Source organism: Halomonas sp. B23F22_10, assembly GCF_043496975.1.
Classification (GTDB): domain Bacteria; phylum Pseudomonadota; class Gammaproteobacteria; order Pseudomonadales; family Halomonadaceae; genus Halomonas; species Halomonas smyrnensis.
This window is the reverse complement of the sequence record NZ_JBIEKF010000004.1, coordinates 1-55,340: the sequence shown is the minus strand read 5'-3', so window position 1 is coordinate 55,340 and position 55,340 is coordinate 1. Positions and strand designations below refer to the sequence as shown.

51 protein-coding genes, 1 tRNA gene and 1 rRNA gene (1 of these 53 running past the window's edge) are annotated in these 55,340 nt (G+C 69.7%); 24 read left to right on the top strand and 29 right to left on the bottom strand.

Features of this window, described 5'->3' with window-relative positions:
* From ACGTNF_RS10040 to prfB, 4 genes are all read right to left on the bottom strand, one after another.
* Positions 1-1,049 carry the 5' portion of an MFS transporter gene (locus tag ACGTNF_RS10040; RefSeq protein WP_394601585.1) on the bottom strand. The gene continues 364 nt to the left of window position 1, outside the view, so the window shows 1,049 of its 1,413 coding nt (coding positions 1-1,049); its start codon is at positions 1,047-1,049; its stop codon lies off the left edge, out of view.
* 73 nt (positions 1,050-1,122) lie between these two features.
* Positions 1,123-1,509 (bottom strand): hypothetical protein, encoded by a 387-nt coding sequence (locus tag ACGTNF_RS10035; protein WP_016856374.1) that lies wholly within the window; start codon positions 1,507-1,509, stop codon positions 1,123-1,125.
* Positions 1,510-1,765: 256 nt separating this feature from the next.
* The gene (gene lysS / locus ACGTNF_RS10030; RefSeq protein ID WP_394601584.1) at positions 1,766-3,301 is read right to left on the bottom strand and encodes a lysine--tRNA ligase; all 1,536 of its coding nucleotides are present in this window, start codon (positions 3,299-3,301) and stop codon (positions 1,766-1,768) included.
* 163 nt (positions 3,302-3,464) lie between these two features.
* Positions 3,465-4,563 (bottom strand): peptide chain release factor 2 gene (gene prfB, locus ACGTNF_RS10025; RefSeq protein ID WP_394601583.1). Its coding sequence is split into 2 segments (ribosomal slippage): positions 3,465-4,487 and positions 4,489-4,563, totalling 1,098 coding nucleotides; the frame shifts between segments, so codons are not numbered across the junction.
* A 253-nt stretch (positions 4,564-4,816) separates the two neighbouring features.
* Between prfB and ACGTNF_RS10020 the strand changes: the two genes are divergently transcribed.
* The 4 genes from ACGTNF_RS10020 to ACGTNF_RS10005 are packed head-to-tail and all read left to right on the top strand — an operon-like array spanning position 4,817 to position 9,901.
* The gene (locus ACGTNF_RS10020; RefSeq protein ID WP_394601582.1) at positions 4,817-6,394 is read left to right on the top strand and encodes a peptide ABC transporter substrate-binding protein; all 1,578 of its coding nucleotides are present in this window, start codon (positions 4,817-4,819) and stop codon (positions 6,392-6,394) included.
* A gap of 58 nt (positions 6,395-6,452) precedes the next feature.
* Positions 6,453-7,379: an oligopeptide ABC transporter permease OppB gene (gene oppB, locus ACGTNF_RS10015; RefSeq protein ID WP_016856370.1), complete on the top strand. Its 927-nt coding sequence runs from the start codon at positions 6,453-6,455 to the stop codon at positions 7,377-7,379.
* Positions 7,369-8,253, top strand: coding sequence for an ABC transporter permease (locus ACGTNF_RS10010; RefSeq protein WP_394601581.1), 885 nt, complete (start codon positions 7,369-7,371; stop codon positions 8,251-8,253). The genes oppB and ACGTNF_RS10010 overlap by 11 nt, the downstream gene beginning before the upstream one ends.
* Positions 8,254-8,287: 34 nt before the next feature.
* Complete coding sequence (locus tag ACGTNF_RS10005) at positions 8,288-9,901, top strand: ABC transporter ATP-binding protein (protein WP_394601580.1); 1,614 nt, start codon at positions 8,288-8,290, stop codon at positions 9,899-9,901.
* A 74-nt stretch (positions 9,902-9,975) separates the two neighbouring features.
* On the opposite strand, the gene ACGTNF_RS10000 is transcribed toward ACGTNF_RS10005, so the two are convergent.
* Positions 9,976-11,334 carry an OmpP1/FadL family transporter gene (locus ACGTNF_RS10000; RefSeq protein WP_394601579.1) on the bottom strand — a complete coding sequence of 453 codons (1,359 nt, stop codon included), beginning with the start codon at positions 11,332-11,334 and terminating at the stop codon, positions 9,976-9,978.
* 270 nt (positions 11,335-11,604) lie between these two features.
* On the opposite strand from ACGTNF_RS10000, the gene ACGTNF_RS09995 reads away from it, so the two are divergent.
* The 3 genes from ACGTNF_RS09995 (at position 11,605) to ACGTNF_RS09985 (ending at position 15,196) form a co-directional block, all read left to right on the top strand.
* Entirely contained in the window at positions 11,605-12,057 is a 453-nt protein-coding gene (locus tag ACGTNF_RS09995) for a MerR family transcriptional regulator (RefSeq protein ID WP_394601578.1), read from the top strand.
* Positions 12,054-14,645, top strand: coding sequence for a heavy metal translocating P-type ATPase (locus tag ACGTNF_RS09990; protein WP_394601577.1), 2,592 nt, complete (start codon positions 12,054-12,056; stop codon positions 14,643-14,645). Before ACGTNF_RS09995 ends, ACGTNF_RS09990 begins: the two co-directional genes overlap by 4 nt.
* A gap of 131 nt (positions 14,646-14,776) precedes the next feature.
* A complete protein-coding gene (locus ACGTNF_RS09985) occupies positions 14,777-15,196 on the top strand; it encodes a VOC family protein (RefSeq protein WP_394601576.1) in 420 nt (139 codons plus the stop codon).
* Positions 15,197-15,670: 474 nt separating this feature from the next.
* Here ACGTNF_RS09985 and ACGTNF_RS09980 read toward each other — a convergent pair whose 3' ends face one another.
* The 10 genes from ACGTNF_RS09980 to ffh all read right to left on the bottom strand — a co-directional run bounded on the left by ACGTNF_RS09980 (position 15,671) and on the right by ffh (position 26,057).
* Positions 15,671-17,473: a single-stranded-DNA-specific exonuclease RecJ gene (locus ACGTNF_RS09980; protein ID WP_394601575.1), complete on the bottom strand. Its 1,803-nt coding sequence runs from the start codon at positions 17,471-17,473 to the stop codon at positions 15,671-15,673.
* Positions 17,474-17,592: 119 nt separating this feature from the next.
* On the bottom strand, positions 17,593-18,981 hold the full coding sequence (thrC, locus tag ACGTNF_RS09975; protein ID WP_152479785.1) for a threonine synthase: 1,389 nt from the start codon (positions 18,979-18,981) through the stop codon (positions 17,593-17,595).
* A gap of 165 nt (positions 18,982-19,146) precedes the next feature.
* Positions 19,147-20,460 (bottom strand): homoserine dehydrogenase, encoded by a 1,314-nt coding sequence (locus tag ACGTNF_RS09970; RefSeq protein WP_394601574.1) that lies wholly within the window; start codon positions 20,458-20,460, stop codon positions 19,147-19,149.
* Positions 20,461-20,532: 72 nt separating this feature from the next.
* The gene (locus tag ACGTNF_RS09965) at positions 20,533-21,273 is read right to left on the bottom strand and encodes a DsbC family protein (RefSeq protein ID WP_394601573.1); all 741 of its coding nucleotides are present in this window, start codon (positions 21,271-21,273) and stop codon (positions 20,533-20,535) included.
* Positions 21,274-21,276: 3 nt separating this feature from the next.
* Positions 21,277-22,182 carry a site-specific tyrosine recombinase XerD gene (gene xerD / locus ACGTNF_RS09960; RefSeq protein ID WP_394601572.1) on the bottom strand — a complete coding sequence of 302 codons (906 nt, stop codon included), beginning with the start codon at positions 22,180-22,182 and terminating at the stop codon, positions 21,277-21,279.
* Positions 22,183-22,293: 111 nt separating this feature from the next.
* Complete coding sequence (gene rplS / locus ACGTNF_RS09955) at positions 22,294-22,650, bottom strand: 50S ribosomal protein L19 (protein WP_016856358.1); 357 nt, start codon at positions 22,648-22,650, stop codon at positions 22,294-22,296.
* A 153-nt stretch (positions 22,651-22,803) separates the two neighbouring features.
* A complete protein-coding gene (trmD, locus tag ACGTNF_RS09950) occupies positions 22,804-23,568 on the bottom strand; it encodes a tRNA (guanosine(37)-N1)-methyltransferase TrmD (protein ID WP_016856357.1) in 765 nt (254 codons plus the stop codon).
* A 17-nt stretch (positions 23,569-23,585) separates the two neighbouring features.
* Entirely contained in the window at positions 23,586-24,137 is a 552-nt protein-coding gene (rimM, locus tag ACGTNF_RS09945) for a ribosome maturation factor RimM (protein WP_394601571.1), read from the bottom strand.
* A gap of 37 nt (positions 24,138-24,174) precedes the next feature.
* Complete coding sequence (rpsP, locus tag ACGTNF_RS09940) at positions 24,175-24,423, bottom strand: 30S ribosomal protein S16 (protein WP_016856355.1); 249 nt, start codon at positions 24,421-24,423, stop codon at positions 24,175-24,177.
* A gap of 206 nt (positions 24,424-24,629) precedes the next feature.
* Entirely contained in the window at positions 24,630-26,057 is a 1,428-nt protein-coding gene (gene ffh / locus ACGTNF_RS09935) for a signal recognition particle protein (RefSeq protein ID WP_016856354.1), read from the bottom strand.
* 220 nt (positions 26,058-26,277) lie between these two features.
* Here ffh and ACGTNF_RS09930 point away from each other — a divergent pair, with 220 nt between their 5' ends.
* Positions 26,278-27,078 carry a cytochrome C assembly family protein gene (locus tag ACGTNF_RS09930; RefSeq protein WP_152479787.1) on the top strand — a complete coding sequence of 267 codons (801 nt, stop codon included), beginning with the start codon at positions 26,278-26,280 and terminating at the stop codon, positions 27,076-27,078.
* Positions 27,079-27,137: 59 nt separating this feature from the next.
* Complete coding sequence (locus ACGTNF_RS09925; RefSeq protein ID WP_016856352.1) at positions 27,138-28,424, top strand: HlyC/CorC family transporter; 1,287 nt, start codon at positions 27,138-27,140, stop codon at positions 28,422-28,424.
* 1 nt (position 28,425) lies between these two features.
* On the opposite strand, the gene ACGTNF_RS09920 is transcribed toward ACGTNF_RS09925, so the two are convergent.
* Together ACGTNF_RS09920 and ACGTNF_RS09915 are read right to left on the bottom strand one after the other, a co-directional pair.
* A complete protein-coding gene (locus ACGTNF_RS09920; RefSeq protein WP_394601936.1) occupies positions 28,426-29,124 on the bottom strand; it encodes a 1-acyl-sn-glycerol-3-phosphate acyltransferase in 699 nt (232 codons plus the stop codon).
* 8 nt (positions 29,125-29,132) lie between these two features.
* The gene (locus ACGTNF_RS09915; RefSeq protein WP_394601570.1) at positions 29,133-29,750 is read right to left on the bottom strand and encodes a TetR/AcrR family transcriptional regulator; all 618 of its coding nucleotides are present in this window, start codon (positions 29,748-29,750) and stop codon (positions 29,133-29,135) included.
* Between the two features lie 176 nt (positions 29,751-29,926).
* Between ACGTNF_RS09915 and ACGTNF_RS09910 the strand changes: the two genes are divergently transcribed.
* Positions 29,927-30,610 carry an SOS response-associated peptidase gene (locus tag ACGTNF_RS09910; RefSeq protein WP_394601569.1) on the top strand — a complete coding sequence of 228 codons (684 nt, stop codon included), beginning with the start codon at positions 29,927-29,929 and terminating at the stop codon, positions 30,608-30,610.
* Positions 30,610-33,447 carry an insulinase family protein gene (locus ACGTNF_RS09905; protein ID WP_394601568.1) on the top strand — a complete coding sequence of 946 codons (2,838 nt, stop codon included), beginning with the start codon at positions 30,610-30,612 and terminating at the stop codon, positions 33,445-33,447. The genes ACGTNF_RS09910 and ACGTNF_RS09905 overlap by 1 nt, the downstream gene beginning before the upstream one ends.
* An 82-nt stretch (positions 33,448-33,529) precedes the next feature.
* On the opposite strand, the gene sbcB is transcribed toward ACGTNF_RS09905, so the two are convergent.
* The 4 genes from sbcB to minC form a co-directional block, all read right to left on the bottom strand.
* Positions 33,530-35,020 carry an exodeoxyribonuclease I gene (gene sbcB / locus ACGTNF_RS09900; RefSeq protein ID WP_394601567.1) on the bottom strand — a complete coding sequence of 497 codons (1,491 nt, stop codon included), beginning with the start codon at positions 35,018-35,020 and terminating at the stop codon, positions 33,530-33,532.
* Positions 35,021-35,095: 75 nt separating this feature from the next.
* The gene (gene minE / locus ACGTNF_RS09895; protein WP_016856346.1) at positions 35,096-35,347 is read right to left on the bottom strand and encodes a cell division topological specificity factor MinE; all 252 of its coding nucleotides are present in this window, start codon (positions 35,345-35,347) and stop codon (positions 35,096-35,098) included.
* The gene (minD, locus tag ACGTNF_RS09890) at positions 35,344-36,162 is read right to left on the bottom strand and encodes a septum site-determining protein MinD (protein WP_394601566.1); all 819 of its coding nucleotides are present in this window, start codon (positions 36,160-36,162) and stop codon (positions 35,344-35,346) included. The genes minE and minD overlap by 4 nt, the downstream gene beginning before the upstream one ends.
* Before the next feature lie 73 nt (positions 36,163-36,235).
* Positions 36,236-36,982, bottom strand: a complete 747-nt coding sequence (gene minC / locus ACGTNF_RS09885; RefSeq protein WP_394601565.1) for a septum site-determining protein MinC — start codon at positions 36,980-36,982, stop codon at positions 36,236-36,238.
* Positions 36,983-37,240: 258 nt separating this feature from the next.
* Between minC and ACGTNF_RS09880 the strand changes: the two genes are divergently transcribed.
* Positions 37,241-40,024, top strand: a complete 2,784-nt coding sequence (locus tag ACGTNF_RS09880) for a DUF349 domain-containing protein (protein ID WP_394601564.1) — start codon at positions 37,241-37,243, stop codon at positions 40,022-40,024.
* Positions 40,025-40,130: 106 nt separating this feature from the next.
* On the opposite strand, the gene phbB is transcribed toward ACGTNF_RS09880, so the two are convergent.
* Positions 40,131-40,877 carry an acetoacetyl-CoA reductase gene (gene phbB / locus ACGTNF_RS09875; RefSeq protein WP_394601563.1) on the bottom strand — a complete coding sequence of 249 codons (747 nt, stop codon included), beginning with the start codon at positions 40,875-40,877 and terminating at the stop codon, positions 40,131-40,133.
* Between the two features lie 209 nt (positions 40,878-41,086).
* Here phbB and ACGTNF_RS09870 point away from each other — a divergent pair.
* Together ACGTNF_RS09870 and ACGTNF_RS09865 are read left to right on the top strand one after the other, a co-directional pair.
* Positions 41,087-41,163: transfer RNA gene (locus ACGTNF_RS09870), tRNA-Met, on the top strand.
* Between the two features lie 465 nt (positions 41,164-41,628).
* Positions 41,629-42,576, top strand: a complete 948-nt coding sequence (locus ACGTNF_RS09865) for a tetratricopeptide repeat protein (protein WP_394601562.1) — start codon at positions 41,629-41,631, stop codon at positions 42,574-42,576.
* 59 nt (positions 42,577-42,635) lie between these two features.
* Here the strand turns inward: ACGTNF_RS09865 and ACGTNF_RS09860 are convergent, their stop codons facing one another.
* Positions 42,636-43,811 carry a MalY/PatB family protein gene (locus ACGTNF_RS09860; RefSeq protein WP_394601561.1) on the bottom strand — a complete coding sequence of 392 codons (1,176 nt, stop codon included), beginning with the start codon at positions 43,809-43,811 and terminating at the stop codon, positions 42,636-42,638.
* Between the two features lie 42 nt (positions 43,812-43,853).
* Between ACGTNF_RS09860 and ACGTNF_RS09855 the strand changes: the two genes are divergently transcribed.
* On the top strand, positions 43,854-44,288 hold the full coding sequence (locus ACGTNF_RS09855; RefSeq protein WP_394601560.1) for a hypothetical protein: 435 nt from the start codon (positions 43,854-43,856) through the stop codon (positions 44,286-44,288).
* 263 nt (positions 44,289-44,551) lie between these two features.
* On the opposite strand, the gene ACGTNF_RS09850 is transcribed toward ACGTNF_RS09855, so the two are convergent.
* Positions 44,552-44,890 (bottom strand): hypothetical protein, encoded by a 339-nt coding sequence (locus ACGTNF_RS09850; protein ID WP_016856338.1) that lies wholly within the window; start codon positions 44,888-44,890, stop codon positions 44,552-44,554.
* A 45-nt stretch (positions 44,891-44,935) separates the two neighbouring features.
* Between ACGTNF_RS09850 and ACGTNF_RS09845 the strand changes: the two genes are divergently transcribed.
* Positions 44,936-45,754 (top strand): hypothetical protein, encoded by an 819-nt coding sequence (locus ACGTNF_RS09845; protein WP_394601559.1) that lies wholly within the window; start codon positions 44,936-44,938, stop codon positions 45,752-45,754.
* 82 nt (positions 45,755-45,836) lie between these two features.
* Here ACGTNF_RS09845 and ACGTNF_RS09840 read toward each other — a convergent pair whose 3' ends face one another.
* Positions 45,837-47,357 (bottom strand): SulP family inorganic anion transporter, encoded by a 1,521-nt coding sequence (locus ACGTNF_RS09840; RefSeq protein WP_394601558.1) that lies wholly within the window; start codon positions 47,355-47,357, stop codon positions 45,837-45,839.
* 220 nt (positions 47,358-47,577) lie between these two features.
* On the opposite strand from ACGTNF_RS09840, the gene ACGTNF_RS09835 reads away from it, so the two are divergent.
* The 5 genes from ACGTNF_RS09835 to ACGTNF_RS09815 all read left to right on the top strand — a co-directional run bounded on the left by ACGTNF_RS09835 (position 47,578) and on the right by ACGTNF_RS09815 (position 49,988).
* A complete protein-coding gene (locus ACGTNF_RS09835; RefSeq protein WP_016856335.1) occupies positions 47,578-47,988 on the top strand; it encodes an acyl-CoA thioesterase in 411 nt (136 codons plus the stop codon).
* A complete protein-coding gene (gene ybaK, locus ACGTNF_RS09830; protein ID WP_394601557.1) occupies positions 47,985-48,455 on the top strand; it encodes a Cys-tRNA(Pro) deacylase in 471 nt (156 codons plus the stop codon). Before ACGTNF_RS09835 ends, ybaK begins: the two co-directional genes overlap by 4 nt.
* 61 nt (positions 48,456-48,516) lie before the next feature.
* Positions 48,517-48,834 carry a hypothetical protein gene (locus tag ACGTNF_RS09825; protein WP_152479793.1) on the top strand — a complete coding sequence of 106 codons (318 nt, stop codon included), beginning with the start codon at positions 48,517-48,519 and terminating at the stop codon, positions 48,832-48,834.
* Complete coding sequence (locus tag ACGTNF_RS09820) at positions 48,818-49,339, top strand: DUF501 domain-containing protein (protein WP_016856332.1); 522 nt, start codon at positions 48,818-48,820, stop codon at positions 49,337-49,339. Before ACGTNF_RS09825 ends, ACGTNF_RS09820 begins: the two co-directional genes overlap by 17 nt.
* 97 nt (positions 49,340-49,436) lie before the next feature.
* Positions 49,437-49,988, top strand: coding sequence for an LOG family protein (locus tag ACGTNF_RS09815; protein WP_016856331.1), 552 nt, complete (start codon positions 49,437-49,439; stop codon positions 49,986-49,988).
* Positions 49,989-50,069: 81 nt separating this feature from the next.
* Here the strand turns inward: ACGTNF_RS09815 and ACGTNF_RS09810 are convergent, their stop codons facing one another.
* Together ACGTNF_RS09810 and ACGTNF_RS09805 are read right to left on the bottom strand one after the other, a co-directional pair.
* Positions 50,070-50,603, bottom strand: coding sequence for a hypothetical protein (locus tag ACGTNF_RS09810; protein WP_394601556.1), 534 nt, complete (start codon positions 50,601-50,603; stop codon positions 50,070-50,072).
* Between the two features lie 40 nt (positions 50,604-50,643).
* Complete coding sequence (locus ACGTNF_RS09805) at positions 50,644-51,159, bottom strand: tetratricopeptide repeat protein (RefSeq protein WP_016856329.1); 516 nt, start codon at positions 51,157-51,159, stop codon at positions 50,644-50,646.
* 222 nt (positions 51,160-51,381) lie between these two features.
* Between ACGTNF_RS09805 and ACGTNF_RS09800 the strand changes: the two genes are divergently transcribed.
* Both ACGTNF_RS09800 and yaaA read left to right on the top strand, forming a co-directional pair.
* The gene (locus tag ACGTNF_RS09800) at positions 51,382-52,413 is read left to right on the top strand and encodes an NADP(H)-dependent aldo-keto reductase (RefSeq protein ID WP_394601555.1); all 1,032 of its coding nucleotides are present in this window, start codon (positions 51,382-51,384) and stop codon (positions 52,411-52,413) included.
* Between the two features lie 110 nt (positions 52,414-52,523).
* Positions 52,524-53,306, top strand: a complete 783-nt coding sequence (gene yaaA, locus ACGTNF_RS09795) for a peroxide stress protein YaaA (protein WP_394601554.1) — start codon at positions 52,524-52,526, stop codon at positions 53,304-53,306.
* 6 nt (positions 53,307-53,312) lie between these two features.
* Here the strand turns inward: yaaA and ACGTNF_RS09790 are convergent, their stop codons facing one another.
* A complete protein-coding gene (locus ACGTNF_RS09790; RefSeq protein WP_394601553.1) occupies positions 53,313-53,885 on the bottom strand; it encodes an isochorismatase family protein in 573 nt (190 codons plus the stop codon).
* Between the two features lie 106 nt (positions 53,886-53,991).
* Here ACGTNF_RS09790 and ACGTNF_RS09785 point away from each other — a divergent pair, with 106 nt between their 5' ends.
* Positions 53,992-54,822: a Tim44 domain-containing protein gene (locus tag ACGTNF_RS09785; protein WP_394601552.1), complete on the top strand. Its 831-nt coding sequence runs from the start codon at positions 53,992-53,994 to the stop codon at positions 54,820-54,822.
* A 396-nt stretch (positions 54,823-55,218) separates the two neighbouring features.
* Here ACGTNF_RS09785 and rrf read toward each other — a convergent pair.
* Positions 55,219-55,333 (bottom strand): 5S ribosomal RNA (gene rrf / locus ACGTNF_RS09780).
* Between the last annotated feature and the right edge of the window lie 7 nt (positions 55,334-55,340).

Genomic DNA, 55,340 nt, shown 5'->3' with positions numbered 1-55,340 from the left:
CCGACCATCAGCAGCACCAGGCCGGCCGAACTCAGCAGGCTGGGATTGAGACGATCGGCCAGGCGACCGGCGAGGGGCCCGGCCACCATGATGGTCAGCGGCCAGGGGGTGAACAGCCAGGCGGTCTCCAGCGGCGAGAAGCCCATCTCCTGCTGATAGAGGAAGGACAGCGCGACGAAGGCCAGGCCCTGACCGATGAAGGCCAGCCCCTGGGAGGAGACGGCCAGGGTGAAGCGACGCTCCTCGAACATCGACAGCGCCATCAGGGGATAGGGCGCGCGGCGCTGACGGGCCAGGAAGGCGGCGCCGGTGGTCAGGCTGAGGGCGAGCCAGCCCAGCGTCTCGAGCCCGGGCAGCTCGGCGCCGTTGCCGTCCAGCGCCATGAAGAAGCCGCCCAGCGTGGCCATGGCCAGCAGCGCCCCCCAGCCGTCGAAGCCGCCGCGGCGGCCCGGCTCCCTGGGCAGCGCCCGCCAGGCCAGCGCTACCGCGCCCATGGCCGGCAGCGCCGGCAGCGCGAACAGCCACGGCCAGCTGGCCACCGAGAGGATCGAACCGCCCAGCGCGGGACCCGCGGCGTAGCCGATGCCCACCACCAGCGAGCTCAGCCCCAGGGCGCTGCCCAGCAGCCGCGAGGGGAAGATGGCGCGATACAGCGAGGGCCCGATCGACAGCGTCGCCGCCGCCGCCATGCCCTGCAGGGCGCGGAACGCCAGCAGCGCCTCCAGGCTGCGCGACAGCGCGCAGCCCAGCGCGGCCAGGGCGAACAGCACCAGCCCGCCCATGTAGACCCGCCGCCGGCCGACCAGCTCGCTCACGGCGGCGAAGACCAGCAGGAAGGCGGCGCAGGTCACCTGGAAGAGGTTGGTCACCCACACCGCATCGGCCGACGCCACCTCGAGATCGGCGGCGATGGACGGCAGCGCCAGATTGACCATGGAGTTGTCCATCACCGCCATGGTGGTGCCGAGGATCAGCGCCAGCACCGCGAGACGGCGTTCGGCCCCCGGCAGGCCATCGTCGCCGGGGCGGTTCGAGAAGAGTCGGCTCATGTGTGATCGTCGCTGACAAGAAAACCGGCCGAAGCCGGTTTTCTCGAGGTTTGCCTGCCGGATGGAAGCAGAATCAGTCCTGATCCGTTTCCAGCAGCAGATTATCGTCCACTTCGGCCACTTCCAGGGCCGTCTCGTCATCGAGGTCGACCGCCAGGTAGCTGTACTCGAAGTGCAGGAAGCGCTGGAACAGCGCCCAGTCGAGGGTCTCGGGCCACTGGCGCTCGTCTTCTTCCCAGGCGCGCAGCTCGGTCTCGAGGATCTCGAGATAGCGCTCGCGGACGAAGCCCTCGAGGGCCTCGGGAGAATCCATCTCCGGGATCAGATAGACGGTGCTTTCCCTTTCGACGTCGCCGAGCGAGAGGTCGTCGTCACCCATGGTGGGCTCCAGGGCATTGACCCAGTCGACGAAGTGCTGGGTCGGCCTGACGCTCAGGGCGGAACGGTTGAGCAGTTTCATCACGGTCTCCTCGACGTCGAAACGCTGCCATTATGGGCGCCAGGGGCGCTCCTTACCAACACTTCCCGACCAACCTGCCGGAAGTAGGGCTAAGCGGTCACCCAAGAAGCCCGCGGAAGGCAGCGAGCCAGATTCAGACTAGGCGGCTGGCGCAGGGGAAGAGCGAACCTCATTCTTCATGGATGAAGAATGGAGCGCCCAGGGACGGGTGCACAGCGTGTTCGCGTTACCCTGCGCCAGACCGGTATCCGATGCCTCAGTCAGCAGACGGGCGCATGGCCGGGAACAGCAGCACATCGCGGATGGAAGCGCTGTCGGTCAGCAGCATCACCAGGCGGTCGATGCCGATGCCCTGACCGGCGGTCGGCGGCAGGCCGTACTCCAGCGCGCGCACGTAGTCGGCGTCGTAGTACATGGCCTCGTCGTCGCCGGCCTCCTTCTCGGCCACCTGGGCGGCGAAGCGTTCGGCCTGGTCCTCGGCGTCGTTGAGCTCCGAGAAGCCGTTGGCGATCTCGCGGCCGCCGACGAAGAACTCGAAGCGCTCGGTGACGAAGGGATCGCTGTCCTTGCGACGCGCCAGCGGGCTGACCTCGGTCGGATAGTCGGTGATGAAGGTCGGCTGCTGCAGGCGATGCTCGACGGTCTTCTCGAAGATCTCGATCTGCACCTTGCCCAGGCCCCAGCCGTCCTTGACGTCGATGTCCAGGCGCTCGGCGATCTGGCGCGCGGCGCTCTCGTCGGCCAGCGACTCGGCATGGATGTCCGGGTTGTACTCGAGGATGGCGTCGAACACGCTCAGCCGGCGCAGCGGCTGGCCGAAGTCGTACTCGTAGCTCTCCAGCACCTCGCCCTCGGCGTCACGCACGGTGTTGGTGACCACGGTGCTGCCCAGCACCCGCTGGGTGACCTCGCGCAGCATGGCCTCGGTCAGATCCATCAGGTCCTGATAGTCGGCGTAGGCCTGGTAGAACTCGACCATGGTGAACTCGGGGTTGTGCCGGGTCGACAGCCCCTCGTTGCGGAAGTTGCGGTTGATCTCGAAGACGCGCTCGAAGCCGCCCACCACCAGGCGCTTGAGGTAAAGCTCCGGCGCGATGCGCAGGTACATGTCGATGTCCAGCGCGTTGTGGTGGGTGATGAAGGGCCGGGCCGTGGCGCCGCCGGGGATCGGCTGCAGCATCGGGGTCTCGACTTCCATGAAGCCGTGATCCTCGAAGAAGCGGCGCATGGCGCTGATCACGCCGGCGCGGGTCTGGAAGACCTCGCGGGAATCCGGGTTCATGATCAGGTCCACGTAGCGCTGGCGATAGCGGGCTTCCATGTCGGTCAGGCCGTGGAACTTGTCCGGCAGCGGGCGCAGGCTCTTGGTCAGCAGGCGCGCCTCTTCCATCATCACGTAGAGGTCGCCCTTGCCCGACTTGTGCACCGGGCCGCGGCCGGCCACGATGTCGCCGATGTCCCAGCCCTTGATGTCCTCGAGCACGTCCGCCGGCAGGCCCTTCTTGTCGACGTAGAGCTGGATCTGGCCGCTGGCGTCCTGGATGACGATGAACGGCCCGCGCTTGCGCATGATGCGCCCGGCCACGGCCGCGGGACGCGCCAGCGCCTCGAGCTCGGGCTTGTCCTTGTCGCCCAGCTCGGCGGCCAGTTCGGCGGCGGTGCTGTCGCGACGGAAGTCGTTGGGGAAGGCACTGCCGCCGTCGGTGGCGGCGCGCTCGCGGCGCTCGGCCAGCTTGCCGCGGCGCTCCGCGATCAGGTGATTCTCGTCCTGGGAAGTGTCCTGGTTAGCCATGTCGCTACCTGTTGAAATCATGGTGTCGAATACAGAGACATCTCACCTAGAGCCGCGCGAGCGACGCCGAGACAAGGCGCCCCTCGGACAGAGCGCGGAGTTGACGAGTCGTCAATGAGCATCTCTGGCCGAGGGGCAACGCCGTATCGGCGAGCGCAGCAGGCTATAGGCCTTGTTTGAGGCTCGCCTCGATGAACTGGTCCAGATCGCCGTCCAGCACCTTGTCGCAGTTGCTGGACTGCACGCCGGTGCGCAGATCCTTGATGCGCTGGTCGTCCAGCACGTAGGAGCGGATCTGGCTGCCCCAGCCGATGTCGGCCTTGGAGTCCTCGGCGGCCTGCTTGGCCGCGTTGCGCTTCTCCATCTCGTGTTCCCACAGCTTCGCCTTGAGCTGTTTCATGGCGAAGTCGCGGTTGGCGTGCTGGCTGCGCTGGCTCTGGCAGGCCACCACGATGCCGGTCGGCTCGTGGGTGATACGCACCGCCGAGTCGGTGGTGTTGACGTGCTGACCGCCGGCGCCGCTGGAGCGATAGGTATCGGTCCGCAGGTCCGAGGGATTGATCTCGATCTCGAAGCTGTCGTCCACCTCCGGCGACAGAAACACCGAGGCGAAGGACGTGTGGCGACGGCCGCCGGAGTCGAACGGGCTCTTGCGCACCAGGCGGTGCACGCCGGTCTCGGTGCGCAGCCAGCCGAAGGCGTACTCGCCCTGGACATGTACGGAGGCCGACTTGATGCCCGCCACCTCGCCGGCGGAGAGCTCGGTGAGCTCGGCCTTGAAGCCGTGATGCTCGGCCCAGCGCAGGTACATGCGCAGCAGGATGTTGGCCCAGTCCTGAGCCTCGGTGCCGCCGGAGCCGGCCTGGATGTCGAGATAGGCGTTGTTCTCGTCCATCTCGCCGGAGAACATGCGCCGGAACTCGAGCTTCTCGAGGCTGGCCTGGAGGCCGTCGAGCTCCTTCTGGACCTCCTCGACGGTGCCCTCGTCCTCCTCCATCTCGGCCAGTTCCAGCAGGTCCTGGCTATCTGCCAGCCCCTGGTCCAGCTCGTCGATGGTGGCGACGATGGCCTCGAGGGTCGCCCGCTCCTTGCCCAGCTTCTGGGCGTGGTCCGGGTCGCTCCAGACGTCGGGGTCCTCGAGCTCGCGGGTGACTTCCTCTAGCCGATCCTTCTTTTCGGCATAGTCAAAGATACCCCCTCAGGACGTCTGTCCGCTCAGACAGGTCCTTGATGAGGTGGTTGATCGGATTGGTTTCCAGCATGGGGTTCGCCTGAATCCAAGGGAGATGAGGCGCGCGCCGGCGCCGGGCGCCGGCGGCGGAGAAAAGACGGGCATTGTAGCGAAATGCACCGCCAGCGGCCATCCCGCAGGGGCCAGCGCAGCTGGGGTATCGAATTCGTGGATGAACTCATGCGCAATTTCAAATGGACCCCGACCAGGGTCACGAGGGAGGGTAAGTCATGGCCGCTTCGCGGCCGAACACTACAACAAGCACAAGCCTCAAGGAGTGATTCATGAGCAAGCCCCGTCTTGCCGTCGGCAGCCTGTTGCTCGCCACCGGCCTGGCCGCCTCGCCCCTGCAGGCCGACACCCTGCGCCTGGCCATCATGGGCGAACCCGCCTCCCTCGACCCGCACAAGATCAGCGGCACCTGGGAGAACGATGTGGTCGGCGACCTCTTCGAGGGGCTGGTGACCGAGGCCGCGGACGGCGATCGCATCCCCGGCGTGGCCGAATCCTGGGAGGTCTCCGAGGACGGCACGGTGTACACCTTCTCGCTGCGCGACGACGCCGAATGGTCCGACGGCACCCCGGTCACCGCCGATGACTTCGTCTTCGCCTTTCGCCGCATTCTCGACCCGGCCACCGCCGCCAGCTATGCCTACCTGCTCTACCCGGTGAAGAACGCCGAGGCGGTCTACGCCGGCGAGGCCGACTCCGACACCCTGGGCATCGAGGCCCTGGACGAGCGGACCCTGCGCATCACCCTGGAGCGCTCCACGCCCTACTTCCTCGACCAGCTGGCCCACTACACCGCCTACCCGGTGCCGAAGCACGTGGTGGAGCAGTACGGCGACGACTGGTCCAGGCCCGAGCACATGGTCTCCAACGGCGCCTTCATGCTGGAGGACTGGCGGTCCCAGACCCGCATCGAGGCCGTGCGCAACCCACACTTCCATGACGCCGAAGACGTCGCCCTCGACGAGGTGGTGTACTTCCCCATCGAGGAGCGCAACACCGCCCTGAACCGCTTCCGCGCCGGCGAGATCGACATCGCCCGGGAGTTTCCCACCCAGCAGTACGACTGGCTCCAGGACAACCTGCCGGACGCCGTGCGGGTCGCGCCCTATCTCGGCATCTACTATTACGCCTTCAACACGCGGGACGGCCATGCCACCAGCGACCCGCGGGTGCGCGAGGCGCTCAGCCTGGCGGTGCGCCGCGAGGTGATCACCGGCCGCATCCTCGGCACCGGGGAAGAGCCGGCCTACCACTTCGTGCCGCCGGACGTGGCCCACTACGATGGGGCGGAACTCGAGTTCGCCGACCTCGACCAGGAGGCGCGCCTCGAGCGGGCCCGGCAGCTGATGCAGGAGGCCGGCCACGGTCCGGACAACCCCCTCGAACTCCAGCTGCGCTACAACACCAGCGAGGACCATCGCAAGGTGGCGATCGCCGTGGCCGCGATGTGGAAGCCGCTGGGCGTCGAGGTGGAGCTCTACAACTCGGAGGTGGCGGTGCACTACGCCGACATCCGCCAGGGCGACTTCGACGTGGCCCGGGCCGGCTGGATCGGTGACTACAACGACGCCCAGAACTTCCTCAGCCTGCTGGAGGGCGGCGTCGCCAACAACTACGGCGCCTACGCCAACCCGGCCTTCGATGAGCTGATGGACCGGGCCGCCGGGACCCAGGATCTGGACGCTCGCGCCGAGCTGATGGCCGAGGCGGAACGGCTGGCCCTGGATGACCACGCCGTCCTGCCGATCTACGACTATGTCTCGCGCAACCTGGTCAGCCCGACGCTGACCGGCTGGGAACCCAACATCGAGGACATCCACCGCTCGCGCTGGATCGGCTTCGACGACTGAACCCATCTTCCTCCCACCGGCAACGGCCCCGGGACACCCCGGGGTCGCGGGGACTCTCATGCCTGGCTACATCCTCAAGCGCCTGCTGCAGGCGATACCGACGCTGTGGATCGTCATCACCCTGTCGTTCTTCCTGATGCACCTGGCACCGGGCGGCCCCTTCGACGGCGAGCGCCAGCTGCCGCCGGAGATCGAGGCCAATCTGCTGGCCACCTATCATCTGGACGAGCCGGTGTGGAAACAGTACCTGATCTACATGGGCAACCTGCTGCAGGGCGATCTCGGCCCCTCGTTCAAGTACAAGGACTTCAGCGTCACCGAGCTGGTCGCCCAGGGCTTCCCGGTAAGCCTGGAGCTGGGGCTATGGGCCATCGGCCTGGCGCTGTTGATCGGCCTGCCGCTGGGCGTGATCGCCGCGCTGAAGCGCAACTCCACCGTCGACTACCTGGTGATGGGCGCGGCGCTGGCCGGGGTGGCGATCCCCAACTTCGTCATCGCGCCGCTGCTGGCGCTGGTGTTCGGCGTCTTCCTGGCCTGGCTGCCGGTGGGCGGCTGGAACGACGGCCAGTGGCAGAACCTGGTGCTGCCGGTGGTGGCGCTGTCGATCCAGCAGATCGCCTACATCGCGCGCATGATGCGCGCCAGCATGATCGAGGTCCTCGGCAGCCACTTCATCCGCACCGCCCGCGCCAAGGGCCTGACCGAAGCCGAGGTGATCTGGCGCCACGCCCTGCGCCCGGCGATGCTGCCGGTGGTCTCCTATCTGGGCCCGGCCGTCGCCGGGATCATCACCGGCTCGGTGGTGATCGAGCAGATCTTCGGCATTCCCGGCATCGGACGCTACTTCGTCCAGGCCGCCCTCAACCGCGACTACACCCTGGTGATGGGCACGGTGGTGTTCTACGGCGCCCTGATCGTGCTGCTCAACCTGCTCGTCGACCTGACCTACTCGGCCCTGGACCCGCAGATTCGCCATGACGACTGATACCGCTGTCTCGACCCCCGATCTCGCCGGCGACAGCCTGGCCCGCGAGGCCTGGCGCCGCCTCAGGCAGAACCAGGCCGCCACCCTCAGCCTGGTGCTGCTGGCCCTGACCACCCTGGCCTGCGTGATCGGCCCCTGGTTGACGCCCTGGGGCCTCGACGAGGTGGACTGGAACGCCTTCCTCACGGCCCCGAGCCTGGCCGACGGCCACTATGCCGGCACCGACGCCAACGGCCGCGACCTGCTGACCCGCGTGCTCCACGGCGGCCGGGTGTCGCTGTCCGTGGCGCTGGTGGCCACCCTCGTCTCGCTGCTGATCGGCGTGCTCTACGGCGCCGTTGCCGGCTTCTTGGGCGGGCGCGTCGACAACCTGATGATGCGCTTCGTCGACATCATGTACTCGCTGCCGTTCATGTTCCTGGTGATCCTGCTGATGGTGGTGTTCGGCCGCAACATCCTGCTGATCTATGCCGCCATCGGCGCCGTGGAGTGGCTGGACATGTCGCGCATCGTGCGCGGCCAGGTGCTGGCGCTCAAGCGCCGCGAGTTCGTCGAGGCCGCCCGGGCGCTCGGGGTGCGCGGCCACAAGATCGTCACTCGCCACCTGATTCCCAACGCCATCGGTCCGGTGATCGTCTACGTCACCCTCACCGTGCCCAAGGTCATCCTGCTGGAGAGCTTCCTGTCCTTCCTGGGGCTCGGCGTCCAGGAACCGCTGACCAGCTGGGGCGTGCTGATCAGCGAGGGCAAGGACATGATGGAGACCGCGCCATGGATGCTGCTGGTGCCCTCGATCTTCCTCGCCCTGACCCTGCTGTGCCTGAACTTCCTCGGCGATGGCCTGAGGGACGCCCTGGACCCGAAAACCCGCTGATGACAGCGCCCCGGAATCCCATCAGGAGAGGAACATGCAACAGCCACTGCTCGAATTCGATCGCCTGCGGGTCGACTTCAGCCTCCCGGGCGGCACCGTCACCGCCGTCCGGGATATCAGCTTCACCGTGCACGAGGGCGAGACCCTGGCGCTCGTCGGCGAGTCCGGCTCGGGCAAGTCGGTCTCCTCCACCGCGGCCATGGGCCTGCTCCCGGACCTGGCCCGCCCCTCCGGCGCCATTCGCTGGCACGGCGGCGAGGGCGACGAGGACCTGCTGACGGTCGCGCCCGGGCGCCTGCGCCGCCTCCGCGGCAACGAGATCTCGATGATCTTCCAGGAGCCCATGACCTCGCTGAATCCGCTGCATCGGGTGGGCCGGCAGGTCGTCGAGGTGCTGGCCAAGCACACCTCGCTGCGTGGCCAGGCCGCCCGCGCGCGCGCCCTGGAACTGCTCGAACAGGTCGGCATCCCCGAGCCGGCGCGACGCATCGGCAGCTACCCCCACGAGCTCTCCGGCGGCCAGCGCCAGCGGGTGATGATCGCCATGGCGCTGGCCTGCGAGCCGAAGCTGTTGATCGCCGACGAGCCGACCACCGCCCTGGACGTCACCGTCCAGGCCCAGATCCTGACCCTGCTCGAGGACCTGAAACAGCGCTACGGCATGGCCATCCTCTTCATCACCCACGACCTCGGCATCGTGCGCCACTTCGCCGATCGGGTCTGCGTGATGCGCCAGGGCGAGCTGGTGGAGAGCGGCGAGACCGCGTCGCTGTTCGCCGCCCCCCGGCACGACTACACGCGGATGCTGATCGACGCCGAGCCCCGCGGGCGCAAGGCGCCGGTGGCCGAGGACGCGCCGCTGCTGCTGGAGGCCCGCGATCTTCGCGTGCGCTTCCCACTCGGCAAGCGCCTCTTCCGCCCGATGGAGGTCTTCGAGGCGGTGCGCGGCATCGACCTCTCGATCCGGCGCGGCCAGACGGTGGGCATCGTCGGCGAGTCCGGTTCCGGCAAGTCGACGCTGGGGCGCGCCCTGCTGCGCCTGCTCGAGAGCCAAGGCGACATCCGCTTCGACGACACGGCGCTGGACGGCCTGGACAGCGCCGGCATGCGTCCGCTGCGCTCGCGGATGCAGGTGGTCTTCCAGGACCCCTTCGGCTCGCTGTCACCGCGCATGACGGTGGGCGAGATCATCGGCGAGGGCCTGCGGGTGCACGCCCCCGAGCTCGGCCGGCGCGAGCGCGACGCCCGGGTCCAGGAGGCGCTCAATGACGTCGCCCTGGACCCGGCGATGCGCCACCGCTATCCCCACGAGTTCTCGGGCGGCCAGCGCCAACGCATCGCCATTGCCCGCGCCCTGGTGCTCAAGCCCGAGTTCCTGCTGCTCGACGAGCCCACCTCGGCCCTGGACCGTTCGGTGCAGGCCACGGTGATCGCGCTGCTGCGCGACCTGCAGGCGAGACACGGCCTCACCTACCTGTTCATCAGCCACGACCTCGCCGTGGTGCGGGCCCTGGCCGACAGCGTGCTGGTGATGAAGGACGGCGCGGTGGTCGAACAGGGCGACACCGAGGCGCTGTTCCAGGCGCCCCGGGAGGCCTACACCCGGGAGCTGATGCGCGCGGCCTTCCTCGACGGCGAGGCCGCCTGACGTCAACGACGCGGCCATGACAAAGCCCCGGCCGATGGCCGGGGCTCTGGGTCGAAGCGGATCACGCCAGGCGGCTAGAAGCGATAGTCCAACGACAGGGCGAAGACGTCGGCCTCCACCTCGTAGGTGCCGGACAGGTTGCCGCGGCTGGCGTTCTCGTTGGTCGGAGTGGCGTCCTGATCCATGTCGACATCGTCGCCGAAGATGCGCAGATAGCCCGCGGTGATGCCCAGGTTCTCGGTCGGCTGGTAGGTGGCGCCGAGGGAGGCCCAGCGGCGATCGGCATCCGGCACCCGGGGGGTGCGGAACTCGGCGCTCGGCACCGGCGTCTCGTCGATGCCCAGGCCGGCCCGCAGCAGCCACTGTGGGTTCAGGGCATAGTTCGCGCCCACCGAGAAGGCCCAGGTATCGTCCCAGTTCTCGGTCGTGTTGCTGTCGGGAGTGCTGTCCTCGAACTCGACGGTCAGCTCGTCGAAGCTGCTCCACTCGGTCCACTCGGCGTTGGCCATCAGCGCCAGCCGATCGGTCAGCTGGTGATAGACGCCAAAGTTAAGGTTGGCGGGCGTGGTGAGTTCGGCGGAACCACCGCCGTTCGTCAGCGTATTTCGGGCACGGGCGCCATCAAGCACAATTTGACCGGAGGGGTCGTCAGCGCTGAAGCGGGCATCGCCTTCGAGTGTCAGGTCGATCTCGGAGCGGTAGCTGGCCCCAAGACGAGTCTTGTCGGTGGCCTGATAGAGCACGCCCAGGGTATAGCCGAAGCCCCAGTCGTCGCCGGTGACTTCAGCGAAGCCGTCGTTGCCGCCAGGGGCTGCTCCGGGCACGCCAGCTTGAGCGCCACGCGCGCCCAGGTCGACAGCATTGGACAACGTCGCATCCGCATACTGCGCCCGCAGGCCGACCGCCAGGTTGAGTCGCTCGGTGGCCCGGTAGTTGAGCGTCGGCTGGAAGTCGATGGTGGTGAGCTCGGTCTCCACGGCGTGATAGCGGCCGATCCAGTCCTTGTCGTACTTGGTGGAGAGCCCGTAGGGCGCATAGATGGCCAGGCCCAGGTCCCAGCGCTCGTCGAGCTGCGTCTTGGCGGCGAAGCTCGGCACGGTAGCCGTCTCGCCGCCCTGACGGGAGCCGCCTCGGTCATAATTGGTACCGACTAGACTTGTTGCTTCGGCATCCTGCAGTTCGAAGCTGGCATCGATATAGGCCACCCCGCCGGCGACCTGATTGCCGTCGATGTTGCCGATGGCGGCCGGGTTATGGGCCATGAAGCTGACGTCCTCGGCGCCGGCGGCGGCGTTGGAGAAGGCGTTGGCGAGGCTCTTGGCGCTCTGCTCGCGCACCTGGAAGCCGGTGGCGGCGGCCTGGGCGGACACGAGCGCCGCGGAGGCCAGGGCGACGGCGACGGCGAGCTTGCGAGACGTGAAGGGCAGGGGCATGGCGCGGCTCCTTGGCATTGCTGTTGTTATGGTGATGCAGCGACTGACCGACAGTGTCGTCAGAACTCATCGCAAGGATCAAGGACAAACGCCCGTTTAAATCCAGTTTTCACTAATACTTTAGTGGCACGACTGTTTGAACATGAAGCGCAACAATAACTTGCACTCTCCTCCCGCCCCTCCCCTGCCGATCCCCTCGCGGCCATCTTGACCCTTGTGTCACCCAAGGGTTTTACACTCTGGGTATTCCCTCATCAGGAGACGCGAGCCATGAAGGTCAGCGAACTCGCCCGCCAGGCCGGCGTCACCGCCGAGACCGTGCGCCACTACACCCGCGAGGGGCTGCTGCGCCCCGAGCGCAACCCGGCCAACGGCTACCAGCTGTTCGACGACGCCGACCTGCGCCGGCTGCGCTTCATCCAGCGCGCCCGCACCCTGGGCTTCGGCGTCGCCGAGATTCGCGAGATCCTCGAACAGTCCGATCACGGCGACTCGCCCTGCCCGCTGGTGCGCGACCTGCTGGCGCGACGCCTGCCGGAGATCCGCCATCGGATCCGCGAGCTCGAGGCGCTTGCCGGACGCATGGAGGAGGCGCTGGCCGCCTGGGAGGACCTGCCCGACGGCACCCCGGACGGCCACAGCCTGTGCCGCCTGATCGAGAGCTTTCCCGAGCCGCTGGCGCCCGACGCCAGGACAGCCGAGCCCAAGGAGACCTCATCATGAGCACCCCGACACGCCGCGAGCGCACCGTGCCCGGCATGAGCTGCCAGGGCTGCGTGAGGCGCATGCGCGAGGCCATCCAGGCCCAGGACGCCGAGGCCGAAGTCAGCGGCACGCCGGCCGAGCATCGTCTCGAGGTCGTGAGCGCGCTGAGCGACGCCGAGCTGGACCGGGTGCTGGCCGACGCCGGCTATCCGCCCGAGACGTCCACCGAGGCGTCGCCCATCGAGCCGGCCGCCGACGCCGAGACCGATGTCGAGCCCGAGCCGGCGCCCGACTCCGCGCCGGAACCGGCACCCGCCAGCGACGGCGCCACCCAGCGCCTGTCGATCACCGGCATGACCTGCGCCGGCTGCGTGAAGAGCGTGCAGCAGGCGCTGGAGCGCACGCCGGGGGTCGAATCGGCCACGGTCAACCTCGGCAACCACACCGCCCAGGTGCGCGGCCGCGCCGACACCCAGGCGCTGATCGACGCCGTGGGCGCGGTCGGCTACGGCGCCGAGCCGATCCTCGACCTGCGCCAGGCCGAGCGGGTGCGCGCCGAGCGCGACGCCGAGGAATATCGCCGCCGGCTGCGCGGCAGCGCCCTGTCGCTGGCGCTGGCCGTGCCGCTGATGGTCGGCATGTTCGTCTATCACCCCCAGCCGCTCGGCGCCGGGCGCGGGTTCTGGCTGGTGGTGGGTCTCTTGACCCTGGCGGTGATGGCCGGCCCCGGCCGCCACTTCTTCCGCAACGCCTGGAAGAACCTGCGCCATCACCAGGCCAACATGGACACCCTGATCGCCATGGGCACCGGCACCGCCTGGCTCTACTCCATGGCGGTGGTGGCCTTCGCCGGCGCCCTCCCCGAGATGGCCCGCGGCCTCTACTTCGAGGCCTCGGCGATGGTGATCGGCCTGGTGCTGCTGGGCAACGCCCTGGAGCTCAAGGCCAAGGGCCGCACCAGCGACGCCCTGCGTCGCCTGCTCGACCTGCAGAGCCGCACCGCCCGGGTGATCCGCGACGGCCGGGAGCAGGAGGTCGAGATCGACGAGGTGCGCGAGGGCGACCGGCTGCGCGTGCGCCCCGGCGAGCGCCTGCCGGTGGACGGCGAGGTGCTCGAGGGCGAGAGCCATCTCGACGAGTCGATGCTCACCGGCGAGCCCGCCCCGGTGGCCAAGGCGGCCGGCGACGAGGTCAGCGCCGGCACCGTCAACGGCCAGGGCGGCCTGGTCTATCGCGCCACCCGCGTGGGCGCCGACACCCGCCTCGGCCGCATCACCGAGCAGGTGGCCCGCGCCCAGGCCTCGCGGCCGCCCATCGGCCGGCTCGCCGACACCATCTCCGGCATCTTCGTGCCCTCGGTGATGATCATCGCCGTGCTCACCGCGCTGGTCTGGTACAACGTCGGCGCCGAGCCGCGGGTGCTGCACATGCTGGTCACCGCCAGCACCGTGCTGATCATCGCCTGCCCCTGCGCGCTGGGCCTGGCCACGCCGATCTCCACCATGATCGGCGTCGGCAAGGCCGCCGAGCACGGCGTGCTGGTGAGAAGCGGCGAGGCGCTGCAGACCGCCAGCCATCTCACCACCCTGGTGGTGGACAAGACCGGCACCCTCACCGAGGGCAAGCCGCGCCTCACCGAGGCCCACTTTTTCTCCGACACAGGCCTCACCGGCGACGAGCAGGAGGCGCTCGGCTGGGTGGCGGCGCTGGAGCGCGGCTCCGAGCACCCGCTGGCCGCGGCCCTGCTCGCCCACGCCGAAGAACAGAACGCCGAGGCGGCCGAGATCCAGGACTTCACCAGCGTGACCGGCGGCGGCGTGCGCGCCCGAACGCCCGACGGCCGGACGCTGCTGCTCGGCAACGCCCGGCTGCTCGAGGAGGCCGGTGTCGATCTCGACGCGGGCCAGGCGCGCGTCGCCGAGCTCGAGGGCCAGGCGCGCACCGTGGTCCAGCTGGCGGTCGACGGCGAGCTCGTCGCCCTGTTCGGCGTCAGCGACCCGCTGCGCGCCGATGCCAGGGCCGCCGTCGCGCGCCTGCGGGACGAGGGGCTGACCCTGGTGATGCTGACCGGCGACAACGAACACACCGCCCGCGCCATCGCCGACGAGGTCGGCATCGACGAGGTCCGCGCCGGGCTGCTGCCCGAGGACAAGCACGCCGAGATCGAGCGGCGTCAGGCCGACGGCGAAGTCGTGGGCATGGTCGGCGACGGCATCAACGATGCCCCGGCCCTGGCCCGCGCCGACGTCGGCTTCGCCATCGGCCAGGGCACCGACGTGGCCATCGAGAGCGCCGGCATCACCCTGATGCGCGACTCGCTGCACGGCGTGGCCGACGCCATCGCCATCAGCCGCGCGACGCTTGCCAACATCAAGCAGAACCTGGTGGGCGCCTTCGGCTACAACGTGCTCGGCATCCCCATCGCCGCCGGCGCGCTCTATCCGCTGACGGGCAGCCTGCTGTCGCCGGTGATCGCCGGCGCCGCCATGTCGGCCTCGTCGATCACCGTGGTCGGCAACGCCAGTCGCCTGCGCGCCTTCCGCCCTCAGGGGGCCGACGCGCCCGACGAGGCCTCATCTTCCGGCCAACAGGAGGCATCCGCATGAGCTGGATCGTCAATCTCGCCGGCCTGGCGCTGATCGCCCTGATCGCCTGGTGGTTCTGGGGCCAGCGTTGACCGACGCCCGGGGCCGCCGCGGCTACGCTGAAGGCAGATAGCCACCAGGGAGGACGCCCGATGCCCGAGCTCGACGGCGTGCTGGAAACGGCCCTCTACGTGACGGACATGCCCCGGGCCAGACGCTTCTTCGAGACGGTGATGGGGCTCAGCCCCTTCACCGCCGACCATCGCTTCACCGCCTATGACGCCGGCGCCGGCACGGTGCTGCTGCTGTTCCTCGACGGAGAGACCGCCGAGACGGTGGTGCTGCCCGGCGAGATGGGCACCATCCCGCCCCACGACGGCGCCGGCCGGGTGCACATGGCCTTCGCCATCGCCGCGCCGGCGCTGGCCGACTGGGAGGCCCGACTGGGCGAGCACGACATCGAGATCGAGGGCCGCACCCACTGGCCGCGGGGCGGCGAGAGCGTGTATTTCCGCGATCCCGACGGGCACCTGCTGGAGCTGGCGACCCCCGGGGTGTGGCCAACCTACTGAGGCCGCTCTCGGGAGAGCGTGCTCTTTATTCGACCGCGACCCCGACGGCCACCTGCTGGAGCTGGCGACCCCGGGGGTATGGCCGACCTACTGAGCCCGCTCTCGGGAGAGCGTGCCCTTTATTCGGCCGCGACCCCGACGGGCACCTGCTGGAGCTGGCGACCCCCGGGGTGTGGCCAACCTACTGAGGCCGCTCTCGGGAGAGCGTGCTCTTTATTCGACCGCGATCCCGACGGGCACCTGCTGGAGCTGGCGACCCCCCGTGTGTGGCCAACCTGCTGAGGCCGCTCTCGGGAGAGCGTGCTCTTTATTCGGCCGCGATCTCGACGGGCACCTGCTGGAGCTCGCCACCCCCGGGGTGTGGCCAACCTACTGAGGCCGCTCTCGGGAGAGCGTGCTCTTCATTCGGCCGCGATCCCGCCGGCCACCTGCTGGAGCTCGCGACCCCCGGGGTGTGGCCGACCTACTGACCGCTTAACGCACCGGCGCGGCGTGCTCGACCATCAGCTGCAGCGATTCGCGACCGCGCCAGCGGTTGCGGTTGAGCTTGTAGGCGCAGTGCAGCCGGTCGCCGACGCCGAAGGCCGGTACCTCGCCCGGGGTCAGCGCCCGGAACCAGATCGCCTTGGTCGACACCGGGCCGGCGGAGAGCTCCATCATCAGGTGATTGCCCTCGGCGCCCACCGGGCGCAGCGACTCGACCAGGAACTCGCCTTCGAACAGCGGCGGGTCGAACTCGCGGCCGTAGGGGCCGAGCGCCTCCAGCTCGTCGAGGGTGGCGAGGCTCAGCTGGGCCGGTGCCAGTTCGCCGTCGGTGAAGACCCTGGGAAACAGCTCGGTGTCGCCGAGCTGCTCGCCGACCGCCTGCAGGAAGGCGGCGCGGAAGGCCTCGAGGGATGCCACCGGCACGCCGACGCCGGCGGCGCCGCGGTGGCCGCCGAAGCGCGGCAGCGCCTCGGGGGCGAGCTCGAAGGTGCGCTGCAGGGCGTCGCGCAGGTGCAGCGCCTCGATGGAGCGCCCCGAGCCGGTCAGCATGCCGGCCTGGGCGGCCGGGGTCAGCACCAGGGTCGGCCGGCCGAAGGCCTGCACCAGCCGTGAGGCGACGATGCCCTGCACGCCGGGATGGCCGTCCTCGAGATAGACCACCAGCGCCGGCGCGCCCGCGGCCAGCTGCGGCCGGGCCAGCGCCCGCGCCTGCTCGGCCATGTCCGCCTCGATGGCCTTGCGCGACTGGTTGTCCTGGTCGAGCGTCTCCAGATGCCGCGCCGCCGTGGCGTCGTCCGCCGCCAGCATGAAGTGCAGCGCGGCGTAGGGGTCGTCGAGCCGCGAGCGGGCGTTGATCCGCGGGCCCATCTGGAAGGCCAGGGTCTCGGCGTCGAAGGGCACGCTGTCGGCGCCCAGCCGCTCGGCCATGGTCCGCCAGCAGGCCGCCTCCATGCGATTGATCAGCGCCAGGCCCTGGGTGACCACGGCGCGGTTGGCGGCGCTGCCGCCCAGCGACACGCAGTCGGCCACGGTGCCCAGCGCCACGTAGGAGAGCCAGGGCGAGAGCTTGGGCGTGGCGGCCGCCAGCACGCCCCACTCGATCAGCACCGAGCGGGCCAGCGACATGGTCAGCCAGGCGACCATGCAGCCGGCGATGGTCGGGTCCGGGTAGTCGCAGTCGTCGCGGGTCGGGTTGACGGTGGCGAAGGCCGAGGCCGGCGGACCCTCCACCGGCAGCGCGTGGTGGTCGCTGACGACCACGTCGATGCCGGCGGCCTTGAGCCGGGCGATGCGCGGCTCATCGGAGCTGCCGCAGTCGGCGGTGATCACCAGGCTAGGCCGCGGCGAGAGCTTCAGCGTGCGCTCCACCAGCGGCAGGCTGATGCCGTAGCCATCGTGGATGCGATGGCCGATCAGGCTGCGCAGCCGGTCTTCCGGGACGCCGAAGAGCTCGTTCAGGGTGCGCCGGATCACCACGTGGGAGGTGATGCCGTCGACGTCGTAGTCGGTGAGGATGCCGATGTGCTCGCCCTCGACCACCGCCTGGGCGATGCGCTCGGCCGCCGGGCGCGCATCCTTGAGGCGCTCGGGATGCGCCAGGTGGCGAAGGCTCGGCGACACCAGCGGCGCGAGCTCGCCGGCATGGCCGGGCAGGCGCCCGGCCAGCACGCGGGCCTGCAGCGGCGTCAGTCCCTCCGCCAGGGCACGGGCCTCCAGGGCCTCGTCGCGGGGACGCGGCAGGATGCGGGGCGTCAGCGAAGCGTCGGGGTCGGGCGTCGGGATAGCGTCCACGGAAACTCCTGGAGATGACGGCAAGACGCCCGGCGAACCGGGCGTCATGGGTGCAACGGCGATAACTGGGAGCCGCCGGGGACGGGCGCCCCCGGAGCGGCCTGCGAGCCGGGACCGACTCAGCGCCGGTTGTCGGCCACGAACTTCTGCACCTCGGCGAGCTCGGCCGGCAGCACGCTGTAGCGCTCCTCGCGCTCCAGCAGGTCGTCCATGTGCGGCGGCAGCGGCACGCCCGGGAAGCCGGCCTTGACCACCGCCTCGGCGAACTTGGCCGGGTGCGCGGTGGCCAGGGTGATCATCGGCACGCTCTCGTCACCGCGCTCGCGCTCGGCGGCGCGATAGCCGGTGGCGGTGTGCGGGTCGAGGATCTCCTGGGTGCGGTGATGCGCCTCGCGGATCACCTCCAGGATGGTGGCATCGTCGATGCTGTGGCTGGCGAACATCTCGCGCAGCCGCGCCAGCGGTGCATCGGCCAGCGCCGAGGGCTCGTCCTGGAAGCGCTCGAGCAGCGCGTCCACGGCGGCGCCGTCGCGCTGGTAGGCCTCGAACAGCAGGCGCTCGAAGTTGGACGACACCACGATGTCCATGGACGGCGCCAGGGTCGCGACCAGCTCCTTCTTGGAGAAGTCGTTGTCGGCCAGGGTGCGGTGCAGGATGTCGTTGGCGTTGGTGGCGATCACGAAGCGCTCGACCGGCAGGCCCATGCGATAGGCCATGTAGCCCGCGAAGACGTTGCCGAAGTTGGCCGACGGTACGCAGAAGCTCACCTTGCGGTGCGGCGCGCCCAGCGCCACGGCGGAGGCCACGTAGTAGACGATCTGGGCCATGATGCGCGCCCAGTTGATCGAGTTCACCGCCACCAGCCGGGTGCCGTTCAGGAAGTCCTGGTTGGCGAAGCTGGCCTTGACCATGGCCTGGGCGTCGTCGAAGTTGCCCTCGATGGCGACGTTGAAGACGTTGTCCGCCAGCACGGTGGTCATCTGGCGACGCTGGACCTCGGACACCCGCTGGTGCGGGTGCAGGATGAAGATGTCCAGGTTGTCGCAGTGGCGGCAGCCCTCGATGGCGGCCGAGCCGGTGTCGCCGGAGGTGGCGCCCATGATCACCGCGCGCTCGCCGCGCTTGTCGAGGAAGTGGTCGAGCAGCCGGCCGAGCAGCTGCAGGGCCACGTCCTTGAACGCCAGCGTCGGGCCGTGGAACAGCTCGAGCAGGAAGTGGTTGGCGTCGAGCTGGTTCAGCGGCACCACGGCGTCGTGGCTGAAGGTGGCGTAGGCGTCGCGGACGATCTCGCGGAAGGTGTCGTCGTCGATCTCGCCGCCCACGTAGGGCTGCATCACCCGGAAGGCGATCTCGGCGTAGGAGCAGCCGGCCATGTCGGCCAGCTGCTCGTGGCTCAGCCTGGGGACGGTCTCGGGTACGTAGAGGCCGCCGTCGCTGGCCATGCCGGTGAGCACGACCTCCTCGAAGGAGAGCGCGGGCGCCTGCCCGCGAGTACTGATATAGCGCATTGTTCGATTCCTTTGCTCGCTCGGGACCGACCCGGCGACAAGCCTTCGAGGAGGCGCTGAGACCCCATCCCTGGGCGCTACCGACGCCATCCCTGGCGCAGGACCTCCTCTACGGCCTATCCCCGACGTCCCTCGTTGCCAGCGATAGCCGCGCGGCCGATATGATTAGTTCTCTTCCAGCGACTCGACGCGAATGCGAGTGACGGAACCGGCGATGTCGGCCATGGCCTCGATCTTGCGGATCGCCTCGTTCATGTGCTTCTCGCGGGTGCGGTGGGTCATCAGGATGATCGGCACCAGCTCGCCCCCGGTCGCCTCCTTCTGGATCAGCGCCTCGATGGAGATGCCTTCCTCGGAGAGGATGGTGGCGACGCGGGCCAGCACGCCGGGGCGGTCGACCGCCAGCAGGCGCAGGTAGTAGGCGGTGCTGATCTCTTCCATGGCCAGGATCGGCGGCTGGTCGGCGTTCTCGCCGATGCCGCTGAAGGCCAGGTAGGGCACGCGGTAGTGGTGATCGGTGGCGATGTCGCGGGCCACGTCGAGCACGTCGGCGACCACCGCGGAGGCGGTCGGCTCGGCGCCTGCGCCGGCGCCATAGTAGAGGGTCGGGCCCACGGCGTCGCCCATCACGGCGATGGCGTTCTTGACGCCGTGCACGTTGGCCAGCAGCCGCTCCTTGGGAATCAGGGTCGGGTGCACGCGCAGCTCCAGGCCCTCGTCGGTGCGCTTGGAGATGCCCAGGTGCTTGATGATGTAGCCCAGGTTGTCGGCCTGCTCGACGTCCTCGGCGGTGACCCGGGAGATGCCCTCGGTGTAGGCCTTCTCGAACTGCAGCGGCACGCCGTAGGCGATGGAGGCCAGGATGGTCAGCTTGTGGGCGGCGTCGATGCCTTCGACGTCGAAGGTGGGGTCGGCCTCGGCGTAGCCCAGCGCCTGGGCCTCGGCCAGCACGTCCTCGAAGGCGCGGCCTTCGTCGCGCATGTGGGTGAGGATGAAGTTGCCGGTGCCGTTGATGATGCCGGCCAGCCACTCGATGCGGTTGGCGCCCAGGCCCTCGCGCAGCGACTTGATCACCGGGATGCCGCCGGCCACCGCGGCCTCGAAGGCCACGATCACGCCCTTCTCGTGGGCGGCCTGGAAGATCTCGTTGCCGTGCACCGCGATCAGCGCCTTGTTGGCGGTGACCACGTGCTTGCCGTTGTCGATGGCGGTCAGCACCAGCTCGCGGGCCACGTCGTAGCCGCCGATCAGCTCGACGACGACGTCGATGTCGGGGTTGGCCGCGACCTCGAAGATGTCCTGGGTGCTCTTGATGCCGGTGACGTCACACTCGGGATTGGGCGTGCGGTAGGCCACCTGCTCGATGACGATCGGGCGCCCCGCCCGACGAGCGATCTCGTCGGCGTTGCGCGTCAGTACGTTGAAGGTCCCGCCACCGACGGTGCCCAGGCCACAGATTCCCACTCTCACCGGTTTCAATGTCTTTCCCCTCGTTACTGCTAGTGTCTCAGCGTTGGTCGGCCTCAAGGGCCGGTGCGCGCTCGGTGGCGCCTATTGCTCGTTCAGGCCCAGCATGGTCGCCAGGCGTTCGGCCGGCACGTAGCCGGGCACCAGGCGCCCGTCGGGCAGCACGATGGCCGGGGTGCCCTGCACGCCCAGCTGCATGCCCAGATGATACTGTTCCTCGACCGGATTGTCGCAGCTTGCGTTGCCCTCGAGCGCCTCTTCGCGCTTGGCCGCCGACATCGCCTCGCTGGGATTGTCCGCGCACCATACCCGCTGCAGCTCGCGGGCGCCCGGCGAGCTCATGCCGCCACGCGGGAAGGCCAGGTAATCGACCTCGATGCCCATCTCGTTGAGGCGCGGCACCTCCTCGTGCAGGCGGCGGCAGTAGGGGCAGGTGGTGTCGGTGAACACCGTGACCCGCGCCTTCGGCGCGTCGGTGCCGCGGAACACGACCCGCTCGTCGTCGGGGATCGCCGCCACCCGCGCGGCCCGCTCGGCGTTGCGCGACTGCTCGGAGAGGTTCACCAGCCCGCCCACGGCGTTCTCGTAGAGGTCGCCGACCAAGAAGTAGTCGCCCTCGGCGTCGGTGTAGAAGCGCTCGCCGGTCTCCAGGCGCACCGCGTAGAAGCCTTCCAGCGGCGTTTCCTCGATGCGCTCCACCGGCATCTGCTGGCCATCGACGGCGAGCCGCTCGGTCAGCCGCTCGATGGCCGGATCCTGGGCCAGGGCGGGGAGTGACAGGGCGGCGAGCATGCCGCCGGCGACAACACGGGAGATGGGTCTCATGATTCAGCCTCGGGGATGATGATCGGCGTGCAGGGCCTCGAGCCGGGCCTGCGCGACATGGGTATAGATCTGCGTGGTCGACAGGTCGCTGTGACCGAGCAGCAGCTGTACGACACGCAGGTTGGCCCCATGATTCAACAGATGAGTGGCGAAGGCGTGGCGCAGGGTGTGCGGCGACAGCGGCCGGTCGATGCCGGCGACCAGCGCATGGGCCTTGATGCGATGCCAGAAGGCCTGCCGGGTCAGGCAGGCGTCGCCGCGACCGGGGAACAGCGCCGGCCGCGACGGATCGTCCATCAGCGCCGCACGCCCGGTGCGCAGGTAGCGCGACAGCCAGTCCAGCGCCTCCTCGCCGAGCGGCACCAGGCGCTCCTTGTCACCCTTGCCGCGCACCCGCACCACGCCCTGGCGCAGGTTGACGGCGTCGGTGGTCAGCCCGACCAGCTCGCTGACGCGCAGCCCGGCCGCGTAGAGCACCTCGAGCATGGTGCGATCGCGCAGGCCCAGGTCGCTACCGAGGTCCGGCGCGGCCAGCAGCCGCTCCACCTCGTCCTCTTCCAGGGTGTCCGGCAGCGACGGCCGGGCCGGCGGCAGCTTCACCTCGGCGATGGGGTCGTGGTCGATGCGCCCCTCGGCCAGCGCCCAGCGATAGAAGCGGCGCAGGCTCGACAGCAGCCGGGCATTGCTGCGCAGCTTGTAGCCGTCCTCGCGCCGGGCGTCGAGCCAGGCCGGCAGCGCCTCGCCACCGGGCGCCAGCAGCGAGGCGTCGCGCCCGTCGAGCCAGGCCGCCCAGGCGGTCAGGTCGCGGCGGTAGGCCGCCAGGGTGTTGTCGCTGGCGCCCTCCCCCAGCCACAGGTCGTCGAGGCAGGCCTCGATCAGCGCCAGAGCCTCGTCAGCGATGGTCGTCATGGCGCTCCTCGGTCCCTGAACGACGAAACCCCGCCCCGCGGCTGCGGTGACGGGGTTTCGATGTCACGCGGACTGACACGCCGCGTCACCACTGGCCGGTGAGGCGTTGCCTCAGGCCAGCTTTTCCTTGATGCGGGCGGACTTGCCGCTGCGCTCGCGGAGGTAGTACAGCTTGGCCTGGCGAACGTCACCGCGACGCTTGACGCTGATGGAGTCGACCAGCGGGCTGTAGGTCTGGAAGGTACGCTCGACGCCGACGCCGTGGGACACCTTGCGCACGGTGAAGGCGGAGTTCAGGCCGCGGTTGCGCTTGCCGATGACGACGCCTTCGAAGGCCTGCAGGCGCTCACGGCTGCCTTCCTTGACCTTGACCTGGACGGTCACGGTGTCGCCCGGGGCGAATTCCGGCACTTCCTTGCTCATCTGCTCGGCTTCGAGCGCCTGGATCACCTTGTTCTTGCTGCTCATGACATAACTCCTCGATAACATACATGATTCGTCGATCCGGCAGTGGGTGGCCGACGAATCGTGATCCCGGCGCTCGAATGCCTCGAGGCGCGGGAGTCCTGTTGGTGACGCAGGTCACGGCCGCTATGGGCGCGTCCTGCACCTCCGCCTGACCTACTCGCTTTCGGCCAGCGCGTACTCCTCGATGAACTCCTTGAGCAGAGTCTGCTGCTCGGCGTCCAGCGTCCTGCCCTCGAGCAGGTCGGGTCGCCGGAGCCAGGTCCGCCCCAGGGACTGCTTGAGCCGCCAGCGCCGGATGGCGCCATGGTGGCCGCTGAGCAGGACATCCGGCACTCGTCGCCCGTCGATCACCTCGGGGCGCGTGTAGTGCGGACAGTCCAGCAGTCCGTCGTTGAAGGAGTCCTCGACCGCGGAATCCTGATGGCCCAGCACGCCAGGTACCAGCCTTGCCGCGGCATCGATCAGCACCATCGCCGGCAGCTCGCCGCCGCTCAGCACATAGTCGCCGATCGACCATTCTTCATCGATGTCGGCCTCAACGACCCGTTCATCGATGCCTTCGTAGCGTCCGGCCACCACCACCAGGGGTGGGCCTTCCGCCAGCTCCTGCGCGCCGCGCTGATCCAGCTGACGCCCCTGGGGCGAAAGATAGATCACCTTCGGGCGCTGCCCGGTGGCGTCCTCGGCCCGCTCGCGGGCATCGTGGATGGCCGAGCGCAGGGTGTCGACCTTCATCAGCATCCCCGGTCCGCCGCCGTAGGGGCGGTCGTCCACGGTGCGATGCCGGTCGGTGGCGTAGTCCCGGGGATTCCAGAACTCCAGGGCGATCTGCCCCTTGTCCACCGCTCTGCCCGTCACGCCCTGACGGGTCAGCGCCTCGAACATCTCGGGGAACAGCGATACCACGCCGACCCACATGGAGGCGTCGCTGCGACTCAAAAGTCCGGATCCCAGTCGACGGTCATCACGCCGGCCTCGAGATCCACCTTCTGCACGACCTCGTCGGGCAGGAAGGGCAGCAGTCGTTCGCGATCGTCGATGGCGTCGCCGTCACGCCCCTTCACGACCATGACGTCGTTGGCGCCGGTCTCGAAGAGGTAGTCGACGCGGCCCAGCTTGACGCCGTCACGGGTCACCACCCGCAGGCCTTCCAGCTGGTACCAGTAGAAATCATCGTCGCCGTCGAGCTCGGGCAGCTCGGCCGTGGGCAGCAGCACTTCTGCGCCGGCCAGGGCCTCGGCCTGATCTCGACCGTCGACGCCTTCCAGGCGGGCCACCAGGCCCTTGCCCTGCGGGCGTCCCTGGACGAGACGATAGCGCACGAGACGGCCCTGATGGCGCAGCACCCACTCGTCGTAGTCGAGGATGCCTTCCATCGGGCTGGTGTACGAATACACCTTCAGCCAGCCCTTCACACCGTAGGGGCTGGTCAACTTGCCCAGCACCACGTGCTCATTGGCCGGTGTCGGCTCGACGCCTGCGCTCATCGCGATCCTGCCTCAGACATTCGGGGCATCAGGCCGATCAGGCCTGCTTGCGGGCTTCCTTGACCAGCTCGGCAACGCGGCCGGACAGCTGGGCGCCCTGGTCCTGCCAGTGCTGAATGCGATCGAGGTCGACGCGCAGACGCTCTTCCTGGCCGCGGGCGACCGGATTGAAGAAGCCGAGACGCTCGATGAAACGGCCGTCACGAGCCTTGCGGGAATCGGTCACGGTGAGGTGGTAGAAGGGACGCTTCTTGGCGCCACCACGTGCCAGACGAATGGTAACCATGCGTTGACTGTCCTTCGGTTGAGTTACGGAGGTTGTCGGTCGGGGCCAGGCCCTCGACAGTCGGATCGACCGCACCCCGGAGGGTGCGCCGCCGGGTGTTCGGTCACGAGAAGGCCCGCGAAAAACGCGGACCTGCCAGTGAAGACGCCGCATTCTACGGAAATCTCCCCGGCTTGGAAACCTTTTTGGGCCGCGAGCCGGGCGCCTCAGCGCCGCGGCAGGCCACCGCCCGGGCCGCCCATGCCGCCGGGACCGCCCATGCCACCCATGCCGCCGGGGCCTCCCGGGCCGCCGCCCATCATGCCGGACATGCCACGCATCATCTTCTGCATGCCACCCTTCTTGCCGGCCTTCTTCATCATCTTCTGCATCTGCTTGTGCTGCTTGAGCAGGCGATTGAGGTCCGGCACCTGCAGGCCGGCACCGGCGGCAATGCGGCGCTTGCGCGAGCCGTTGATGATGTCGGGGTTGCGGCGCTCCTTGGGCGTCATCGAATTGATCAGCGCCTCGAGCTTGCCCATCTCCTTCTCGGGGCCCGGGCCCTGGGCCATCTCGGCCATCTGGCCCATGCCGGGCAGCTTGCCGAGCAGGCCGCCCATGCCGCCCATCTTCTTTAGCTGCTGGAGCTGGTCGCGGAAGTCCTCGAGATCGAAGCCGTCGCCCTTCTTGACCTTCTTGGCCAGCTTCTCGGCCTGCCCCTTGTCGACGGTGCGCTCGGCCTCCTCGATCAGCGACAGCACGTCGCCCATGCCGAGGATGCGCGAGGCCACGCGGTCCGGGTGGAAGGGCTCGAGGGCGTCGACCTTCTCGCCCACGCCCATGAACTTGATCGGCTTGCCGGTGATGTGGCGCACCGACAGCGCCGCGCCGCCGCGGGCGTCGCCGTCGGCCTTGGTCAGGATCACGCCGGTCAGCGGCAGCGCCTCGTGGAAGGCCTTGGCGGTGTTGGCGGCGTCCTGGCCGGTCATGGAGTCGACCACGAACAGCGTCTCGTCCGGCGACACGGCGTTCTCGAGGGCCTGGATCTCGGCCATCATCGCCTCGTCGATGGCCAGGCGGCCGGCGGTGTCGACGAGCACCACGTCGTGGAACTGGATCTTGGCGTGCTTGATCGCCGCCTCGGCGATGGCCACCGGCTGCTGATCGCTGCTCGACGGGAAGAAGTCGACCTCGACCTCCTTCGCCAGCGTCTCGAGCTGGTCGATGGCCGCCGGACGGTAGACGTCCGCGGAGACCACCAGCACCTTCTTCTTCTCGCGCTCGCGCAGGTAGCGCGCCAGCTTGGCCACGGAGGTGGTCTTGCCCGCGCCCTGCAGGCCGGCCATCAGCACCACCGCCGGGCGGCCCTTGAGCGACAGGCCCTCGTTGGCCTCGCCCATGATCGCCTCGAGCTCCTGCTGGACGATCTTGACGAACTGCTGACCCGGCGAGAGGCTCTTCGAGACCTCCTGACCCACGGCACGCTCGCGCACCCGGTCGATGAACGCCTTGACCACCGGCAGGGCGACGTCGGCCTCGAGCAGCGCCCGCCGGACCTCGCGCAGGGTGTCCTTGACGTTGTCTTCGGTCAGGCGCGCCTGACCCTTGATCGATTTGAGCGTCTGGGACAGACGATCGCTGAGATTCTGAAACATGGGGCCTCTCCGCAAACGATGGCCTGGGAAGCCGCATCAGCCCCCGGCATGGCGCGTCCGGGCGGGACTTTCCCACAATGGGACGAAATTATACGCCTTGTGGCCGCGAGTCTCCATGGCAGCGGCCCGCGCCCGGCTGGGCGGCACGCGGAGGATTCGGTATAGTGGCGACTCCATTTCCTCTCGCTGGACGCTGGCGAAGGCGCACGGATAGCCATCGATGTACGCGCTCCCTCTGGCCCTGGTGGCCTTCATCTTCTACATCGCCGCCGCTTCCTGGCAGGGCCTGACCCTGTTTCGACGCGTGGCGCCGCGCGACACCCTGGTCCGCGGCCTCGGGGCCGCCGGCCTGCTCTGCCACCTGCCGCTGGCCGTGGGCCTGCTCGACCAGGGCGCCTCCCTGCTGCCGGGCTTCTCGACCAGCGTGGTGCTGGCCGGCGCCCTCGCCGTGCTGGTGCTGCTGCTGGTCAGCCTGTTCAAGCCGGTGCTCAACGTCGCCACCGGCCTCTTCCCGCTGGCCGGCGCGGTGCTGCTGCTGGCCGCCGAATGGCCGAGCCCCGAGAAGGGGGCAGGCATGACCCCGGGCATCGCCCTTCACGCCCTTAGCGCGGCGCTGGCCTTCGCCCTGCTGGCCATCGCCGCCGTCCAGGCGGTGCTGCTCGGGGTGCAGAACCAGGCCCTTCGCCACCATCACATCCGCGGCGTGGTCCAGTCGCTGCCGCCGCTCACCACCATGGAGCGGGTGTTGTTCGAGCTGCTCTGGGGCGGCATGATCCTGCTGACCCTGTCGATCGCCAGCGGCTTCGTCTTCGTCGACAACATGTTCGCCCAGCACCTGGTGCACAAGACGGTGCTGTCGCTGGCCGCCTGGGTGATCTTCGCCGCCCTGCTGATCGGCCACCATCGCCAGGGCTGGCGCGGCATGCGCGCGGTGCGCTGGACGCTGGGCGGCTACCTGATGCTGCTGCTGGCCTATTTCGGCAGCAAGTTCGTGCTCGAGATCCTGCTGGCGCGTTCTTGACACCATCGGGCCCCGTCCCTACAACTCAAGCCTTGATACGCGATTGAGGACCCTTCGACTTGAACGACGACTTCCCCCTGGGATTGCTGTTCGGCCTGCTGCTGCTGCTCATCTGCCTCTCTGCCTTCTTCTCGAGCTCCGAGACCGGCATGATGTCGATCAACCGCTACCGCCTGAGCCACCGGGCCAACGAAGGGGAGCGCCGGGCCCGGCGGGTGATGCGCCTGCTCGGTCGCCCCGACCGCCTGATCGGCGTGATCCTGATCGGCAACAACTTCGTCAACAACCTCGCGGCCTCGATCGCCACCATCATCGCGATTCACTTCTTCGGCGAGGTCTCCGGGCCGGCCGTCGCCACCAGCCTGCTGACCATCGCCATCCTGATCTTCGCCGAGGTCACCCCCAAGACCTACGCCGCGGTGAAGCCGGAGCGCATCGCCTACCCGGCCTCGCGGATCCTGGAGCCGCTGCTCAAGCTGCTCTACCCGCTGGTATGGCTGGTCAATGCCATCTCCAACGGCCTGCTGCGGCTGCTCGGGGTCAAGACCCTCGAGGGCGGCGGCGACAACCTGACCCGCGACGAGCTGCGCACCGTGGTCCACGAGGCGGGGCCGCTGATCCCGCGCCGCCACCAGGCCATGCTGGTGTCGATCCTCGACCTCGAGAACGTCACGGTGAACGACATCATGGTGCCCCGCCACGAGGTGATGGGCATCGACCTGGACGACGACCTCGACGCCATCCTGACCCAGATCCGCACCAGCCAGCACACCCGCGTGCCGGTCTACAAGGGCGACATCAACAACATCATCGGCATGCTTCACCTGCGCAACGCGGCGCGCTTCCTGTCCCGCGGCGAGGTGACCAAGGCGGCCATCGTCCAGGAGGCCCGGGAGCCCTATTTCATTCCCGAGTCGACGCCGCTGCACACCCAGCTGCTCAACTTCCAGAAGCAGAAGCGACGCATCGGCATCGTGGTGGACGAGTACGGCGACGTGGAAGGACTGGTGACGCTGGAGGACATCCTCGAGGAGATCGTCGGCGAGTTCACCACCGACGTGGCCGGCCAGGATCAGGAGATTCACCCCCAGGACGACGGCAGCCACGTCATCGACGGCACCGCCAACATTCGCGACATCAACAAGTCGCTGGGCTGGCAGCTGCCCACCGACGGCCCCAAGACCCTCAACGGCCTGATCCTCGAGCACCTGGAGTCCTTCCCCGACGGCCCGACCTGCCTGCAGATCGGCGCGGTGCGCATGGAGCTCCTCGAGGTGCGCGACAACCTGATCACCTCGGCGCGCTGCTGGCAGGCGGTGCGCCTCCCCGCCGCGGCCAACGCCTGACTCAGCGGCGGGAGCGCCCCGCCGCCCACTCGTCGGCCTCGCCCTTCAGCGCCCTGACCCTCTCCTCCAGCCGCTGGCGATCGGCCTCGGCCGGGGCCAGCGGGGCACCGAAGTAGAGCGCCACCCGGGCCCGAAAGCGCCGCGGCGGCGTGCCCAGGGCCCGGCCGTGGCGGTGCGAGGTCCAGGAGCCCCATAGCCCGGCCAGCCCCGCCGGCACCACCGGCACCGGATCGCGGGCCAGGATCAGGTCCAGGCCACGCCGGAAGGGATGAATCTCGCCGTCCTTGGTCAGCCGCCCCTCGGGAAACACCATCACCACCTCGCCGGCGCGCAGCGCCTGGCTGACCTGATCCAGCGCGCGTCGCAACCCGCCGGGATCACGGCGCTCGGAGTCCACCGGGATCGCCCCCGCCAGCTTGAACAGCCAGTGCAGCCAGGGCGACTCGTAGATCGGCCGGTCCATCAGGAACCGCAGCGGTCGCGGGCTGGCGCCGCCCACCACCAGGGCGTCGACGAAGCTGACGTGATTGCAGACCACCAGGGCGGGGCCATGGGCGGGAATGTGGCGGCGGCCACGGAAGCGCAGCCGATAGAGCAGATGGATGATCAGGAACACCAGCCGACGCAGCACGCGGCGCGGCGAGCGCAGGCACCAGCCCAGCGCGGCGGCCACCGCCAGGGTGGGAAGCCCCCAGGCCATCAGGGCGGTCAAGAGATGCCGGACCCCGCCCTCAGGCCGGCCAGCAGGGTCGTGAGCAGCTTGTCGAGCAGCTCTTCCACCTCCAGCGGCTCGCTTTGCCAGTAGCCGAGGCGCTCGTTGAGCCCCAGTTGCACCAGGCCGTGGACGCTGCCCCACAGGGTCCGCCCCAGCCGGCGCGCCTCGAGGTCGTCGAGCGTCGGCTGGTATTCCTTGAGGGTGCTCTCGACGCGCAGGAACAGCGCCTCGATCATGTCGTTCTGGCGCTGATCCAGCTCGCCCTCCTGGGCCAGCGGGTAGTCGAACATCAGCTGCCAGCGGAACGGTTCGCGGCGGGCGAACTCCCAGTAGGCCCTGGCCAGCGCCTTGATGCGATCGTCCGGCGCCGCCTCGTCGAGCAGCGGATCGATGGCGGCGCGCAGACTCGCCAGCGACTCGATGTTCACGTGCTGCAGCAGGTTGCCGAAGCTGCCGTAGAGCTTGAGCAGCGTGCTGGGGGCACAGCCGACGTCACGCGCCAGGGAGCGCAGCGACAGCGTATGCACGGGCCGCTCCTGCAGCCAGGCATCGCAGGCCGACATCACCTGGGCATGAAGCGCCTCGGGGGCGTGCTGTCTGGGACGGGCCATCGACATCCTCGCGGGCCGGGCCGGTGCCACCCGGGGGCGACACCGGCCACGATCTGAAATGAAAACACTGTTTCCGCTAGCATATCGCGCCTGAAGCGCAACGCAAGTCCGCGCCGAGACGCTTTCCTGGCCGACACGTCTTGGTTACCCTGACGCCCCCAGTCCGCGGAGGTTCCATGGCCGGTCGTCTCTACATTCCGCCGCTCGACCTCAAACGCCTGCTGCCCGACCTGGGCGTGGACGACGCGCCGATCACCGGCGTCAACCTGGCGCCGCGCCAGCCGCTGTCGATGATCCGCCTCGAGGCCGGCCGACCGCGCCTGGGCCGGGCCTTCTGGGGCCTCACCCCGCCCTGGCTGGAGGTGCTCGACCACGCGCCGCACTGCGCCCGGGCCGAGTCGATCGCCTCGCGCCCGATGTTCCGCGAGGCCTTCGCCGCCCGGCGCTGCCTGGTGCCGGCGGGCGGCATCTACGTCTGGAAACCCCAGCCCCGGGCCAAGCAGCCCTTCCTGGTGACCCGCGCCGATCGCGGCCCGCTGCTGCTGGCCGGGCTGTGGTGCCGTTTCCATACCGATCTCACCACCCATCACGACTCCCTGGCGCTGATCACGGTGCCGGCCAACGACCTGCTGTCGCCGCTCACCGATCGCCTGCCGGCGGTGATTCCGCCGGCCCGGGCCGAGCAATGGCTCGATCCGGCGACGCCAGCGGCGACGCTTCACGAGATGCTGACGCCGGCAGCCGGGGAACTGTTGGGCGCCTTTCCGGTATCAAGACGTGTGAACGATCCCGGCTGCCAGGAGGCCGCCTGCGCCCACCCGACCGGCCCCATGCTGCGCCGCCCTCCCAAGGAGAGATGATGATCCGATACTTCCGCCCTCGCCTGGCGCTGCCCCTCGCCCTGGCCTCGGCCCTGCTGCCGGCGCTCGCCGCCCTGCCGGCCGCCGCCGACGAGGCACCGGCGACGGTCGACACCCCGCTCACCAGCCCCTCGGACGATCGCGACTACCGGACGCTGACGCTGGACAACGGCCTCACCGTGCTGCTGGTCAGCGACCCCGAGGCGGACAAGGCCGCCGCCTCGCTGAACGTGGACGTGGGCAGCGCCCAGGACCCGGACGACCTGGCCGGCCTGGCCCACTACCTGGAACACATGCTGTTCCTCGGCACCGAGGCCTATCCCGAGGCCGACGCCTACCAGAGCTATCTGTCGCGCCACGGCGGCCAGCACAACGCCTACACCGCCTCCCAGGACACCAACTACTTCTTCTCGGTGGACCCCGAGGCCCTGGATGGCACCCTGGACCGCTTCAGCCACTTCTTCGTCGACCCGCTGTTCAACGCCGACCGGCTGGCCAGCGAGCGTCAGGTGGTGCACTCCGAGTACCAGGCCCGCAAGCGTAATGCCGGCCGCCGCCACGCCTCGGTGCTCGAGGCGCTGTTGAACCCGGAACACCCGACGACCCGCTTCTCGGTGGGCAGCAACGAGACCCTGGCCGAGCGGCCGGAGGGCGAGCCGCCGCTGCGCCAGCGCGTGATCGACTTCTACCAGCGTCACTACGGCGCCAACGTCATGCACCTGGCGGTGGTCGCGCCCCAGCCCCTCGACGAGATCGAGCGCCTGGTGCGCGAGGACTTCGCCGACGTCCCCGACCGCGGCCTGTCGCGCCCCGAGATCGCCACCCCGCTGGCGACGCCGGCGCAGACGCCCGCCGCCGCCGAGCTGCATTCGCTACGTGACGACCGCCGCCTGACCTTCTACTTCCCGACCCCCGATCCCGAGACGGCCTATCGCCTGAAGCCGGCCAGCTATCTGGCCAACCTGCTGGGCCACGAGGGGGAGGGCAGCCTGCTCGACGCCCTGCGCGAGGCCGGCTGGGCCGACGGCCTCTCCGCCGGCACCACCCGCGGCGACGGCGACGACGCGCTGTTCAGCGTCGACATCAGCCTGACGCCGGAGGGCGCGAAGCACCGCGACCGCGTCCAGGCCAGCCTGTTCGCCGCCATCGCCGCGATCCGCGACCACGGCGTCGAGGCCTGGCGCTACGACGAGCAGGCCCGCCTCGCCGAGCAGGACTTCCGCTTCCAGGAGCACGGCAGCGCCCTGAACACCGCCATGCGCCTGGCCACCGGCCTGTCCCGCTATCCGCTCGAGGACGTCATCTACGCCCCCTATCGCATGGATGGCTTCGACGCCGAGCGCATCAATGAATGGCTGGACGCGCTGCGCCCCGCCAACATGCTGCGCCTGTACAGCGGCCCCGAGGTCGAGGGCGACGAGCAGACGCCCTGGTTCGACGTCGGCTGGTCGCCGGCCGACCCCGGCGCCGGCGAGGCCGAGCCCCTGGCCGGCCTCGCGCTGCCCGAGCCCAACCCCTACGTGGCCGAGGACCTCACCCTGCTGGACGGCAAGGACGAGGCGCCGGTGCAGCACATCGACACGCCCGAGTTCGCCTTCTGGCAGATGCGCGACGACAGCTTCGACACGCCGCGGGTCGAGTGGCGCTTCAGCCTGCAGCACCCCGATGCCAGCCGCGACGCGCGGGACGCCGCCCTGTCGCGCCTGCTCGCCGGCTGGCTCGGCGACAGCCTCAACGAGGCGCTCTACCCCGCCCGCCTGGCCGGCCACGGCTTCGAGGCCTATGCCCACGCCCGCGGCATCACCCTGTCGTTCTCCGGCTGGCGGGACGGTCAGCAGGCGCTGATCGAGCGGGTGCTCGAGCAGCTGCAGCACGGCACCATCGAGGCCGCCGACGTCGCCCGGGTCCGCCACCAGCTGCGTCAGCGGTGGCGCAACGCGCCCCAGGACGATCTCTATCGCCAGGCCGGCCGCACCCTGACCGAGGCGCTGATCCGCCCGCAGTGGTCACCGGAGGCGCTGCTCGATGCCAGCGACGCGCTGGACGCCGAGGCGCTGCGCGCCTTCCGCGACGACTTCCTGGCCGACCTGCACCTGGAGGCCATGGCCGTGGGCAACCAGGAGGCCGAGGCCTCGACCCGTCAGGCCCGGGCGGTGGCCGAGGCGCTGTCGCCGCGACTGCCGACCTCGGCGATCCCCGAGCTGACGCCGCTGCGCGTCGGCGAGGGCCTGCCGGCGCTGACCCCGGACACCGCCCGCGACGAGTATCTGGTGATGCGCTATCTCCAGGGACCGGACCGCTCGCTGGAGAGCCAGGCCCGCCTGGCGGTGCTCGGCCGCCTGCTGGAGACGCCCTTCTATCAGCAGCTGCGCACCGAGCAGCAGCTCGGCTACGTGGTCAATGCCGGCTACCGGCCGCTGCTCGACGCCCCGGGCCTCGGCTTCCTGGTGCAGTCTCCCGGCACCGACAGCGCCACCATCCAGCAGCGCATCGACGCCTTCCTGAGCGGCTTCGGCGACCGCCTGGGCGAGCTCGACGACGCGGCCCTGGCGCCCTATCGCCAGGCGGTCCACGACGACCTGCTGACCCGCGACCCTAGCCTCTCGGCCCGCACCAACCGGCTGTGGCAGGCCCTGGCCGTCAGCAACGGCGACTTCGAGCGTCGCCGGCGCCTGGCCGAACGCGCCCTGACGGTGACGCCCGAGGCGCTGCGCGAGCTGTGGCCGAGCCTGGTCGACGGCGCCGCGGTGCAGATCACCCACGACCCGGGCGACGCCGCCAGCGACGTCATGGCGCTCAAGGCCGACCTCCCGCCGCTGCCCGACGGCGACGACTGAGGGGATTCCCTTGCCCGACACGACGACGCCCGGCCGCTTGGCCGGGCGTCGTCGTTCACGGGCAACGAAAGGGGGCGTCGGGTCAGCCGAAGGCCTGGGCCGGCATCATCGCCTCCACGTGCATCACCAGCTCCTCGAGGATCTGGCGCTCGCGGTCGCCGAGCGCGCCCTGGTTCAGGCGGTCGATCTCGCGGGCGAACTCCTTGAGCGTGAAGCCGGCCACGGCGGCGTCGTTCATGCGCTCCCAGCGGAAGGCCTCCCAGCGCGCCTGCTCCTCGCCGGTCAGGGTGTCCGGATAGCTGCGCGCGCGGTAGCGGAACAGCATCTCCTCCAGCCGCGGATCCTGGAAGGCGAAGCCGGCGCCCACCAGATCCCAGGGATCGGCGGCGCGCACCCGCTCCATCTGCTGGCGGTCCGAGGGCGAGAAGAAGCCGCCGGCGTAGAGCATCAGGTCGGGATCATGGGGCGGCTCGGGCGGCGGCGCGGCGAACACCTCGCCGACCCGGGCGATCACCTCGGGATGATCGGCCAGGGTCTTCCAGTGGCGGCGACAGGCGGCCATGTCCAGGCCGAGGCGCTCGACGATATCACCGTACTCGCCCTGGCGGGGGCCGGCGACGTCCTTGAGCGCGCTGGCGGGCAGCACCACCGGGCACTTGTTGATGTGGATGACCTTGAGCGGGATGCGCGACTCGCCCTCGGCCAGGTCGTCGTTGCTGACGAAGACCCGCTCGCGAATCTGCTCGGGCGTCAGCGTCAGCAGCGGCTCGGGGTCCACCGAGAGGTCGTAGACGATCACCCCGTTGGGATTGGTGGGATGCTCGGCCAGCGGCATCACCAGCGCGCTGCAGCCGCGGCTGGCCGGATAGCGCCGCGAGACGTGCAGCACCGGCTTGCGGCCCGGCACGTCGAGCTGGCGCGCCACCTGGCGCTTGCCGCGCTGGGCCAGCAGGTAATCGAAGAGCTTGGCGTTGCTGTCGCGAAGCCGCTTGGCCAGGGCGATGGTCGCCCGTACGTCGGCCAGGGCATCGTGGGCGCCGGCATGCTCGATGCCGTTGGCGGCGGTCAGGTGCTCGAGCCTGAAGCTCGGCGAACCGTCCTCGCGGGTCGGCCACTCGATGCCCTCGGGGCGCAGGGCGTGAAAGGCCCGCACCACGTCGATCAGGTCCCAGCGCGAGTTGCCGTTCTGCCACTCCCGGGCATAAGGGTCGAGCAGGTTGCGGTAGAACAGGTGCCGGCCGACCTCGTCGTCGAAGCGCACGTTGTTGTAGCCCACCACGCAGGTGCCGGGCTGGCTCATGGCGTCCATCACGCGGCCGGCGAACTCGGCCTCGGGCAGCCCGCGGCGGCGCGCCTGCTGGGGCGTGATGCCGGTGATCAGGCAGGCCTGGGGATGCGGCAGGTAGTCGTCGGCGGGCTTGCAGAACAGCTCGATGGGCTCGCCGATCTCGTTGAACTCGGCGTCGGTGCGAATCGCCGCGAACTGGGAGGGCCGATCGCGGCGCGGGTCGGCCCCGAAGGTCTCGTAGTCGTGCCAGAGGAAGGTCAGGGGGGCGGCTTGCGACTTCGCCATGGGCGAGCTCTCCGAGCGGGCATAGGAAAACGGCCCCCAAGCCTAGCACAGGGGGCACGACGACTCAGCCGCCGCTCAGCCTCTGGGCAGGGTGACGTTGAGCTCCAGCACCGAACAGTTGTCCTCGCTGTCGAGGGAGATGTTGACCGCCTCGTCGTCGACCTGGACGTAGCGGCGAATCACCTCCAGCAGCTCCTGCTCGAGCATCGGCATGTAGTCCGGCTGACCGCGCTGGCTGCGCTCGTGCGCGACGATGATCTGCAACCGCTCCTTGGCGACGGAGGCGGATTTCTTGCGCTCGCGCTTCAGGAATTCGAGTAGCTTCACCGGCGTTTTCCTCCGAACATGCGGCTGAGCAGCCCCTTCTTTTGATACTGGTGGAACCGCAGCGGCACGTCTTCTTCCATCAGGCGGGCCACGGTGTCGGAATAGGCCTGGCCCGCATCGCTCTGATCGTCATGGGTGACCGGCACGCCCTGGTTCGAGGCCCGCAGCACCGCCTCGGACTCGGGAATCAGGCCGACCAGCTTGATGGCCAGGATCTCCTGAATGTCCTCGAGATTGAGCATGTCGCCGCTGTCCACCCGGTTCGGGTTGTAGCGGGTGATCAGCAGGTGCTCCTTGATCGGCTCCTCGCCGCGCTCGGCGCGCCGGGTCTTGGAGGACAGCAGCCCGAGGATGCGGTCGGAGTCGCGCACCGAGGAGACCTCGGGGTTGGTGACCACGATCGCCTCGTCGGCGAAGTACATCGCCAGCTGGGCGCCGCGCTCGATGCCCGCCGGGGAATCGCAGACGATGTAGTCGAAGTCCTTGTTCAGCGTGTTGAGCACGGTCTCGACGCCTTCCAGCGTCAGGGCGTCCTTGTCGCGGGTCTGGGAGGCCGGCAGGATATGCAGGTTGTCGACCCGCTTGTCGCGGATCAGCGCCTGGTTGAGCCCGGCCTCGCCCTGGATGACGTTGACCAGGTCATAGACCACGCGTCGCTCGCAGCCCATGATCAGGTCGAGATTACGCAGCCCCACGTCGAAGTCGATGACCGCGGTCTTCTGGCCCCGCAGCGCCAGGCCCGTCGCGATGGCGGCCGCACTGGTTGTCTTGCCGACCCCGCCCTTGCCGGAGGTCACAACGATGATCTTGGCCAAGTGTCACATCCTGTCTGTCATGTAATGGAGAGGGCGACCCGCACCGGCGAGCCGCCGAATCGTCGCCCGCGCATCAGTCCAGCGGGGCGATGCCCAGCTGATCGTGGTCCAGGCGCACCTGAACCCCGGTGCCCAGCAGCCGGGGATCGATGTCCTCCAGCCGCTTGTAGTTGCCGGCCACCGAGAGCAGCTCGGCGCGCAGCTCGCGGCAGAAGATCGCCGCCCCGGCATCGCCGTGGATGCCGGCCAGGGCCCTGCCGCGCAGGGCGCCATAGACATGGACGCTGCCGCCGGCCAGCACCTCGGCGCCGGCATTGACCGCGCCCACGACGACCAGATCGCCCTCCGGCGCGGTGACCTGCTGCCCGGAGCGGACCGTGCCGCGATAGATGCGGCCCACCGCGCCGGCGGCCGGGGCCGGCTCATCCACCACGGGCGCCTCTTCCACCGGCTCGTCGGCGGTCGGCACGCTCTCCAGGGTGCGCGGCCGCCCGGCCTCCTGAGGCGGAAACCAACCGAGCCCCAGCGCCCAGGACGACTGCTTGACCGGGTCCGACCCGCCGCGCACCGCCACCGGCAGCAGCTTGTGGGCCCGGCACACGGCGCAGATGCGCTCGAGCGCCAGGTGCGGCTCGTCGAGCTGCTCGACGCTGAGCACCACCGGGGTGTGCTGGAAGAAAGCGGGCGACTGGCTGAGCTTGCCGGCGAGCTGTTCGCGAATGCGTTCGGGGTCGGCGCTGGTCAGTTCCATGACCGTCATCGGCAGCATGCCGCCCTTGAAGGTGAAAGCCATCCCATCCCTGTCCACTTTGAGGCTCATGGCCGAACTCCACGTCGGATGATGGTCGGGGACCTGCTCACAAGCTATGCGAGTCCCCCCGATCCCGCAACCGATCATATGTCACGCCCGGGCGACTTGTCAGTGTCTCGTAACGGCTACAGTCGGGCATCGCGCCCTTTTACTGCCGGCACGCCGCATGCTTAGATAAATCAATGATACCGCGCCATTGCGACGCGCCTCACGTTTCAGCGCGCCGGTCCGTCAACCCAGGCTCGCCGGCCTATCTCAGGACCCCCCATGTCAGGACTCCTTCGCCGCCTGTTCGCCCCCCGCTGGCAGCACCCCGACCCCGAGGTGCGCCGCCAGGCCATTGCCCGCCTCGACCCCGCACACGCCTCCCAGCTCGCCCACCTCGAGCGCCTCGCGACGGACGCCGATCCCGGCGTTCGTCGCGAGGCGCTGGCCCGGCTCGAGGACCCGCCGCGGCTGCTGGCCCTGCGCCAGCAACGGGGCGAGACCCCGGAACTGCGCGAGCGGCTGGCGGGGCTACTGAGCGGCCGCGCCGGTGAGCTGGACCTGCCCGCCCGCATCGCCCTGGTCGAGGCCCTGGACGACACCGCCCTGGCCGAGCGCATCGCCCTTGAAGGCGACAATCAGCAGCTGCGCCTGGCCGCCCTCGCCCGCCTCGACGACGAGGACATGCTGATCCGCCAGGCCTGCGACAACGGCATCGCCGCCGTGCGCCAGGCGGCCGCGGCCCGGGTCGAGAGCGAGGCCGGCCTGCAGCGCCTGATCCAGGGCGCCAGGCGCGACCGCCAGGTGATGCGTCAGGCCCGGGAGCGCCTGCAGCGGCGGCGTGCCGATGCGGCCTCGCTGGCCGAGGCTCGGGAACGCCGCGAAGCGCTGCTGGGCAAGCTGGAGACCCTCGGCCACGCCACCTGGGAGCCGATGTTCGGCGCTCGCTTCCGCCACCTGATGCGCGAATGGGCGAGCCTGTCCGATCTCCCCGACGCCGAGCAGGAACGCCGCTACCAGGAGGCCTGCCTGCGCTGCCGCAAGACCCTCAGCGACCACGAGGCCCACGAACAGGCCCAGGACGCCGCCGAACGCCGCCGCGAGGACGCCGACCAGGCCCGCGAGGCGCTGATCGACGCCCTGGAAGAAAGCCTCGACGGCCTGCATCACGGCGAACGCCTGGCCGATCAGGACATCGCCAGCCTGCGCGCCCAGAAGCAGCTGCTGGCGACCCGCTGGCAGGCGCTCTCCGAACAGCATCTCGCCGACGAGGCGCTGCGCCAGCGCTACGACGCGGCGCTGGCGGACTTCGCCCGCATCGTCGAGGCCCGGGAGCGCCTCGACGAGCGCGCCGAGGCCATCGAACACGCCCTGCGCGACGGCGACGATGAGCGGCTGGCCGAACTCGTCGAGGGCTGCGACTGGCCCGATGACCTGCCGCCCTCGCCGCTGCTGCAGCGCGCCGGCTGGCGCCTGGCCGACGAGGCCGGCGACGAGGCCGAGCCCGGCGACCTCGAGGCCCGCCTGACCCGCGTCGGCGATGACCTGGACCGCCTGGAGCGGCTGCTCGACAACGGCGCCTTCAAGGGCGCGAACCGGCTCCACCAGAGCCTGCGCCAGCAGGTCGACCACCTGCCCGAGGCCCGCCGCGGCGAGCCGGCCGCCCGGCTCAAACGCCTCGGCGCCCGGCTGGCCGAGCTGCGCGACTGGCGCGGCTTCGTCGCCGGGCCCAAGCGCACCCAGCTGTGCGAGGCCATCCAGGCCCTGGCCGAGGACGAGGAACTGGACGACGCCGAGCTCGACCGCCGCCACCGCCGGCTGGTCAAGGAATGGCGAGACCTGGGCGACGCCGCCGCCAACCGCGAACAGTCCACCGCCTTCCGGGCCGCCTCCGACCGCATCCACGAACGCCTGCGCGAGTGGCGAACCCATCAGGACCGCCAGCGGCAGGCCAACCTGACGGCCCGCCAGACCCTGTGCGACCAGCTCGAGCACCTGCTCGACCAGCCCGCCGCCGCGGCCGACCCGGACGCGCTGCGCGAGATCCGCGACCGCGCCCGCCAGCAGTGGCGGCGACTGTCGCCGGTGCCGCGCGCGGAATCCGAGGCCATCGGCCGCCGCTTCGGCCGCATCCGCCACGCCCTCCAGGCACTGATCGAGAAGCGCGCCGGCGAGATCGCCGAGGCCAAGCGCGGGCTGATCGAGGAGGCCCGGAGCCTGCGCGACGGCGACCAGCCACCGAAACGCCGCGCGGAGCAGGCCAAGGCTCTCCAGCGCCGCTGGCGCGAGCTGGGTCGCGCGCCCAAGGGCGAAGAACAGGCGCTGTGGCGGGACTTCCGCCACCTGTGCGACGAGATCTTCGCCCAGCGTGACGCCGACCGCAGCGACCAGGCCCAGCGCAACCGCGCCCGGCTCGACGCCATGCAGGCGCTGATCGATCGCCTGGATGCCTGGCAGCCGGTACGCAGCGACGACACGGTGCCGCTCGACGAGGCCCTCCAGGAAGCCGCGGCGCTGGAGCCGCTGCCCGCCGGGCGTCGCGGCGAGGGCATGCGCCGCCGCTGGTCCGGCATCGTGCGCGCCCGCCGCGATCGGCTGTCACGCCTGGCGCTGGCCGAGGTGGTCGAGCGCTGGCGCCGGGCCCGGCCGCTGCTGGAGGCTCATCTGGAAGCGGATGCGGCCGCGCAGGACGGCGACGAGGCCCGTGAGGTGCCGGCCCCGGACGAGCTGCCTGCCGCGCTGCGAAAGGCCCACGACACGCGCAACGCCGCCCGCCGCGCGCCCCCCCCCGCCGCCGAGGTCGAGGAGCGCCTGGCGCGGCTGCGCGTCCACCTGGCGCTGCTGGCCGGCGACACCAGCCACCGCCAGGACGACCCGCTGCGGCTGGCCATCCAGGTCGAGCGGCTCAACGAGACCCTCGGGCACACGCCCTCCCGGGTCGAGGAGCTGCGCGGCGTGCTGATCGAGCTGCTGGCCACCGGCCCGGTCTCGCCGACGCTGTGGGAACGCGAGGTCGGCGAACTCGATCACACGCTGGAGAGCCTGACGCGGCTGCCGCCGCCCTGAGCCTCGCGTCGGCGATTCTTTCGTCCGAAACGAGAACGCGAGGCCATTGGCCTCGCGTTCCTCTTCTGCCGGGCACGGCCTCGTCGGGCCGCCCTGGTGAGTCGGCTCAGCCCATGAACTGGCCGCCGTTGATGTCGACGTTGGCGCCGGTGATGAAGCCGGATTGCTGGTCGGCCAGGAACACCACCAGGCGGGCGATCTCCTCCGGCGTGCCGTAGCGCTTGACCGGAATGGTCTCGCGAATCGCCTCGCGCACCTTCTCGGGAATCTTCATGATCATGTCGGTGGCGATATAGCCCGGCGACACCGTATTGACGGTGATGCCCTTGGTGGCGGTTTCCTGGGCCAGCGACATGGTCAGGCCGTGCATGCCCGCCTTGGCCGCCGCATAGTTCACCTGGCCGAACTGCCCCTTGCGACCGTTGATCGAGGAAATGTTCACGATGCGCCCGTAGTTATGCTCGAGCATGTCCTCGATCACGCTGCGACAGGTGTTGAAGACGCTGTTGAGGTTGGTGTCGATGACATCGCTCCATTGCTCCGAGCTCATCTTCTTCAGGGTGCCGTCGCGGGTGATGCCGGCGCAGTTGACCAGCACGCCGATCGGCCCATGGGTCTCGCGGATCTCCTTGGCACCGGCCATGCAGGCATCGAAGTCGGCGAGATCCACACCGGACAGGGCGATATTCTCGTAGCCATCGGCCTTCTGCTGCTCGAGCCAGGCCTGGGCCTTCTCGGGATTGTGATACCCCGCGACGACCTGATAGCCGGCATCGGCCAACGCGCGGCAGATGGCGCTCCCGATTCCCCCGGTTCCTCCAGTGACCCAGGCGACGGTGGCGGATGTTGTCATTGATGCTCTCCCTGGTGGTGTAAAACCTGCGAGTCGGGTCGCGACGGCGATCCCGACTCCTCGAGACAGTCTCGTCTGTCCGGCTGTCATTTTCGTGACAGCCGACCTCGAGTATGGACCAGGAGACGCGGACAACACGACCCCCCCGCCGACGGCTCGAGGAAGGGTTGACGCAGGTCAGGTTCTCTGTATAATACGCCTCACGTTGATGCGGGGTGGAGCAGTCTGGTAGCTCGTCGGGCTCATAACCCGAAGGTCATCGGTTCAAATCCGGTCCCCGCTACCAAACATCAGAAAAAGGCCGATGTCTCAGGACATCGGCCTTTTTCGTTTTTGCGGATATTATCAGCCCGATCATCGGGCTCGGCTCTTTTTACAATCCCGGGAAGGTCATCGGCTCAACCCGATCCCCGCTACCCAACATCAGAGAAAAGCCAGAACCCACGGGTTCTGGCTTTTTTCGTTTGTGTTGGGTGCCGGCATACGCTCGTCGGTCTTGGCGCTTCACAACCCCGGGAAGGTCATCGGCTCACACCGATCCCAGCCGCCAAACTTCAGAAAAAAGGCCGATGCCTCAGGACATCGGCCTTTTCGTTTTTGCGGATGTTATCAGCCCGCCCCGTCGGGCTCGGCGCTTGATCACCTCAGGAAGACCAACGGTTCACACCCGGCCCAGCCGGCCGGCCTTGAATCTCCGCCCCCTCGCCCGCATAACATAGGGCAAACACACTTCGTTCAAGGCCAGATCACCATGCCGATCGTCGATCCCCGTACCGGTGAGCCGCTCACCTCCGACAGCCAGGCCGACGCCGCCTCCGGTGCCGCCCAGGGCGGAAGCCAGGCCGCGCAGCGCGATGACCTGATCATCGACGTCGACCGCAGCAACATCCAGCAGCTGCTCGAGACCTCCATGCAGGTGCCGGTGCTGCTCGACTGCTGGGCGCCCTGGTGCGAGCCGTGCAAGAACCTGATGCCGGTGCTGGAGAAGCTGACCCGCGAGTACAACGGCGCCTTCCTGCTGGCCAAGCTCAACATCGACGACAACCAGGACATCGCCGCCCAGCTGGGCGTGCGCTCGGTGCCGGACGTCAAGCTGATCAGCCAGGGCGGCCTGGTCGACCAGCTCCAGGGCGCGCTGCCCGAGAAGCAGATCCGCGAGTGGCTGGGCAAGTACTTCCCGGAGCCCGAGGGCGTGCAGGAGAGCCCCGAGGAGCAGGCCGCCGCCGCGCTGGAGGCCGGCGATGCCGAGACCGCCCGCGCGATCTACTCGGAGCTCGCCCAGCAGTGGCCCGATCATGGCCCCTACAAGGTGGAACTGGCCCGCACCCTGGTGGCCGCCGGCAATCCCGACGAGGCCCGCGCGCTGCTCGACGCCCTGCCGCCGGAGGAGCGCGACGCCGCGCCGGCCCGCGGCGTGCGCGCCAGCATCGAGTTCGGTGAGGAAGCCCCTTCCCGCGAGGCGCTGGCCGCCCTGGAAGGCCGCGACGACAGCGAGGCCCGGTACCAACGCGCCCTGCGTCAGGTGGCCGACGGCCAGTACGAGGCCGGCCTCGAGGCGCTGCTGACGCTGATGAAGCAGGACCGCGCCTACGGCGACGATGCCGCGCGCAAGACCCTGCTGCGGGTCTTCGATGCCCTGGGCAACGACCATCCGCTGACCGCCACCTACCGCCGCAAGCTGTTCGCCCTGCTCTACTGAGCCGCGACCGGGCCGATCGCCAGCCGCCGCCCCTCTCCGCGAAGGGCGGCGGCGTCGTGTCAGGCCCCCAGCACGCCGTCCAGCCGCGCCAGCGCCGTCTCCAGCTGCGTCGCGGTGGTGCCGAAGTTGAGCCGCGCGAAACCCGGCCGGCCGAAGGGCGCCCCGTCGGACAGGGCCACCCCGGCGCGGTCGAGCAGCGCCCGCTGGGGCGAGGCCACGTCCTTGAGCGCCGGCGCCTCGCGCAGGTCGAGCCAGGCCAGATAGGTCGCCTCGGGCGGCGTCATCGCCACCCCCGGCCAGCGGGCCACGCGCTCGACCAGCCGCGCCCGATGGCCGCGCAGGGTCTCGAGCAGCGCCTGGCGCCAGGGATCGCCGTGACGATAGGCGGCCTCGGCGGCCACCAGGCCGAGCACGTTGCCGTCCGGCTGCAGCCCCTTGGCCATCGCCGCGAAACGGCGCCGCAGGCCGGCATCGGGAATCACGGCGCAGGCGGCGGTCAGGCCGGCCAGGTTGAAGGTCTTCGACGGCGCCCACAGCGTCAGGATGCGCTCGGCGAGCTGCGGATAGGCAGCGGCCAGCGGCCGGTGCCGTGCGCCCTCGTCGAGCATCAGGTCGGCGTGCAGCTCGTCGGAGACCACGATCAGATCGTGGCGCTCGACCAGCTCGGCCAGGCCGTCCAGCTCGTCGTCGCGCCACACGCGGCCGGTGGGATTGTGCGGCTGGCACCACAGCAGCAGCCGGGTCTCGGCGGTGATCGCCGCTTCCAGGGCGTCGAGGTCCAGCCGCCAGTCGTCGCCCGGCACTTCGGGCGGGCGCATCGCGGCCTGCTGGGCCAGGCGGCCGGTGCGCTCGGCCACCTGCAGGAAGGGCGGATAGATCGGCGTCACCGTCAGCAGGCCGTCGCCCGGCTCGGTGAGCGCCAGGCTGGCCAGGTGCAGCGCCGGCACCACGCCCGGCAGCCACAGCTGCCAGTCGGGCTCGATGTCCCAGCCGTAGTGCGCGGCACTCCAGTCGCATAGCGCCTGGCGCAGGCCGTCCGACACCCGGCCGTAGCCGTAGACGCCGTGGTCGACCCGCGCGCGCAGCGCCTCGATCACCGCCGGCGGCGAGCGGAAATCCATGTCGGCGACCCACAGCGGCAGCACGTCCTCGCCGTACTGATGCCATTTCTGTGACGGCCAGTCGCCCTCGGGCGGGTGGCGTCGCTCCACGGGCGTGGCAAAATCGAACTCCATTGCGTTTCCTGCTCCCAGAGGCCATGAACAATGACTGAAACCATGCCGCAAGGCGGCTTCTATGCCAAGGTACGCCGCGGCCTGCCCGGCCTCATCGCCCGCTGGCAGGACATCGGCCGCGACTCGCCGGATCGCCTGGCGCTGATCCTGGCCGAGACCGCCCGGGTGGCCAAGCTGGGCCAGCCTGCGGCCACGCCAGACGCCGCCACCCTCACCGCCTGGGCCGACCCCGAGGCGCCCGACGAGGTGCCGCTGTGGGCCGGCCGCACCGCGCTGTTCCTGCTGGTGCAGATGCCGGCCCGGCCGCTGCCGGTCGACGATGACGAGGCCTGCGCCTGGGCCTACTGCTGGCTGCGCAACCGCGACCCGGACAGCTACGAGGCCGCCCGCGACGCCCTGCCCGAGCATCTGCGAGAACCGCTGGACGCCGCCCTCAAGGCGGCCTGGACGGACCGTCAGGGCCTGCGCCTGGTATGACGCCGCGCCGATGCCTTCGGGAGGCGGCCTGGACGGACCGTAAAGGCCTGCGCCTGGTATGACGCCGCGCGGATGCCCTCGGGAGGCGGCCTGGACGGACCGTAACGGCCTGCGCCTGGTATGACGCCGCGTCGATGCCCTCGGGAGGCGGCCTGGACGGACCGTAACGGCCTGCGCCTGGTATGACGCCGCGCCGATGCCCTCGGGAGGCGGCCTGGACGGACCGTCAGGGCCTCGGGCTGGCGTGACGCCCGCGCGCCCTCTCAGCGCCGGCGCGCGGCCTTCTTGGGCTTGAAGCCCGCGGGCTTGGTGGCCAGCCATTCGACGAAAGCACGGACCTCCGGATGCGCCAGCAGCGCCTCTCGGCTGCGATAATGCTCGGCCAGCTCGCGCTCGCCGAGCACCGCGTGGATGTGCTTGTGGCAGGCGTGACACAGCCACAGGATCGCCGTCAGCCGCTCGGCGCGATCGAAGCGACGCCGATAGCGCGCCTTGCCATGCAGGGCGCGGGGAATCAGATGATGCCTGGTCAGCGGCGCCGGCCGGCCGCACAGCTCGCAGCCCTCGGGCCGGGGCGGCGGCGACAGATCGTGTTCGGCCATGGCCCTCTCCACGACGATACATGCCTCTAGGATAAGGAAAATCACATGGACGTTCCGCTCACCTGGCAGCTGGCCAAGCTCGCGGTCTCGATCGGCGTGGTGCTCGGCCTGTCGATGATCGCCGAACGCGTCAGCACCCGCGTCGCCGGGCTGCTCTCCGGCTATCCGCTGGGCACCGCCATCGCGCTGTTCTTCATCGGCCTCGAGCTCTCTCCGACCTTCGCCGCCGAGAGCGCGGTGCACACCCTGGCCGGCTTCACCGCGACCCTGGCACTGGGCGGTGGTTACCTGCTCGGCGGCCGTCGCGATGGCCTAGCGGGCATCGCGCTGGGCACCCTGACCGGACTCGCCTGCTGGCTCGCCACCAGCCTGGTGCTGACCCGGATCGACTTCGATCGCGTCACCGGCACCCTGACGACGCTGGTCGCCATCGCCGTGTTCAGCTGGCTCTATCGCCGGGTGCCGGACATCAAGGCCAGCCCCAAGGGCGGCTTCTCCTGGCCCGCCCTGGCGCTGCGCGCCGGCCTCGCCGCGGGCATCATCTTCCTGATCACCGGCCTCGCCCACATGGTGCCCTCGGCCTGGGCCGGAGTGATGGCGGCCTTCCCGGTGACCATGTATCCGTTCCTGGTGATCCTGCACCTGACCCAGGGCGCCGCGCCCACGGCCACCGTGATCAAGCACTATCCGGCGGGGCTCGGCTCGCTGCTGTGGTACGCCCTGGTGGTCTCGCTGAACTACGATAGCCTCGGCCTGTGGCCGGGCACGCTGCTGGGCTTCGCCGCGGCCACGTTATGGCTGCTCGGCTGGACCCGGCTGCAGCGCTGGTGGCGCGAGCGCCGCACGGCCACGGCAGGCTCCTGACGACGGCTTGCTGACACTGCATCGAAACGCCACGCGGCCGGGAGGCGCTCATCGCCTCCCGGCCGCCTGTTTTTCCAACGATTCAAGCGGCCATGGCGCGGCGCCTCAGCCGACCCTCGACGCGATGTGACATCGTCACGTTGCCGACCATCTCCAGCTCCCCGCCCTGCTGGCGTGCGGCGCGCTGCCAGTCGTCCAGCAGCTCGGCGCAAGCGTGATCGATATAGTGCAGCCGGCCGATAGACACGCGCAGGCGGGTGTCCGGGCTGACCTCGCCCAGCAGCCGCGCCAGCTTGGGCACGCTCAGGAAGGTCGCGGTGCCGCGCAGGCGTAGCTCGACGCCGCCGGCCTCGTCGGTCTCCCAGCGGGCCCGCAGCCGGGAGGCGCTCCAGGCCAGCTTCACCAGCGTCAGGGCGAAGCCCACCAGCACGCCGGTCAGCAGGTCGGTGCCCACGATGCTCAGCGCCGTGGCGAGATAGATCAGCGGCGGGGTGCGGCCATAGCGGCCGAGATGGCGGATCGCCCGGACGTCCACCAGCTTGCCCCCGGTATACACCAGCACGCCGCCCAGACTGGCCACCGGAATGCTCTGCAGCACCCCGGGCAGCAGCATCACCAGCGCCAGCAGCCACAGGCCATGCAGGATCGCCGACAGGCGGGTGCGCGCCCCGGCCTGGACGTTGGCCGAGCTGCGCACGATCACCCCGGTCATGGGCAGGGCACCGAGCGCGCCGCACAGCATGTTGCCGACGCCCTGGGCCGACAGCTCGCGGTCGAACTTCGCGCGCGGCCCGGCGTGCATGCGATCGACCGCCGCCGCCGATAGCAGGGTCTCGGCGCTGGCGATGAAGGCCATGGCCAGGGCGGCGACCAGCAGGCTCGGGTCGGCCAGCAGGCCGAGGTCCTGCCAGCCGACCCCATCGATGGCCTGGCCGAGATCGTCGGGCAGCGTGACTCGATCGACCGGCAGCGCCCAGCCGATGCTGGCCAGGGTGACCAGCACCACGCCGATCAGCGCCCCCGGCAGGAAGCGCAGCGACGCCGGCCGGAAGCGCTCCCACAGCCACATGATGACGAGGGTGGCGACGCCGACCGCTCCGGCGATCAGCGCACCGCTGCCGTTCACCTGCCGCACGGCGTTCCAGGCGGCGCCGGGAAAGGCGATCAGGTTGGCCAGTCCCGAGGCCGCCGGTTCGGCGTCGAGCATCACGTGCAGCTGCGACAGCACGATCAGGATGCCGATCCCCGCCAGCATGCCGGATACCACCGCCGGGGCGACGATGCGGAACCAGCCGCCGAGCCGCAGCACCCCGGCCAGGCACTGCAGGGCCCCCGCCAGCAGCAGCACCGGGCCCAGCGCCGCCAGCCCGTGGCGGTTCACCAGCTCGAAGACCAGCACCGCGAGCCCGGCCGCCGGCCCGCTGACCTGCAGCGGTGCCCCGGCCAGCAGGCCGACCACCAGGCCGCCGACGATGCCGGTGATCAGGCCCTTGGCGGGCGGCACCCCGGAGGCGATGGCAATGCCCATGCACAGCGGCAGGGCGACGAGAAACACCACCACGGAGGCCATGGCATCGCGTGACAGGAAACGAAACAGGGTCATGAGCTTTCTCCACATCCCATGTGAATCAGAAAGACGACGGCGTCGGGCCGATCATGGCTCCGCCCGCGTCCCGCGGCATCGGAGCTGGCGTCCTGCCACGCTAGAAGAGCCCACCTTGCCGGGGGCTGACGACGCCGTTCACGCCGGGTTCATGTCGTCATTGACCAAGCGCTTGCTCGGCGGCGATGCTAGCGCTTCGGCCCGACCGACGAGGACCCCCATGTTCACGCGTACCATCGAACCCGCCTTCTACGACACCGATGCCCTGGGGCATATCAACAACACCCGCCTGCCGGCCTGGTTCGAGCTGGCCCGCAACGACCTGTTCAGGCTCTTCACGCCGGACCTCGATCCCGGCCGCTGGCGGCTGATCATGGCGCGCATGGAGATCGACTACCGGGCCGAACTGTTCTACGGCCGGGACATCGAGATCCGCACCTATCTCACCCGGCTCGGCACCAGCTCCTTCACCGTGACCCAGGAGGCCTGGCAGTCGGGCCGGCTGGCCAACCTGGGCCATACCGTGCTGGTCCACTACGATCATCAGGCCAAGGGCGCGGTGCCCATCGAGGGCGGGCTGCGCGAGGCGCTGGCCGCCCACCTGCAGGATACGGAGACCCAGGACGCATGACCCCCGCCATCAAGGCCCTGGAGAAGGCCGGCGTGGCCTTCGAGACGGCCAGCTACGAGCATGACCCGCGCCGTCCCGCCTACGGCGAGGAGGCCGCCGAGGCCCTGGGCCTGCCCGCCGAGACGGTGTTCAAGACCCTGCTCGCCCGCCTCGACGACGGCCGGCTGGCGATGGCCATCGTGCCGGTCCCCGGCCAGCTCGATCTCAAGGCCCTGGCCCGGGCGGCCGGCGCCCGCAAGGCACGGATGGCCGAGCCCGCCGAGGCCGAACGCGCCACCGGCTACGTGGTCGGCGGCATCAGCCCGCTGGGGCAGAAGAAACGCCTGCCGGCCTTCATCGACGACAGCGCCGAGACGCTGGCACGCTTCCACGTCAGCGGCGGGCGGCGCGGCCTGGAACTCGCCCTCGCCCCGGCCGATCTGGCGCGGCTGCTGTCGGCGACCTTCGCGCCCCTGGCCCGCGCCTGAGCCGAACGCCGCCGCCTGCGGTCCCAGTCATCATCGCCTCACCGATCCCAAGGGAGTCCCCATGGCCATCCGCTACGACCTCTGGCTCGATCCCGACGACGTCGCCCGCCATCGCGCCGTCGAGGCCGACCTGGAGAACTTCTTCCTCGAGCGCTTCGCCGACTACCCGCATATCCGCTTGTTCGGGGCAGACCCCTACGATTATGATGCGCCCTTCAACCGCCTCTACGATGTCCTGATGGCGCGCGGCGGCGAGTACTGCGAACGGCACTGGCACTACGTGCCCACCCCCGAGCAGCTCAACCGCACCTTCTTTCGCGCCGTGGGACGCTCGACCAAGTTCATACGAGACGACCCCGACGATGGTGATTCAACCTGACACCCAGCCCGACGAGCGCCAGCTCGCCGTCATCGCCGCGCAGCTCGGCCGCGCGCCCCGCGGCATCGAGGCCCTGGCCGCCACCGACGGCGAGGGCACGCCGCTGGTGCTGCGCATGGCGCCCATCGTCGACGAAACGCCCTTCCCGACGCTCTACTGGCTGAGCGACGAGCGGCTCAAGATCGAGCTGTCGCGCATCGAGGCCGCCGGCGTGATCAAGACCCTCGAGGCGCGGCTCAAGGAAGACCCCGAGTTCATGGCCGCCTATCACCGGAGCCACGAGGACTACGTGGCCGCCCGCTGGCGCCACATGAACGAGGCGCAGCGCGCCGAGGTCGAGCGTCGCGGCTACGGCGACGTGCTGCGCCAGCGCGGCATCGGCGGCATCGCCAACTGGGATCAGGTGCGCTGCCTGCACACCCAGTACGCCCATCATCTGTGCGGCCACAACGTCATCGGCCAGTGGGTGGACGCCGAATACGGCGTCATCGACCTGCTGCCCTGAGCGGCCGGCCGAGCGATGGAGACATCACACGAGGGCGCCTGAGGGCGCCCTTCTTGCGTCGGCGCGCCGCCGACGATCACGCATCGAGGAGGACACCATGTCGAGATTCTGCGTCTACCTGGGCTCGCGGGACGGCCACGACCCGCGCTTTCTCGCCGCCGCCCGGCACCTGGGCGAGGCGCTGGCCCGCCGCGGCCACTCGCTGGTCTACGGCGGCGCCCGCGTGGGCATGATGGGCGAGCTGGCCAACAGCGTGCTGGCGGCCGGCGGCGAGGTGGTCGGCGTGATGCCGGATCATCTGGTGGAGCGCGAGCAGGCGCACCTGGAGCTGACGCGGCTGATCCGCGTGCGCAACATGCACGAGCGCAAGGCCAGCATGGCCGCCCACTGCGATGCCTTCATCGCCCTGCCCGGCGGCATCGGCACCCTGGAGGAGCTGTTCGAGGCCTGGACCTGGCGCTACCTGGGGCTGCACGACAAGCCGATCGGCCTGCTCGACACCGCCGGCTTCTATTCGCCGCTGCTGACCTTCCTCGACAGCACCGTGGAGCACGGCTTCCTCAACGCCCACACCCGCCGGGACCTGCTCGCCGACGAGGCGCCCGAGGCGCTGCTCGACGCCCTGGAGGCACGCCTCGCCGCCTCCTGAGCCGGCCTTCATCCCCCACAACGCAGACCGCCCGGCACAAGGCCGGGCGGTCGAGAGCATCACGGGGGCATCACCGCCGTCTCAGTCGGCGATCTCCAGCGTGCGCTGGTAGGTGAGCTGCAGCAGCAGGGCGTCTTCCCCGGCGCGGTGGCGATGGATGCCGCGCTCCTCGATGATCGCCTCCTTGATGTCGCTCCAGCGCGCCATCTGCTCCTCGCTGAGCAGGCGGCGCAGGGCCTCGAGGCGGAAGGCCGGCAGCATGCCGGCGTGATGGAAGAGCAGCGACAGCCAGGTGTTGTCGTAGCCCCAGCTGTCGCTGTAGGCCACGCCGATCTCGGCCAGCTCGTCGTTGAGCCAGCACGCCACCTGACGCACGGGATGGCCCTCGCGCGCCAGGCGATTGCGCGAGATGCCATGCAGGAGTTCCGCCTTGGGATCCCAGTGCGTCCACTCGTCCAGGGGCTGGATCAGGAAGGCGCAGGTGCTGCCGTCCTCGCGAGCCAGGCCGACCTCGATGGGGTAGCTGCCGCGTCCGAATCCGGACGCTTCGATATCCAGCAGTGTCGGTAACGTCACGGGCTGCTGAGTCCTTGATGATGTAGGGCCGCCGGTCATTGACGGCCGAAGTCACTGCCCCGCAGGAGGCGCCATCATCCTAGTGTCGCGTCCCGGCTTCGTCGCTGTCCAGTGACGCCACCGGCGCGGCGTTGCGTTCGGCCAGCGCCGTCCAGTGCGCGGTGCGCTCGGGATCCTCCGGCAGCTCCAGCTCGCCGTCGCGGTAGGCGCGCGCCAGGCGCTCCGCCGCCAGGCGATGCCCGGCCTCGCCGGCCCGTGCGTACCAGGTCACGGCGCGATCGGCGCGGTGCGGGTACTGGGCGCAGCCGTGCTCGTAGATCTGCCCGGCCTGATACTGGGCGTGCAGATCCCCGCCCTGGGCGGCCTCGAGCACGTAACGGGCACCACGGGCCTTGTCCTGCGGCGTGACGGCACGGCGGAACAGCATATGGCCGTACAGCGACAGGGCGGCCGGATGACCGGCATCCGCGCAGCGCTGAAAGAGGTGCATGGTCAGGCGCTGCGTGCGCGGCGAGCGAGGCAGCCAGCTGGTGTGGAACAGCTGGCGCGCCAGATGGTACTCGAGCCGAGTGAACAGTGACGATGCCTGCGGCATGACAAACAACCTTGCGTCCGGAGGTCGGTTGATGACGTCGAGCACACCCCTGTGTCCGGCGTCCTGTGCGGAAAACAATCGGCCGCCTTGCGGGCTCCTCCCAGGCAGCGGATGCGCAGCATACGCCCGCCCCGGCGGTGACTCAACCCCTCGGCGTTTACGATATCGCTCCCCCGGCGCTACCATGCCAACGCACTGCCAACTCTTGATGAGGAGAAACGGATGCAGACCCGCCCCCTGGGCCGTACCGGCCTTGATGTCAGCCGCCTGTGCCTCGGCACCATGACCTTCGGCGAACAGAACACCGAGGCCGAGGCCCACGAGCAGCTCGACCGCGCCGTGGCCTTCGGCGTCAACTTCATCGACACCGCCGAGATGTACCCGGTGCCGCCCAAGGCCGAGACCCAGGGACTGACCGAAGCCTACGTCGGCAGCTGGCTCAAGGCGCGCGGCGCCCGTGACGACGTCATCATCGCCACCAAGGCCGCCGGCCCGGGCCTCGACCATATCCGCGGCGGCTCGCGACTGACCCGCGAGCAGATCCACCAGGCCATCGATACCAGCCTGGCCCGGCTGCAGACCGACTACGTCGACCTCTACCAGCTGCACTGGCCCGACCGCCGCGCCAACTTCTTCGGCCGCCTCGGCTACGAGCACGACGCCGAAGAGGACGCCGTCGCCCTCGAGGAGAGCCTGTCGGCGCTGCAGGAGCTGGTGCAGGCCGGCAAGATCCGCGCCGTGGGCCTCTCCAACGAGACGCCCTGGGGCGTGATGCACGCGCTGCGGCTGGCCGAGCGCCAGGGTCTGCCTCGCGTGGCCTCGGTACAGAACCCCTACAGTCTGCTCAACCGCAGCTTCGAGGTCGGCCTGGCCGAGATCGCCCATCGCGAGGACGTGGGCCTGCTGGCCTACTCGCCGCTGGCCTTCGGCAAGCTGTCCGGCAAGTACCTCGACGGCGCCTGGCCGGAGGGGGCACGCCTGACGCTGTACGAGCGCTTCCAGCGCTACAACACGCCCCAGGCCGACGAGGCGACGCGGGCCTACGTCGAGATCGCCCGCGAACACGGCCTCGATCCGGCCCAGATGGCGCTGGCCTACGTCAATTCGCGCTCCTTCCTGACCAGCAACATCATCGGTGCCACCAGCATGGCGCAGCTGGAGAGCAACCTGGCGAGCGAGTCGCTGCGCCTCGACGACGAGGTCCTCGCGGCCATCGAAGCCGTGCACCAGCGCATTCCCAACCCCAGCCCCTGAGCCTCGCCTCCCGCCTCCGGCCCCGCGCCGGGGCTATGAGCCCGATAGCCCCGGCGCCCGGACGTGCCTGATATACTCGGACCGAATCTATCCAGGCACAGGAGCGCCCCATGCTGAGCGTGATCTCGCCCGCCAAGACGCTGGACTTCGAGACCCCGGCGACCACGGCCCAGGCCACCCAGCCCGACTTCCTCGACCGCAGCCGCGAGCTGATCGGCATCCTGCGCGACCTCTCGCCGCAGCAGATCAGCGAGCTGATGGGCGTCAGCGACAAGATCGCCGGCCTCAACGCGGCCCGCTTCGCCGAGTGGCAGACGCCCTTCACGCCGGACAACGCCAAGCCCGCCGCCCAGGCCTTCCAGGGCGACGTCTACGTGGGGCTGGAGGCCGCCTCCTTCGACGAGGGCGACAACGCCTTCGCCCAGGATCATCTGCGCATCCTCTCCGGCCTCTACGGCCTGCTGCGGCCGCTGGACCTGATCCAGCCCTACCGGCTGGAGATGGGCACCAAGCTGGCCAACCCGGCCGGCAAGGATCTCTACGCCTACTGGAAGCCGACCCTGACCACGGCCCTCGAGCGAGCCATCGCCGAGAGCGGCAGCAAGGTGCTGGTCAACCTGGCGTCCAACGAGTACTTCAAGGCCGTCGATGCCAGGAGGCTCGACGCACGGGTGATCACCCCGGTGTTCAAGGACGAGAAGAACGGCCAGTACAAGATCATCAGCTTCTACGCCAAGAAGGCCCGCGGCCTGATGGCGGCCTGGATGATCCGGCAGCGCCTCGACGATCCGGAAGGCCTCAAGGACTTCGACGTGGCCGGCTATCGCTACAGCGCCGCCGAGTCCGAGGGCAACACCCTGGTGTTCTGCCGCGCCGAGCAGGACCGCCCCTGACGCGCTTCAATCGAAGAAGCGCAGCGGCCGCGGTGAACGCGGCTTGAGGAAGCGGCGGTGCACGTCCCTGAAGCGGGCATCGTCGCAGCGCTCCAGCCACTCATAGGCCGCCATGTCGGCGCTCACCGTCCAGGCGCCGGCCCGCTCGATCCGCCGCCGGGCCAGGGACGCCTCCTCGCGCCGCCGACTGACCGTGGCCTCCGCCAGCCAGAAGACCTCGTATCCCGCCGCGCGAAGCCCGAGCCCCGTCTGCAGCACGCAGACGTGGGCCTCGGCCCCGCACAGCACCACCTGGTCCCGCCCGCTCCGGGCCAGCGCCGCGGCGAAGGCCGGTTCCCCATGGGCATCGAAGCGGGTCTTCTCCCAGCATCGGGCGCCCTCGAACGCCAGACGCGGATCGCTGCCACCCAGCCCCGCCGGATACTGCTCGGTCAGCCACACCGGCACATCCAGCGCCTCGGCCACGCCACCCAGCCAGCTCGCCTCGCGGACGGCCTGCTCGCCACCGTCCAGCACCGGCAGCAGGCCGGCCTGCAGATCGACGATCAACAGCAGGCTCTTCTCTCGAACAAGACGCATCGACGCTCCCCTAAGGTAGACGGTGTCGGTGACCCGCTGAGTCGATAGAATGATGCCTTCACTTCTTCCCGGCGGGCTCTCCCGCCACATTCATTGGAGACACACGATGCGTCAACTCTTCGTCATGCTGGTCGTCGGCCTGCTGGGCTTCGGCCTCGCCGTCGATCATGCCGACGCTCGCCGCCTGGGCGGCGGCAAGAGCTTCGGTAGCTATTCCCGCTCGGCGGACTCGCCCAGCGCGACCAGCTCGCGCACCAACAGCACCGCCGGCGCGGCCTCGACCCAGCGCAAGCCGTCCAACGGCCTGTCGCGCTTCGCCGGGCCCTTCGCCGGCCTGCTGGCCGGCGGCCTGCTGGCCTCGCTGTTCTTCGGCGGCGCCTTCGACGACCTGCGCTTCTTCGACATCCTGCTGATCGGCGGCGCGCTCTTCCTGCTGTTCAGGCTGTTCGCCCGCAAGCGGCGCCCGGCAACGGCCGGCGGCCCCGGCATGGAGACGCGCGAGTCCCACGAGCAGGCCCAGGCTCGGCCCCAGGCCTTCACCGGCTCACTCGGCGGCGGTCTCGCCAAGGAGCCCGAGTGGTTCGACCGCGAGCGCTTCCTGGGCGGCGCCAAGGAACACTTCATGACCCTGCAGCGCGCCTGGGACAACAACGACTTCTCCCAGATTCAGGACTACGTCACGCCCGAGCTCTACAACCTGCTGCGCAGCGAGCGCGACCAGCAGCCGGCCAACAACCGCACCGAGATCGTGCGCCTGTTCGCCGAGCTCGGCAGCATCCAGGAAGTGGGCACCCAGGCCGAGGCCACCGTGCTCTTCCACGGCATCCTCGACGAGAACGGCGAACAGAACGCCTTCAACGAGACCTGGCACCTGGTGCGCGAGCTGCGTGACGGCGCGCCCTGGCATGTACAGGGGATCGAGCAGAACCCCGCCTGATACGCGTCTCCCGCAGACCACGACAGGCATCAGAAAGGCCGGGCATCTTGCCCGGCCTTTGGCCATCCAGAGCCCGCTCCACCGGTGCAGCCCGACGCTTTCGCCAGCCTCTCGCGCCTCCATCGCAGCATGCTCTTCCTGGTTCGTCATTCCCCAAGGGCAATCCTCGATCCCCTCCCTGCGACTCGGTACCGACTGGCCATAGCGTCTGCCACTGCCACAGAACGGTATCCAGGGCGTGATCTCCCGCTGGCCAGAGACACGAACGCCCCGCCCTCTCGAAGAGGACGGGGCGTTTTTTGGTGTTCGATCCTGGCTCGCTATCGGGCCCTGCGCGATTGGCCAGACATGAAAAAACCCCGAGCCTTTTGGGCTCGGGGTTTCTTCGATGTAAGTGCCTGACGATGACCTACTCTCGCATGGGAACTCCCACACTACCATCGGCGCTGAGCGGTTTCACTGCTGAGTTCGGCAAGGGATCAGGTGGTTCCCGCACGCTATGGTCGTCAGGCGAAAAA

What these genes read in the sequence shown, in the direction of transcription:
- ACGTNF_RS09930 (WP_152479787.1), top strand. Translation starts at nt 26,278, where the DNA reads ATGTACGCGCTCCCTCTGGCCCTGGTGGCCTTCATCTTCTACATCGCC.
- ACGTNF_RS09990 (WP_394601577.1), top strand. Translation starts at nt 12,054, where the DNA reads ATGAGCACCCCGACACGCCGCGAGCGCACCGTGCCCGGCATGAGCTGC.
- ACGTNF_RS09810 (WP_394601556.1), bottom strand. Translation starts at nt 50,603, where the DNA reads ATGACCGGCGGCCCTACATCATCAAGGACTCAGCAGCCCGTGACGTTA.
- ACGTNF_RS09845 (WP_394601559.1), top strand. Translation starts at nt 44,936, where the DNA reads ATGGACGTTCCGCTCACCTGGCAGCTGGCCAAGCTCGCGGTCTCGATC.
- ACGTNF_RS09790 (WP_394601553.1), bottom strand. Translation starts at nt 53,885, where the DNA reads ATGCGTCTTGTTCGAGAGAAGAGCCTGCTGTTGATCGTCGATCTGCAG.
- rimM (WP_394601571.1), bottom strand. Translation starts at nt 24,137, where the DNA reads ATGAGCGCAGGCGTCGAGCCGACACCGGCCAATGAGCACGTGGTGCTG.
- ACGTNF_RS09825 (WP_152479793.1), top strand. Translation starts at nt 48,517, where the DNA reads ATGGCCATCCGCTACGACCTCTGGCTCGATCCCGACGACGTCGCCCGC.
- ACGTNF_RS10020 (WP_394601582.1), top strand. Translation starts at nt 4,817, where the DNA reads ATGAGCAAGCCCCGTCTTGCCGTCGGCAGCCTGTTGCTCGCCACCGGC.
- thrC (WP_152479785.1), bottom strand. Translation starts at nt 18,981, where the DNA reads ATGCGCTATATCAGTACTCGCGGGCAGGCGCCCGCGCTCTCCTTCGAG.
- ACGTNF_RS09805 (WP_016856329.1), bottom strand. Translation starts at nt 51,159, where the DNA reads ATGCCGCAGGCATCGTCACTGTTCACTCGGCTCGAGTACCATCTGGCG.
- ACGTNF_RS09860 (WP_394601561.1), bottom strand. Translation starts at nt 43,811, where the DNA reads ATGGAGTTCGATTTTGCCACGCCCGTGGAGCGACGCCACCCGCCCGAG.
- sbcB (WP_394601567.1), bottom strand. Translation starts at nt 35,020, where the DNA reads ATGGCGAAGTCGCAAGCCGCCCCCCTGACCTTCCTCTGGCACGACTAC.
- ACGTNF_RS09910 (WP_394601569.1), top strand. Translation starts at nt 29,927, where the DNA reads ATGGCCGGTCGTCTCTACATTCCGCCGCTCGACCTCAAACGCCTGCTG.
- ACGTNF_RS09915 (WP_394601570.1), bottom strand. Translation starts at nt 29,750, where the DNA reads ATGGCCCGTCCCAGACAGCACGCCCCCGAGGCGCTTCATGCCCAGGTG.
- ACGTNF_RS09840 (WP_394601558.1), bottom strand. Translation starts at nt 47,357, where the DNA reads ATGACCCTGTTTCGTTTCCTGTCACGCGATGCCATGGCCTCCGTGGTG.
- ACGTNF_RS09800 (WP_394601555.1), top strand. Translation starts at nt 51,382, where the DNA reads ATGCAGACCCGCCCCCTGGGCCGTACCGGCCTTGATGTCAGCCGCCTG.
- ACGTNF_RS10035 (WP_016856374.1), bottom strand. Translation starts at nt 1,509, where the DNA reads ATGAAACTGCTCAACCGTTCCGCCCTGAGCGTCAGGCCGACCCAGCAC.
- ACGTNF_RS09985 (WP_394601576.1), top strand. Translation starts at nt 14,777, where the DNA reads ATGCCCGAGCTCGACGGCGTGCTGGAAACGGCCCTCTACGTGACGGAC.
- ACGTNF_RS09880 (WP_394601564.1), top strand. Translation starts at nt 37,241, where the DNA reads ATGTCAGGACTCCTTCGCCGCCTGTTCGCCCCCCGCTGGCAGCACCCC.
- ACGTNF_RS09820 (WP_016856332.1), top strand. Translation starts at nt 48,818, where the DNA reads ATGGTGATTCAACCTGACACCCAGCCCGACGAGCGCCAGCTCGCCGTC.
- ffh (WP_016856354.1), bottom strand. Translation starts at nt 26,057, where the DNA reads ATGTTTCAGAATCTCAGCGATCGTCTGTCCCAGACGCTCAAATCGATC.
- ACGTNF_RS09965 (WP_394601573.1), bottom strand. Translation starts at nt 21,273, where the DNA reads ATGAGACCCATCTCCCGTGTTGTCGCCGGCGGCATGCTCGCCGCCCTG.
- ACGTNF_RS10000 (WP_394601579.1), bottom strand. Translation starts at nt 11,334, where the DNA reads ATGCCCCTGCCCTTCACGTCTCGCAAGCTCGCCGTCGCCGTCGCCCTG.
- phbB (WP_394601563.1), bottom strand. Translation starts at nt 40,877, where the DNA reads ATGACAACATCCGCCACCGTCGCCTGGGTCACTGGAGGAACCGGGGGA.
- ACGTNF_RS09855 (WP_394601560.1), top strand. Translation starts at nt 43,854, where the DNA reads ATGCCGCAAGGCGGCTTCTATGCCAAGGTACGCCGCGGCCTGCCCGGC.
- ACGTNF_RS09995 (WP_394601578.1), top strand. Translation starts at nt 11,605, where the DNA reads ATGAAGGTCAGCGAACTCGCCCGCCAGGCCGGCGTCACCGCCGAGACC.
- rpsP (WP_016856355.1), bottom strand. Translation starts at nt 24,423, where the DNA reads ATGGTTACCATTCGTCTGGCACGTGGTGGCGCCAAGAAGCGTCCCTTC.
- ACGTNF_RS10010 (WP_394601581.1), top strand. Translation starts at nt 7,369, where the DNA reads ATGACGACTGATACCGCTGTCTCGACCCCCGATCTCGCCGGCGACAGC.
- oppB (WP_016856370.1), top strand. Translation starts at nt 6,453, where the DNA reads ATGCCTGGCTACATCCTCAAGCGCCTGCTGCAGGCGATACCGACGCTG.
- ACGTNF_RS09785 (WP_394601552.1), top strand. Translation starts at nt 53,992, where the DNA reads ATGCGTCAACTCTTCGTCATGCTGGTCGTCGGCCTGCTGGGCTTCGGC.
- ACGTNF_RS09835 (WP_016856335.1), top strand. Translation starts at nt 47,578, where the DNA reads ATGTTCACGCGTACCATCGAACCCGCCTTCTACGACACCGATGCCCTG.
- minC (WP_394601565.1), bottom strand. Translation starts at nt 36,982, where the DNA reads ATGAGCCTCAAAGTGGACAGGGATGGGATGGCTTTCACCTTCAAGGGC.
- rplS (WP_016856358.1), bottom strand. Translation starts at nt 22,650, where the DNA reads ATGAGCAGCAAGAACAAGGTGATCCAGGCGCTCGAAGCCGAGCAGATG.
- trmD (WP_016856357.1), bottom strand. Translation starts at nt 23,568, where the DNA reads ATGTGGGTCGGCGTGGTATCGCTGTTCCCCGAGATGTTCGAGGCGCTG.
- ACGTNF_RS09815 (WP_016856331.1), top strand. Translation starts at nt 49,437, where the DNA reads ATGTCGAGATTCTGCGTCTACCTGGGCTCGCGGGACGGCCACGACCCG.
- ybaK (WP_394601557.1), top strand. Translation starts at nt 47,985, where the DNA reads ATGACCCCCGCCATCAAGGCCCTGGAGAAGGCCGGCGTGGCCTTCGAG.
- ACGTNF_RS09905 (WP_394601568.1), top strand. Translation starts at nt 30,610, where the DNA reads ATGATCCGATACTTCCGCCCTCGCCTGGCGCTGCCCCTCGCCCTGGCC.
- yaaA (WP_394601554.1), top strand. Translation starts at nt 52,524, where the DNA reads ATGCTGAGCGTGATCTCGCCCGCCAAGACGCTGGACTTCGAGACCCCG.
- ACGTNF_RS09865 (WP_394601562.1), top strand. Translation starts at nt 41,629, where the DNA reads ATGCCGATCGTCGATCCCCGTACCGGTGAGCCGCTCACCTCCGACAGC.
- lysS (WP_394601584.1), bottom strand. Translation starts at nt 3,301, where the DNA reads ATGGCTAACCAGGACACTTCCCAGGACGAGAATCACCTGATCGCGGAG.
- ACGTNF_RS09850 (WP_016856338.1), bottom strand. Translation starts at nt 44,890, where the DNA reads ATGGCCGAACACGATCTGTCGCCGCCGCCCCGGCCCGAGGGCTGCGAG.
- xerD (WP_394601572.1), bottom strand. Translation starts at nt 22,182, where the DNA reads ATGACGACCATCGCTGACGAGGCTCTGGCGCTGATCGAGGCCTGCCTC.
- ACGTNF_RS09920 (WP_394601936.1), bottom strand. Translation starts at nt 29,124, where the DNA reads ATGGCCTGGGGGCTTCCCACCCTGGCGGTGGCCGCCGCGCTGGGCTGG.
- ACGTNF_RS10005 (WP_394601580.1), top strand. Translation starts at nt 8,288, where the DNA reads ATGCAACAGCCACTGCTCGAATTCGATCGCCTGCGGGTCGACTTCAGC.